Raw genomic sequence first — 57671 nt, 5'->3', positions numbered from 1 at the left:
CGCTGTAGACCAGGTAGCCCTTGTCGGTCTTCGGGGAGAACGCGATGACCTGCGAGCCGTGCATGGAGACGACCGTGCCGTCCTTCTCCTTCTTCGGCGCGTCGATGCCGATGCCGATCTGCCGGGCGCCCGCCTGGATCGTCGGGAAGTCGCCGGTGAGGCCGACGAAGGAGGGGTCCTGCGCCTTGAGCCAGCTGCCGAGGGATGCGGGGGTGTCGCGTTCCGGGTCGGTGGTGACGAAGACGACCCGGAGGTCGTCCTGGTCGGCCTCGGGCAGGGCCTTCTTGGCGATGGCGATGTTGCTCATGATGAGCGGGCAGACGTCGGGGCAGTTGGTGTAGCCGAAGTAGATGAGCGTCGGCTTGCCCTTGGTCTCCTTGCGCAGGTCGTACTTCTTGCCGTGCGTGTCGGTCAGCACGAGGTCCGGCTTGGTGAACGGCGTGTCGAGCACCGTCGCCGCCTGCGTCTTCTCCTCCACCGACACTTCGGCGATGGGCTTCTTGCTGTCGTTGTCACTGCTGCCGCAGGCGGACAGGGTGAGCGCGGCCGCGACGACGAGCGCCGCGGCCGGCACGATCTTCTTAACCATGGAGCACTGTTTCCTGGTGGGTCGGTGGAGCGGGTGGGGCCGGGCGGTGTCCCGGCCCCCTGGAGCCGGTCAGGTCGTACGACGGCGTCCGGCCAGGACACCGAAGGCCACACCGGCGACACCGATGACGATGCCGATGATGCCGAGCACGCGTGCGGTGTTGTCCTCGGCGGACGCCGAGGCGGTGGCGGTCTCCTTGCCCTTCTCGGCGGAGTCCGAGGCATCCGAGGACTTCGACGAGTCCGAGCCGGACGCGGCGGAGGCGCCGTGCGCGTCACCGGCCGGGGCGGTCAGCTTGAGCACGGGGGCGGGGGAGTCGGGCTCGTCGGCACCCTCCTGGGGCACCTCGATCCAGCGGACGACCTCCTTGTTGGAGTACGTCTGGATGGCCTTGAACACCAGCTGGTCGGCGTCCTCGGGGAGCTGGCCGACGGAGAGCGGGAACTGCTGGAAGCGGCCGGGCTCGATCTTGCCGCCGGTCCAGGTGACCTTGGAGACGGCCTCGTTGATCGTCTTGCCGTGCATCTCCAGCGGCTTGGCCAGCTTGCTCTTCGTCACCTCGATGTCCCAGCCGGGCACCGGCTGCGGCATGACGGACGCCAGCGGGTGGTCGGTCGGGAAGTTGACCTCGAGCCTGGTCGTCGAGGCGTCGTCGCGCTCGTTGGGGACCTTGAAGCTGATGACGGCGTAGCCGCCCTTGGCGGCCTCGCCCTGCGGCTGGACGCTGACGTGGGCGGAGGCCGTACCGGCGAGCATCAGCACGGTGGTCGCGGCGACGCCGCCGGCGAGGGCGATGCGGGAAACGTTCATGGGGGATCACTCCACAGAGGCACGAAGGAAGGGTGCTCCGGAGCGCGGGTGCGCACCGGCATCGCGACACCACCTCCGTACGGGCGTGCTCCGCGCCCGGTCCCGCTCGCACCGAGGGGCGCGGAGCACGGGGGCCGGTACGCATCGCGTGGAGGGCGTCGCGTCAGGCTGCGAGAGCGAGTACGGAGGGCGGTCCGCGCCTGATCACCATGTGCTGGAGGGTGTCCCCGGTGGCCGGGCGCGGTGCGTCCACGGCCGTACGGGGGATGCGCGGCCCGGTCGCGGACTCGCCGGCCAGACCGGCGCGCAGCGCGGCGACGAGGCGGAACGCGTTCCGCAGTGCCCGCAGCCGGGCCCCGGCCGCGAGCTGCTGGGCGCCGTGGGCCGAGAGCCGGGCGATGCGGAACAGGGCGACCTCGCCGCGCCGCAGCAGCCAGCCGGTGGCCAGGGCGGCCAGCAGGTGCCCGAGCAGCATGGGCAGGCCGGGCAGCGTGCCGGTGAGGGCGGACATGGTGCCGGAGGGAGCCGCGGCCAGGTGCTGGTGCGCCTGGGCGGTCACCGTCGCCGGGTCGATGCCCGCGGTGCTCACGATGTCCCGCGCGTCGGCGGCGTTCAGCTGGGCGGGGCCGGCCCCGCACACGATGCTCGCCGCGAACCGGATCAGCGCGTCGTCGCCGGCGGCGGCCCCGGTCGCGGCGGTGGCGGTGTGCGTGCCCACCCCGAACACGACGTGCAGGGCGAGCTGTCCGCCGGCCAGGGCGGCGGCGATGGAGGGCAGGGAGCGTTCGCGCCCCGCGAGGGGGACGGCCATCGCGAGAACACCGAGGAACGCGGCGAGCAGGGTCCACCAGGGGACGGTCGCGCAGGCGGCCAGCGCGTGCCCGGCAGCGGACAACGCGACGCAGACCGCGGCGAACACCGCGGCCCTCAGTAGCCGCAGACCGGCTCCGGCGCGTCCCACAGACACAGACATGGCGGCCCCATCATCGCACCCGGCCCCCCGCCCCCGTACGGCAGGTCCGGAAGGTCGTCTTCCGGGCGGATTGGTGCGAGCGGGGCCGTTCGGACGGGTTCAGGAGGGGCGAGGGCGGTACGGAAAGGGGCTGGTGGGACGCGGTTACAACGAAGTGGCGCATCCGGCCATCCGCTGAATGAGTGGTCTCGGGGCGGGCGCGTGCTTACGACCGCCCGGACGCGGCAATACGTATCGGTATGTCTAGCCGCAACCAGGAGGCCGGAGCATGAGCATCTGGTGGTCACTCCAATTGCGGCGCGACGCTGCGAGCGTCCCGCTCGCCCGCCGGTTCCTGCTCGGCACGATGGAATCCGCGGGCGTGGACCCGGACATCTCCTTCGACCTGTCTCTCGCGCTCAGCGAAGCCTGTGCGAACGCGGTCGAGCACGGCGGGGAGCGCGACGACGCCTCCGGCGGTTCCGGAAGGGACCGGGACGCCTGGGAGGAACCGTCCGCCACGACCAGCGGCCAGTACCGGGTCACCGCGTATCTGGACGGCGAGAAGTGCCGTATCGAAGTCGCCGATTCGGGGCCCGGATTCCCCGCCCACACCGGGCCGCACACCTCCGGGCGGCAGCCCGGGAGCGGACTGCCGGATTCGCAGTACGCGTCGCATCCGCCCGTCACCGCCGAGGAGGGACGGGGTCTGTGCCTGATCGAACAGCTCGCCGACCATGTGCACTTCGGCAACCGCCCGGGGTGCGCCGGCGCGGTGGTGAGCTTCGACAAGGTCCTGAAATGGCGGGAGGGCGCCCTGCTCATGGTGTCCTGAGCAGGGCGCCCTCCCGTACCTACGGCAGGCCGGTGATCAGCCCTTGAGGCCGGCCATCCACGCCTCGATCTCGTCGGCGCGCCGGGGCAGCTTGTCCGACAGGTTCCGGTTGCCGTCCTCGGTGACGAGGATGTCGTCCTCGATCCGGACGCCGATGCCGCGGTACTCCTCCGGCACGGTCAGGTCGTCGGCCTGGAAGTAGAGACCGGGCTCGACGGTGAGGCACACGCCCGGCTCCAGCGTGCCGTTCACGTACGCCTCGGTGCGCGCGGCGGCGCAGTCGTGGACGTCCATGCCGAGCATGTGGCCGGTGCCGTGCAGGGTCCAGCGGCGCTGGAGGCCCAGCTCCAGGACCTTCTCCACCGAGAGGTCGCCGAGCAGGCCCCACTCGACGAGCTTCTCGGCGAGCACCCGCTGCGCGGCGTCGTGGAAGTCCCGGAACTCGGCGCCGGGCTTCACCGCGGCGATACCCGCCTCCTGCGCCTCGTACACCGCGTCGTAGATCTTGCGCTGGAGCGGTGTGAACGTGCCGCTGATGGGAAGCGTGCGGGTCACGTCGGCGGTGTAGAGGTCGTTGGTCTCCACCCCGGCGTCGAGCAGCAGCAGCTCGCCCGAGCGGACGGCGCCGTCGTTGCGCACCCAGTGCAGGGTGGTCGCGTGCGGGCCGGCGGCGCAGATCGAGCCGTACCCGATGTCGTTGCCCTCGATGCGGGCGCGGAGGAAGAACGTTCCCTCGATGTAGCGCTCGCTGGTGGCCTCGGCCTTGTCGAGGACCTTGACGACGTCCTCGAAGCCGCGCGCGGTGATGTCGCACGCCTTGGCCAGCTCGGCGATCTCGAAGGCGTCCTTCACCAGGCGGGCCTCGGAGAGGTAGACGCGCAGTTCCTCGTCGCGCTCCGCGGTGACCTTGTCGGTGAGCGCGGCCTCGATGCCGGCGTCGTGGCCGCGGACGTTGCGGACGGGGCCGGTGGCCTCGGCGAGTGCGGCGGGCAGCTCGCGGACGTCCTTGGCGGGGATGCCCAGCAGCTGCTCGGCCTCGGCGAGGGAGTGCCGGCGGCCGACCCACAGCTCGCCCTGGCCGTCGAGCCAGAACTCGCCGTTCTCCCGGTTCGAGCGGGGCAGCAGGTAGATCGTCGCCTCGTGGCCGCCGTCGACCGGCTCCAGGACGAGGACGCCGTCCTGGGTCTGGTCGCCGGTGAGGTACGCGTACTCGGTGGAGGCGCGGAAGGCGTAGTCGGTGTCATTGGAACGGGTCTTCAGCCGGCCGGCCGGAACGACCAGCCGCTCGCCGGGGAAGCGCGCGGAGAGCGCGGCACGGCGGTCGGCGGTGTGCCCGGCCTGGGGGATCGGCTCCAGACCGTGCAGTTCGGTGTCGGCCCAGCCGGACTTCATGCTGGCGGCGAGCTCATCGGAGACGCCCGGATACAGGCCGTTCTTCCGCTGCTTGACGGGCTCTGTCTCTTCGGTCTCCGGGGTCTCCGGGAACTCCTCAGACACAACTGTTCTCCTTGATACGACACTGGACCACCTCCATCGTACGGGCGTACGGAAGGGGGCCCAGGGCCGGAAGACCTCTTACATCGCGAGAGGTCCGCGCGCGCTGCGGCTCAGTCGAACCTGGCCGCGAGTACGACCACGTCCTCGGCGCCGTCCGCGCGCCCGGCGCCCTCCGGCAGCACAGTGCGCACCACGTGGTCGGCCACCGCGGCGGCGTCCGGGCGCAGCGCCCTCGGGACGCTCGCCGCCGCCGCGTGGAGCCGCGCGTACGCCCGGTCCATCGAGTCACCGGCCCGGCGCAGCAGCCCGTCCGTGTACAGCAGAACCGTCTCGCCTGGTGCGGGGGCGATGTCGACACTGGGCGCCTCCCAGCAGGACAGCATGCCCAGCGGGGCGGACAGCGTGGTCTCCACGTACGAGGTGCGGCGCTCGCCGATGATCAGCGGCGGGGTGTGTCCGGCCCCGGCCAGCAGGATCTTGCGGCGGGCCGGTTCGCAGTAGGCGAAGAGCGCGGTCGCCGAGGGGGCCGGTTCGGTGAGCCGGAGCAGCACTTCGAGGTCGGAGAGCACGGCGACCGGGTCCTCGCCCTCCATCACCGCGTACGCGCGCAGCCCGGCGCGCAGCCGTCCCGTCGCGGCCAGGGCGCTGGGCCCCGAGCCGCCCACCGATCCCACGGCGAGCCCGAGGGCGCCCTCCGGCAGGGCGAGCGCGTCGTACCAGTCGTTGCCGCCCTGCGGGGCCACCTCGTGGCGTACGGCGAGCTGGACGCCGGGGACGCGGGGCAGCCGGGTGGGCAGGAGCTCTTCGGTCACGGTGGCGACATCCGTCCTGGCCCGTTCCAGTTCCAGCAGGCGGGCCAGGTGCTCGCAGGCGTATCCGGCGTACCGGTCGACGAGGTGGCGCAGATGCTCGGGCGGTTCCGCCGGTTCGTCGTAGAGCCAGACGGCGGCGCCGAGCAGTCCGGTCGTGTCGGTGGTGAGGGGCAGCGCGTAGCTGGCGGCGTAGCCGAGCTCGGCGGCGACCTCGCGTCTGCGGGGGTCGAGGCTGCGGTCGCCGATGAGGTCGGCGGTGGTCAGCGGGCCGTCCGGGTTGGGCAGGCCCTCCAGGACGCGGCCGTAGGAGGTGGCGCTGCGCGGCACGGTTTCGATCCGGCCCAGTTCGGCGTGGGCGAGCCCGAGGCCGATGGTGCTGACGGGGCCCCGGTGGTCGCAGGGTTCGAAGGAGACCAGGCCCCGGCGGGCGCCGACGAGGGCGGCTCCGGCTTCGAGGAACTCGTGCAGCGCGTCGTCGAGGGTGCTGGTTCTGGCCAGCCGCTCGGTGAGCTCGTGGAGCGTGGTGAGATCGGAGACCCAGCCGGCCAGCCGGTCCTGGAGGAAGGCGCCGGGCGCCGCGCGGGCCTCGTCGATGGGCTCGGTAGTTTGCGCCGAAACCTGGACTGTGGGATCGATTCCAGCCATTCTTGGCAGGTGCGGTGCGCTCATGGTCGTCGGCTTTCCGAGCGGTGCGTTCCGTCGAATAGCATCGCAAACCCCCATGTCATTTTGCGCCGCTACCAGTGCATCCACATGTACACGTACAAGTGAGGCGATGTCCAGCATTGTCCCCCCGGAAAACGCGGTGTCCACGCGTTAAGCAACTTGGCCAAAAAGAGCACCCCGTGATGCCCATTGGCGATCGACTGGGTGCGTTCGACGGGAGTGCGTCTCCGGGGGAAGCCCCAGGGGGAGCGTCATTCCGGACATGCTGGGTACGTAATTCTTTGGATGGCCGGGGGCGGCCCCGCACGACCCCGGAACCCCACAGCGTGCCCGGACGTCCTCCCTTTGAGACGGCCGCGCCCCGCCCCCGAGTGGCGAGGCCGTGCGCACGGACGGCAGACGCGCCGTGCGCTTCGTATCTCGTCACGATGACGACGGCAAGCAGCTCGATCCGGCTCAGCACAGCTCACGCTCGGTACCGACGAACAGCACGTACCGCAGGCTCGACGAGCACGTACACCCAGAAGATCCGCAGGCATGGTGTCACCGCGCACGATGTGAGGCGGACCCTTGGCGTTCAACGGAAAGGAACGAGCGCTCATGCGCGAGATCCTCGGAAGGCGACGCAGGCTCGGCCGCAGGGGCGGGCCCGCCCGGCTCGACGCGGCCCTGACCTGCGCCACGGAGTGGCAGTGGCCCGTGGTCCCCGGAGCGGGGCTGCGAGGAGCCGGCGGACGCGGTGACCGCGGCTGCGCCTGCCCCGACCCCGAGTGCGCGGTGCCCGGCGCGCACCCCTTCGATCCCGGACTGCTCGCCGCGACCACCGACGCCCGGATGGTGCGCTGGTGGTGGACGAACCGGCCCGCCGCGCCGGTGCTGCTCGCCACGGGTGGGCGGGCGCCCTGCGCCCTGAGCCTGCCGGCGGCCGCCGGGGCCGGTGCCCTGGCCGCGCTCGACCGGGCGGGCCTGCGGCCGGGGCCCGTGGTGGCGACGCCCACCCGGTGGGCGCTGCTGGTCGCCCCGTACACGCTGGAACGGCTCGGTGAGCTGCTGTACGCCCAGGACTGGGTGCCCAGTTCGCTGCGGTTCCACGGCGAGGGCGGTTACGTCGTCCTCCCGCCGTCGGAGATCGGTACGGGACAGGTGTGCTGGGAGCGTGCGCCGGAGCGCGCTACGGGTCCGCGCCCCAAGCGCGCCGCCTCCTCCGGCGCCGCCGCCTCCGGTGGGGCGCTCTGGCTGCCCGATGTGGGGGACGTGCTGGACGTGCTGGTCGAGGCGAGCGCGAGTGCTCCGGACGGCGGCAGCAGACTCGCGTACTGAACGGTTGGCGGCGCGGTTGGCCAGATTCTGATGCGTTCTTGTTCTTTTAGGTTCCATTCATTACGGAGTTCTTTCGCTTGCTCGTCCGATCTCCGTTGAAACCCTTACGTTCGTCCCTGTCCCCTTCTGCCCCTCTTCTTCTGCCCCTCTTCGCGATTTCCGCGTAAACGGCGGGACCGCGAGCGCGACACCCGTTTGTTCCGCAGTGCGGTATGAGCACGAATTCGGGGCGTCGCAAAACCGGGCGACTCCGGGCCTTTCGATGGCGCCCCGGCCGGCCGTTCCCGGTCCGCCGGGGGTTCAACCGCCGTACTGCGCGGCAGGGCTGACGGCGGGCCACCGTGAGGGGAAGAGGGGCGGCGGGGAGCCGGGGCGGGTCTGCGGGGCGCCTGCGCGGGGCTCGTACGAGGGGCGGCGCGGCCCGGTGGGCGCGTCGCGCACCGTACCCGGAAATGAGGATGCCCGATCGCTGGCGACGGGGGATGCACCAGCGACCGGGCTTCTAGAACGGTAACAAGAGATCTGCCGTTCGCAAATTCGATCTCGCGTATTCGGACAGCGATTTACCTGCCAGTACGGGTAGTTGTGACGGGAGTCACCGTCCGAACCGTGTAGGCGACACCGTCAGCTGAGCGTCACCTGGCGGTTGGTGAGGCCGCCCCGCGCCCTGCGCTCCTCGGCGGTGAGCGGCGCGTCCGACGCGAGCGCCGTCGCGAGCCGCTCCGCGAACGCGGCGGCGGGCTTCTCGCAGTCCTCGGCGCTCATCGCGCTCGGCAGGTCCCAGACCGGAACCATCAGCCCGTGCGCCCGGAACGAACCGACCAGCCGGGTCCCCTCGCCGAGCGACGTCTCGCCCGCCGCGTGCAGCCGGGCGAGCGCGTCGAGGAGCTGCTCCTCGGCGTGCGGCATGACCCAGCGCAGGTGGTTCTTCTCCGGCGTCTCGCACCAGTAGGCGGCGTCCACGCCGGAGAGCAGCGCGGTCGGGATCGCCGCCTCGTTCGCACGCTCCAGCGAGGCGGACACCTCGGCCGTGGCGTTCTCCGCGTCCGGCACCCAGAACTCGAAGCCGGTGTGCACGACCGGCTCGAAGGGCGCGTCGGTGGCCAGCAGGTCCTGCAGCCGGGGCCCGTCGGCCGGCACGCGGCGGGCGGCCACCGGCGAACCGGGCTCAGCCTCCAGCGCGCGCCGCAGGGTGTCCGCGAGGTCCCGGCTCAGGTCGCCGGACGAGGTGTCGTTCTGGAGCGCGAGCAGGACGGAGCCGTCCTCGCGGCGCAGCGCGGGCCAGGCCATCGGGAGGACCGTCGCCAGCGTCACCGCGGGCACGCCCTCGGGCAGCCCGTCCTTGAGCGTCAGCTCCACCGTGGCCGCGGGCACCAGCTCGCGCAGCGCGACCCAGTCGCACTCCCCGGCCAGGCCCTCGAACGGACGCTGCACCAGCTCGGTCACGGCCTGGGCCGCGGCGCGGCCGTGACACGCCTTGTAGCGGCGGCCCGAACCGCACGGGCAGGGTTCACGAGCCCCGACGACCGGGATCTCGCCGTCCTTGAGCTGCTGCTTCCCGGCCTTGGACTGAGGGCGCTTCTTCGCCATGGTGGGCTTACTCCCGATTGCGACGGTGCGGTCCGGCCCGCGAGCCCGGGGTGTTTCCGGCGGATCTTCGTGGGCCCGCGACGATCTGTCGCACAGACCCTAGCCGTCCCGCCGCCCACCGGGGCACAACAGCCCGCACGACCGCCCGGTCCGGGCGCCGAGGCGGGTACCCCGCGCCTGCCCGACGTACGAACCGGGCCTGCGGAACGGACGTACGAGCCGGGGGTACGCCTTCAGCCCGCGCGCTCAGCCCACATCGTCGAACGCGTCATCGAACATGCCGGTGAAGTCCAGCCCCGCTAGGCCCGGCACACCGAGCCCCGCCGTATCGAGCCCCGGCACGACCGTCGTCTTCCGCGCGCTCGGCAGACCGGTCACACCGCTCGTCCGCGCACTGCCGCGCCCGCCCGGCCGTTCGCCGGACCGGCCGGGGGAATCGTGGCCCCCGTCGACCTGCACCCAGACCGTGACCTCGCCCGAGACGTCGTCGCGTACGCCCCACTCGCGGGCCAGGGCGCTGATGATGTTGAGCCCCCGTCCGCCGCGCGCGGTCACCGAAGGCGTAGCCGGAACCGGCCTGGTCGGGCCGCCTCCGTCCGTCACCTCGACGGTCAGTCCGCCCGTCCGGTCGACGCACCAGGCGGCGCGTACGTCGCCGTCGCCCCGCTCCGTCTGCCGGCCCAGCGGCCTGCCGTGCCGGCAGGCGTTGCTGAGCAGTTCGGAAAGAATCAGCACCGCGTCGTCGACGACCGAATCCGACACCCCGTGGCTGCGCAGCTGTTCGCGCATCCGTCGCCTTGCCCGACCCACGCCCGCAGGACCATGGGGAACGGCCATGCTCGACGACGTGGGCACCTCCTGTGCCACCATCAACGCCACCCCCGAGACCTCCTTTGCCCCCACGCCACGGTGTGGATGCCCTCCAGGGCTCTGCCGGAAACCGGCCAAGGGTCTGTCAGTGACGCATTCGACACGATCGGGCACACTCCGAGTGCGCCGGTGTACTCCCTGTAGTTGATCTACCCATGTGCAGATGCGCAGGTATGCAGGTATTACGAGCGGCCCAGCTGGGCCAGGACCTGCTTGGGCCGGTTGGTGATGATGGCCTCCACGCCGAGCCGTACGCACAGATCGACGTCCTCCGGCTCGTTGACCGTCCACACATGGGCCCGGTGTCCGGCCCGGTGCAGCCGCTCGATGTAACCGGGATGGCTGCGCACGATCCGCATGCTGGGGCCGGCGACCCGCGCGCCCGCGGGCAGCCGCCCGTCGCGCAGCCGGGGCGAGACGAACTGCATCAGGTACACGGTGGGCAGATGGGGAACGGCGTCCCGGACGCGGTGCAGCGAGCGGGCCGAGAAGCTCATGACGCGTACCGGTGACGGGGTGCCGGCCGGCGGGGGCGCGTCGAGCTCGAAGCGTTTCAGCAGGTGCAGCAGCCGCTCCTCGACCTGCCCCGCCCAGCGGGTGGGGTGCTTGGTCTCGACGGCCAGCTGGAGAGGCCGCCCGGCGGCTCTTGTCTCGACGAGCAGTTCGAGCAGTCGTTCGAGGGCGAGTACGGAGGTCAGCTCGCCCGGTACCGGGTCCCAGTCGGGGGACTCGGACTCGTCGCGGTCCTTCCACGAACCGAAGTCGAGGGCGGCGAGGGCGTTCAGCTCCAGGGCGGAGACCGCGCCGCGCCCGTTGGACGTACGGTTCACCCTGCGGTCGTGCACGCAGACGAGATGGCCGTCGGCCGTCAGGCGTACGTCGCACTCCAGGGCGTCGGCACCGTCCTCGATCGCCTTGCGGTACGCGGCGAGGGTGTGTTCGGGCGCGTCGTCGGACGCGCCGCGGTGGGCGATGACCTGGATGGGATGCTGCATGGGGTGCTGCTGCCGTGCTTGGGTCACCGAGTCATGGTGTCACCGCGGGAAGACGGCTGTGGGCAGCTTGCGCTGCGGGCCCGTTTTGTCCGATGTAAGGGCCGTGCGCGGATGCACAGCTCCTGCTTACAGTGGCCTGACGTGTTGTGGGAAAAGCTGACTCCAGACACGTACACAGCGGATCTCTTGCCGAACGACTGACGTGGAACCGAGGAGTAAAGAGCTGTGAGCACAGAGAACGAGGGCAACGAGGGCACCGGGGCCGAGGGCGCCTCGTCCGTTCCGTCCGCACCTCCCGTGCCGGCCGACGCTCCCCAGGCGCACCCCGAGGACACGCCCCCCGCCGCGACGCCCCCGGCGGCACCGGACCCGCACGCGGCGCCGGCCACCTCGACGTCGCAGCCCGCACCGGGTACGCAGGACCCGCAGCCGGCCTCCCCCGCGACCCCTCACGAGTCCGCGCCGTCCGTCCCGGACCCGCAGCCGGCCTCCCCCGCGCCGCAGGCCCACCCCGCGTATCCCGCGCCGGACGGGGCGACCGCGCAGGTGGCCGCGGTCCCGGCGTCCCCGCAGTACGCGCCTCCGGCTCCGCCGCAGTCCGCGGCCGACGCCGGCTGGCCGCCCCCGCCCCCGCCTCCGCCCTCCGCCCCGGCGTACGCGCAGACGGCGTACGGCAGCGGCGGCGGCCCGGTGTGGGGCGCGCCCGGCGGACCGCAGACCCCCGAGTCGCCGCGCAAGCGGGGCGCGGGCGGGCTGGTGGCCGCCGTGGTGGTGGCCGCGCTGGTGGCGGGCGGCATCGGCGGCGCCCTCGGCTTCTGGGCGGCGGACCGCAACAACGACTCCGGTTCGACGACGGTCGCGGCCTCGTCCAACCCGCGGGACCTCAAGCGCGACCCGGGCACGGTCGCCGGCGTGGCTGCCAAGGCGCTGCCGAGCGTGGTGACGATCGAGGCGCAGGGCGGCAACGGCGAGGGCGGCACGGGCACCGGCTTCGTGTACGACAAGGAGGGCCACATCCTCACGAACAACCACGTGGTGGCCTCCGCCGCGGAGAGCGGCCAGCTGACGGCGACGTTCTCCAACGGCAAGAAGTACGACGCCGAGGTGGTCGGCCGGGCGCAGGGCTACGACGTGGCCGTCATCAAGCTGAAGAACCCGCCGAAGTCGCTGGCCCCGCTGCCGCTGGGCAACTCGGACCAGGTGGCGGTCGGCGACTCGACGATCGCGATCGGTGCCCCGTTCGGCCTGTCCAACACGGTCACGACGGGCATCATCAGCGCGAAGAACCGCCCGGTCGCCTCCGGTGACGGCAACGGCGGCAGCAACTCGTACATGAGCGCCCTGCAGACGGACGCCTCGATCAACCCCGGCAACTCGGGCGGCCCGCTGCTCAGCGCGAGCGGCGCGGTGATCGGGATCAACTCGGCGATCCAGTCGACCGGCAGCATCGGGCAGAGCCAGGCCGGCTCCATCGGCCTCGGCTTCGCGATCCCGATCAACCAGGCGAAGACCGTCGCCCAGCAGCTGATCAAGACCGGCCAGCCGGTCTACCCGGTCATCGGCGCGACGGTCACGATGGACGAGAAGAACGGCGGCGCCGTCATCGCGGACCGGGGCGCGGGCGGCACGGACGCGGTCGCGAAGAACGGCCCGGCGGCCAAGGCGGGCCTGCGGGCCGGCGACGTCATCACGAAGTTCAACGACACCGTCATCGACAGCGGCCCGACCCTGATCGGCGAGATCTGGACCCACAAGCCGGGCGACCGCGTCACCCTGACCTACGAGCGCGACGGCAAGACGGCAACGGCCGAAGTGACCCTGGGCGAGCGCAAGGGCGACAGCTGACCGGCTAGGCTGTTCCCCGCGCCGGACCGGTCCACACCGACCGCCCGGCGCGGGGTGGGTTGCCCGAGCGGCCTAAGGGAACGGTCTTGAAAACCGTCGTGGCGCGAGTCACCGTGGGTTCAAATCCCACACCCACCGCAGTGACGAAGAGGGCGGGTCTCCTGGTGGAGGCCCGCCCTTCGGCTTGGCGGGTCAGCGGATCGACTCGTCCATGAGGATGTAGAGCAGGCCGACGAGGGTGCCGCTGCTGACGATCTCGCGGCGGTCGATCATGCCCCGGAGGTCGGTCAGCGGAATCCACTCGATGCGGTCGGACTCGTTCCTCTCGGTCGGCGGGCCCTCGTACGTGGCGCCGTCGGCGCGGAAGAGGTGGTGCTCCGAGTCGGTGATGCCGGCGGCCGGTTCCGCGAAGATCAGGGGCTTCAGCGGGCCGGGGCGCCAGCCGGTCTCCTCCAGGACCTCGCGGGCCGCCGCCTCGGCCGGTGTCTCGTCGTCCTCGACCAGGCCCATGGGCAGTTCCCAGGCCCAGGTGTCCGTGATGAAGCGGTGCCGCCACATCATCAGCACCTCGCGCCGCTCGTTGACCACGGCTGCCACGGCCAGGTGGCGGAGTTTGACGACGTGGTGCTCGAAGCGGTTGCCGTCCGGGGTCTCGATGTCGGCCAGCCACAGGTTGAGCCAGCTGTTCTCGTAGACCGGGCGTTGCCCGTGAACCGTCCACCGCATCGTGATCCCCCTCCTGATCGGTTTTCAGCATCGCAGAGTGGGGAGGCGATCGGGGTGGGGTTCTAGGATGACCGCAGGGGCGGGGCCGTAGCGCAGAGGTCGTCGCGCGCGGTCTCCAAAGCCGTGAGGACGCCGGTTCGAATCCGGCCGGGTCCGCCCTGTCTTCCCCCTTCTGTAGGTCTCTACACAGCCCGCGTCCACGGTGTTCGTCTCAGGGGTGACCCGGAGTACCGGGGTGCAGTCTCCTCCACCCGTAGGAGGTCGAGCGGGGACCGGTCCTACACCCTGAGGGGGACGAGGTTTCGGGACCTGGGGGCGATCCGGCGGGCGGGCCCCGCTCCTAGCGTGGAGCCATGACCACGCCAGTCCGTACGGGCACCCACAGGGGGGCCGCACCGGTACGCACGTCGGCCGCAGTACGCAGCTTCGCGCCGGCGCGCACACCGGGCGCCCCCGCGCGCCCCTCGCGCGGTGCGCGCGCGTCGGTGGCGCCGCACCTCCCGTATCCCTCGTTCACCTCGTTCGTGGAAGCGCGCGGGCCGGTGCTGCTGCGGGCCGCGCGCTCGCTCACCGCCAACCCCAGCGACGCCGAGGACCTGCTGCAGACGGCGCTCACCAAGACGTACGTCGCCTGGGACCGGATCGAGGACCACCGGGCGCTCGACGGCTATGTGCGCCGGGCCCTTCTCAACACCAGAACCTCGCAGTGGCGCAAGCGCAAGGTCGACGAGTTCGCCTGCGACGAACTGCCCGAGCAGGAGGCGGCGCCCGGCCCCGACCCCGCGGAGCGGCAGTCGCTGCACGACGCCATGTGGCGCGCGGTGCTGAAGCTGCCGACCCGGCAGCGGGCCATGGTCGTGCTGCGCTACTACGAGGACCTGAGCGAGGCGCAGACCGCCGAGGTGCTCGGCGTGTCCGTCGGCACGGTCAAGAGCGCGGTCTCCCGTGCGCTCGGGAAGCTGCGCCTGGACCCGGAGCTGACGCCGGTCCGCTGAGCGGGCGCGTCACGACCCGGCCCGCCGACACCGGTTTCGCCGCGCCGTCCCCGTACAGCAGCGTTCTCGTCCCGAGCCACCCGTAAGCGGAACGTAAAGCGGAACGGAAACGTCCGCCGTCCGTCACGGACGGTACGAAATTGGCGGACGTCACCGATTCGTACCCTCGCGGCTAGTGACATACCACTTGGTATGTGAGCAGAATCAGCGAAACCCTACTGCCGCGTAGCGCCTACCGGGAGGACGCCGTGCTGAGCACCATGCAGGACGTACCGCTGACTGTCACCCGCATCCTGACGCATGGGATGACGATTCACGGGAAGTCGCAGGTCACGACCTGGACCGGAGAGCCGGAGCCGCACCGGCGCAGCTTCGCCGAAATCGGCCGGCGCGCCACGCAGCTCGCCAACGCCCTGCGCGACGAAATCGGCATCGACGCAGATCAGCGCGTCGCGACGCTCATGTGGAACAACGCGGAGCATGTCGAGGCATACCTGGCCATTCCCTCCATGGGTGCCGTCCTGCACACGCTGAACCTCCGCCTCCCCGCCGAACAGCTGGTCTGGATCGTCAAGCACGCCGACGACCGGGCCGTCATCGTCAACGGCTCCCTGCTGCCGCTCATCGCGCCGCTGCTTCCCCAGCTGACGTCGCTGAAACACCTGATCGTGTCGGGCCCCGGCGACCGTTCCGTCCTGGACGGCGCGGCGGTGCGCGTGCACGACTACGAGGAACTGCTCGCCGGCCGCCCCACCACCTTCGACTGGCCCGAGCTGGACGAGCGCCAGGCCGCCGCCATGTGCTACACCTCCGGCACGACGGGCGACCCCAAGGGCGTCGTCTACTCCCACCGCTCGATCTACCTGCACTCCATGCAGGTCAACATGTCCGAGTCGATGGGCCTGACCGACAAGGACACGACCCTCGTTGTCGTGCCGCAATTTCACGTAAACGCGTGGGGGCTGCCCCACTCCACGTTCATGTCCGGCGTCAACATGCTGATGCCGGACCGTTTCCTCCAGCCCGCGCCGCTCGCCGACATGATCGAGCGCGAGCGCCCCACGCACGCCGCCGCCGTCCCCACCATCTGGCAGGGACTGCTCGCCGAGGTCACCGCGAACCCGCGCGACCTCACCTCCATGGCCAACGTCACGATCGGCGGCGCCGCATGCCCGCCCTCCCTCATGGAGGCGTACGACAAGCTCGGCGTGCGCCTCTGTCACGCCTGGGGCATGACGGAGACCTCCCCCCTCGGCACCATGGCCAACCCGCCCGCAGGGCTGACCGCCGAGGAGGAGTGGCCCTACCGCGTCACCCAGGGCCGCTTCCCGGCCGGCGTCGAGGCGCGGCTGGTCGGGCCGGGCGGCGAGCACCTGCCGTGGGACGGCAGCTCGGCCGGAGAGCTGGAGGTACGGGGCCCCTGGATCGCGGGCGCGTACTACGGCGGCGCGGACGGCGAGATGCTGCGCCCCGAGGACAAGTTCAGCGAGGACGGCTGGCTGAAAACGGGTGACGTCGGTGTGATCAGCGAGGGCGGCTTCCTCACGCTCACCGACCGCGCCAAGGACGTCATCAAGTCCGGCGGCGAGTGGATCTCCAGCGTCGAACTGGAGAACGCCCTGATGGCGCACCCGGATGTCGCGGAGGCGGCCGTCGTGGCCGTTCCGGACGACAAGTGGGGCGAGCGCCCGCTCGCGACGGTCGTCCTCAAGGAGGGCGCCACCGCCGACTACGAGGCGCTGCGCGCCTTCCTCGCCGACTCCGGCATCGCGAAGTGGCAGCTGCCCGAGCGGTGGTCGGTCATCCCGGCCGTGCCGAAGACGAGCGTCGGCAAGTTCGACAAGAAGGTCATCCGCAAGCAGTACGCGGGCGGCGAGCTGGACGTCACGCAGCTCTGATCCGCTGTCCGGACAGCGAGAGGGCGGTACGGGCAGACAGAGCGAGGGCGGTACGGGTGGCTACCCGTACCGCCCTCGTCGTATGCCTCGGTGCACCGGTCAGTTCGTGCCGATCTTCGCCAGCAGGTCCACGATGCGGGACTGCACCTCTTCGCTCGTCGAGCGCTCCGCCAGGAACAGCACGGTCTCGCCCGAGCTGAGCCTCGGCAGCTCGGACTGGTCGATGCCGGCCGAGGTGTAGACGACCAGCGGCGTGCGGTTCAGCTGCCCGTTGGCGCGCAGCCAGTCCACGATGCCCGCCCGGCGGCGGCGCACCTGCATCAGGTCCATCACCACCAGGTTCGGCCGCATCCGGGTCGCCAGCGAGACCGCCTCGCTGTCCGTCGCGGCGCAGGCCACCTGCATGCCCCGGCGCTCCAGCGTCTCCGTCAGCGCGACCGCGATGTCCTCGTGCTCGTCGATCAGCAGGACGCGCGGCGGATGCTGCTCGCTGTCGCGCGGCGCGAGCGCCTTGAGGAGTACGGCGGGGTCGGCACCGTACGCAGCCTCCCGCGACGCCTGCCCCAGACCGGCCGTCACCAGAACGGGCACCTCGGCCGCCACGGCGGCCTGCCGCAGGGACTGCAACGCCTTTCGGGTGATCGGACCCGTCAGCGGGTCTACGAACAGCGCGGCGGGGAACGCGGCGATCTGCGCGTCCACCTCCTCGCGCGAGTGCACGATCACCGGCCGGTAGCCGCGATCGCTCAGCGCCTGCTGCGTGGAGACATCGGGCGCGGGCCAGACCAGCAGCCGGCGCGGGTTGTCCAGCGGCTCGGGCGGCAGCTCGTCGTCCACGGGCTGCGGCGAGGGCCGATTGGCGACCTCGACCGCGCCCCCGGGACCGTCCAGCGGCTCGGGCCCCTCGGCCGCGCCCTCGTCGGGGGCGCCGATGGCGTACGCGCGGCCCTCGGCCGGAGGCGCGGAGAGCAGCTGACCGGAGCCCTGCCCGTGCACGGTGCCGGCGGGGGCGGCCGCTGTGGGAGCGGGTGTCGCGGGGGCGGCGGGTGCGGGTGTGGGGAGCGCGGGGCGCTCGTCCTGGTCGGGCTCGGGCGGAGCGGCGAGCTTGCGGCGGCGGCCGACACTGCTGCCGGCGCCGCTGCCACTGCTCACGTCGCCGCCGAGCGTCTGGTTCTGCTGGTGGGTGATGTGCTGGGAGAACGGCACGCCCTGCCCCAGCGTGCGCACGCTGAACGCGCGCCCCTGCGTCGAGTCGGCCGACGCAGGCATGGGCGCCTCGGCGGGCAACGGCTGCCGCCGCGCGTCGGGCGCGGGCGCCAGCGTGCGAGGCCGGGCCGGGGGCGTGGCGGGCGTGGCGGCGTCGGGTGCCGCGGTGCCGGTGGTGTGGGCGGTACGCCCGGTGCTCTGCGTTTCGGGCGGGACGGGGCCTTGCCCGGACGCGTCGTCGTGGGCCCAGACGGCGGGGGGTGCGGGTTCTGCGGTGGGGGTGGTGGTGCCAGGGGTTCCTGGGGCCGGAGGGGCGGCGTGGATGCCGTGGGGCGGGGTGCCGGGGGTGGGCATGCCGTGGGCAGGGGTGCCGGTGGCAGGGGCGGGCATGGCGTGGGCAGGGGTGCCGGTGGCAGGGGCGGGCATGGCGTGAGCCGGGGTGTCGTGAGCCGACGTGCCGGTCGCCGTGGCGGGGGGAGTCAGCATGCCGTGGGCGGGGGTGCCCGTCGCGGGGGTGCCGTGGGCTGGAGTGCCGGGGGCCGGGGTTCCGTGGCTCGGAGTTCCGGTGGCCGGGGCGGGGGTGGGCATGCCGTGGGGCGGGGTGCCGCCCGGGGGCCCCGCCGCCGGAGTGTGGGCAGCGGGCATCCCGTGGGCCGGAGTCCCAGGTGCCGGAGCCGGTACGCCATGAGCCGGGGTGCCCGTTGCCGGGGCCGGAGCGGCCGGGGTCACGGCCGACTGGTCGGCTGCGGTCGGCAGGGCGAACGGGCCGGGCTGTTCGGCCGGGGTTTCCGGCGTGGTCTGGGCGGGCAGCACGAAGGGCGCGTTGGCCGGGGCGCCGGGCATCGCCTGTTCTGCCGGGGCGCCCGGCACCGGCTGTCCCGCTGGAACACCGGGCATCGGCTGTTCGGCAGCGGGCACAGAGGGCGTAGGAGCCCCAGGCGCGGGAGTCCCAGGCGGCGCAGGAGTCCCCGCCTGGGCCGGCAGCGCGAACGGCGCGGGCTGGGCCGCCTGCGGACCCGTCTCGCTGCCGTGGCGGGCCCGGCGTCGGCCGGTGGGCGCGGGCTGGGCCTGCGGCGGTACGGGGGCGTGCTCCGGCGCACCGGACACGGCATCGGGCTCGGGGCCGGAGCTGTCCTGCGTACCGGCCGAAGCCTCGCCCGTACCCACGCCGCGCCCGTACGAACCGTCCCCGCCGGCCGCCGGCGCCTCGGTGTGCGAAGGGGCGCGGTCCGCGTCGGCGGGAGGGAGCGCGAAGGGGACGCGCGGTCCGGCGTCTGCGGCGGCGCGGTCCTGGGCGGCTGCCAGCGCGCGGCGCGCCCGCCGACCGGTCGGCTGCGGTGCCGGTGCCGGTGCCGGTGCAGAAGCGGACGCTTCCGGAGACGGCGGAGAGGCGACCGCGCCAGGGGCGTCGTCGAGGTTCGAGAAGGCGGCGGCAGCGGAGGACTCCACGGCGTTGACGACCGGAGGAAGGGCCGGCCGGCCCTCGTCGCCGGGGTTGCCCCGGTGACCACCGGCCGCGACCGGCAGCTGCGCCTCGGCCGGGACGCCCTGCGGCGGCACCGTCTGCCCGAGCTGCGGGCGGCCCCCCTGCGCCCCCTCGGCGGCGGTGACCACGGCACCCTCCGCCGGAGCAGCGGCAGCGGCAGCGGGCAGCGCCAGGGCCTGCCCCGGTGCCTGGGCGCCCGTTTCGGCGGGGCTGGGGCGCCCGCGGCGGCGTCCGGAGCCCTCGGCCTGCTGGGCGGGGATCAGTTCGTTCGGCGCCGCCTCGGGGGCGGGCGCAGCACGGCGCGCGCGCCGGCGCCCGGTCGGGGCGGCCGCGCCGGTGTCCCCGGGGGCCGCTTGCGGCTCACCGGAGCCGTCGGAGCCGCCCACGGGGCTCTCCAGGAAGGCGTCGGTGGACGAACGCCGTGCCCGGCGCCGCCCCCTTCCCGCCTCGGGCACCTCGGAAACAGCAGGAACCTGGCCCGCATGATCGGGCTCCGCACCGGGAAGGGCCCCGGCCGGAACGTGCGCCTCAGCACCCACCGCAGGAGCCGCCACCGCAGGAGCCACCGGAGAAGCCACCCCAGGAGGCGCCTCCGCCGCCGGAAGCGCCACCGCAGGCGCCTCCGCCACCGCCACCGTCCCCGCACCCGCGCCGATCGGCACCTCCAGCACGTACGCACTGCCGCTCATGCCCGGCATCTCGTGCGTCTGGAGCACCCCGCCGTGCGCGCGGACGATGCCGCTCACGATCGGCACATGCACCGGGTCGCCCCCGGCGAACGGCCCGCGCACCTCGATGCGCACGACGTCACCGCGCTGAGCGGCGGCGACGACGATGGTCGAATCCACATAGCCGCCACCCGGCACGAGCCGGGCCTTGCCGGTCGAATCGACACCGGCGACATCCGCCACGAGATGGGCGACGGCGGTCACCAGACGCCCGGCGTCGACCTCCGCCTCGATCGGCGGAGCGTGCACCGCGAACTGCGCGCGGCCGGGCCCGATCAGCTCGACCGCAGCGTCGATACCGGCGGTGACGACCCCGTCGAGCAGCACCCGCGACTTGATCAGCTCTTCCGCGCCGCTGTCGAGGCGCTGGTAGCCGAGAACGTTGTCGATGAGCGTCGTCATGCGCGCATAACCGGCGGCCAGGTGGTGAAGGATCTGGTTCGCCTCGGGCCACAGCTGGCCGGCGGGGTCGGCGGCGAGCGCCGACAGTTCGCCGCGCAGTTCCTCCAGGGGCCCGCGCAGCGACTCGCCGAGCACGGCGGTGAGCTGGGCGTGCCGGGCGGTGAGGTCCGTCAGCCGCTCGGTCTGCTTCTCCAGCTCGGAGGCGTAACGCTCGGTGCGGTCGGCCAGCTCGGCGGCGTGCGCCTCCTTGAGGGCGGCGGTCTCGGCGGCGTGCCGTTCGGTGAGCTCGGCGACGGCGGCGGTGTGGTTCGCGGTCAGCTCGGCGATCTCGTCCTTGCGCCGCTTGTCCAGCTCCTCGTAGGGGCGACGGTCGGTGAACGTCATTACGGCGCCGACGAGCTGGTCACCGTCGCGGACGGGCGCGGTGGTCAGGTCGACCGGCACCTGTTCCCCGCTCTTGGCCCACAAAACCTGGCCGCGCACCCGATGCTTGCGCCCCGACTTGAGCGTGTCGGCGAGCGGCGACTCCTCGTACGGGAAGGGCTCGCCCTCCGCGCGCGAGTGCAGGATCAGCGGGTGCAGCTCCTTGCCGCCGAGATCGCTGGCCCGGAAGCCGAGGATCTGCGCGGCGGCGGGGTTGACGAGGACGACGCGGCCGTCCGTGTCCGTGCCGACGACACCCTCGGCCGCGGCCCGCAGGATCATCTCGGTCTGGCGCTGCGAGCGGGCCAGCTCGGCCTCGGTGTCCACGGTGCCCGAGAGGTCGCGCACGACGAGCATCAGCAGCTCGTCGCCCGTATAGCCGCCACCGCCGCCGTACGAGCCCTGGACGTCCTTGTACGCCGCCTGCCCGTCCTCCAGGCTGGCGCTCGTCACCTCGACGGGGTACTCGTGGCCGTCGGTGCGCCGCGCGACCATGCGCGTGGGCTTGGTACGGCCGCGCTCGTCCGCAGCCTCCGGCCTGCGCATCGACCCCGGGATCAGCTTGGAGTCGAACTCCGGCAGCAGATCGAGCAGCCCGCGACCGACGAGCGCGGTGCCCGGCGTCTCGAACATCTCGAGGGCGATGGTGTTGGCGTTGACGACCGTACCGTTGCAGTTGACGAGCAGGAGCCCGTCCGGAAGGGCATCGAGTATGGCTGCGAGGCGAGCAGCGCCTCGGGATGGCCTGCTGCTCACGACGACGGTTCCTCCCTGATTACTGCACCTTGCCGACAGCGGCCCCATCTTGCCCCTCGGGCCCCGGGCTGTCACTGAAGGAGTCTAAAGGCAGGGGCGGGGCGCGGGACTGCGGATGAGGGGGAGCTCTCACCAAGGTGTGATGCACGGCTTGTACGGCTCCGACCCTCGTCGAACCCCGTGCGGACCGGCCGCCGGGGTCCGGGGACGGTCACCTCACGTTCGGCAGAACCGGGCGGGCGCCGTTCCATCGGGCGATCTCGCACCCGTTGGTCCGCGCGAACCGGGCGTCGATGCGGTGCCCGTGCCAGGTGCCGGTGACACGGGCGGTGGCTTCCCCGCCGTACTGCTGCGTACACATCGCGTTGCGGGGAACGGGGGCGAACGGGTTCCTGCCCTGCAGCCTCAGCTGCTCCAGCCGCTCGCAGGCCTGCGCCGCGGCCGGGTGGCTCCCGCCGGCGGGCCCGCACTCCAGCTCGTACGTCCCGTCCGCTTCGGGGTTCCCGGAGCCGGCCACGACCACGGTGAGCCGGGTGTCGTCGCCGGGGCCCTGCAGCAGCGGCAGCGACAGAGGCAGCGGCAGCGGCCCGGCCGCGGAGGCGGCGGGCGCGGCGGCGGACAGCGCGGCGAGGGACGCGACAGCGGTGAGGGCGAGACGGCGCATCATTTGCGGACTCCTGTGGCGGCTGAACCTGCGGGGGCGGCGCCCCCGCCATGCCTAACGCGCCACTCGGCCCGGCGTTGCGCGCGGCAACCGCTTTGCCCTCGCGGCCGACTCCCTAGTACCGTAGGCCGCGATTGGTGGCACAGCGTGTTGCTGTGTCATCATCTGCATGCACCACTCGCGCTCGCGCGGGATGTGCGCTGGAGGCGTCGCCTAGTCCGGTCTATGGCGCCGCACTGCTAATGCGGTTTCGGGGTAACCCCCTGATCGAGGGTTCAAATCCCTCCGCCTCCGCACCACCACCGAAGCCCCGGTCCCCCAGGACCGGGGCTTCGCCCGTTCCCGGCATCTGCCCAGCTCAGGCAGGGTCCGGACAATGGATTTCGCGTCCCGGCGCAGGTCATGTAATGTTGTTCTCGCAACGCCGACAGGGCAGAAAAAAAGCCCCGAAAGCACAAGCACTCGTAGCTTAACGGATAGAGCATCTGACTACGGATCAGAAGGTTGCAGGTTCGAATCCTGCCGAGTGCACAGCAGGCCAGAGGCCCTGTGGAGTGATCCACAGGGCCTCTGGCTTTTGTCTTGACGGCAGTGTTTGACGGCAACCGCCTTCGGGAGCCGATCAGACGGCTACGAGGGCACCGGCCGCGCCGTCGTCATCGTCCGGCCCGTTGCCGTCACCCCTCAGCGCGTCCCCGACGCGGTCGAAGGCGGAGCGCTGGGAGTCCAGCCGCACGAAGGTGTAGATGTCCATGGTCACGCGGATCGAGCTGTGGCCCAGAACCTCCATGATCATGCGGGCGTCGGCGCCCTGTTCGTGGAGCAGGGACGCGCACGTGTGACGCAGGTCGTGGAAGCGGACCTTACGGACGCCGGCGCGGACGGACAGGGCCTCGAAGGACCGGTTCAGGTTGCGCGGCTCGATGGGAGTCCCGTTCTTCGTCGTGAAGACGAGCCCCTTCCCCGTTCCCTTCCAGTTGTGGCCCGCGGCCTTCTGGTCGGCGATCTGCTGGACGCGCTGGGCACGGAGCGCGGTCACGCATTCGGCCGGCAGTGCCACGCGCCGGGCCGAGCGCTGCGTCTTCGGCGCGACGATCAGCAGCTCGCCGCCCACACGCTGAAGAGCCTGCCGGACGGTCAGAACCCCGTCGAGAAGATCCACGTCCGACCAGCGCAGCCCCAGCAGCTCACCCCGCCGGAGCCCGATACGGACCGCCAGCTCGTACGCGGCCCAGAGCCGGTTGTCCCGGGCCGCCGTCAGGAGCCGACGCCCTTCCGCAGCGGTGAGCGGTTCGATCTCGCGTTTGGTACCCATGCTCAGCTCCACGTTCCGGGCCACGTTGCGGGGCAGCTCGTCCTCCCGTACGGCGTGCTGGAGAGCCGCACGCAGGATCACCAGCAGGAAGCGGACGGTCCGGTCCGAGGGGAGCTTCTTGCAGCACTTGCCGAGGGCGCAGCAGCGCCGCTTGTGCTCCGGCCGCTTCTTGTCCTTCCCCTGAGCGCAGCACTGGCAGGTCGCCGCCGTCTTCATGAGGAAGGCCCGGATGTCACGGGCGGTGAGCCGGACCAGCTTCTTCTTGCCGAACTCCGGGGTGACGTAGTTCCGGACGAGGGATTCGTAGTTGACGTAGGTCGTCGGGCGCACCTTGGTCTTGGCGACGCTCGCCAGCCAGTACGCCAGGTACTCGGCGATCGTCATCTTGTTGGTGGCCACCGGAAGGCCGCTGAGCGAGTCGGCCTTGAGCTTGGTCAGCTTCTCGTGCGCCTCGTCCCAGGTCTTGCCGTAGACGCTGCGCCGCTTGTGCGTGCCGTCCGTCGTCAGGACGTACGCGCTGCCCTCCCAACGGCCGTCCTTGCGCGGGTAGATGGTGCCCTCGTTGTTGGCGTTCTTCTTCGGCTTGGCCATCAGGCGGCTTCCTGTTCGGTGCGGAGGGATACGTAGGCGGCAAGCGCGGCTTCGCTGATGCGGCGGCAGCGGCCGATCTTGAAGGAGGCGAGTTCGCGCGAGCGGATCAGGTCGTGGACCTTCCAGCGGCTGATGCCGAGACGCTCGGCGACCTGGTCCACGGTGAGTACGGCGGTCGTCATGCAGGCACCAGCCCTTCGTGCTTGAGGCGTGCGGTGTGGGCTATGTCGTGGCGGACATGGGCGGCGAGGAGTTCTTCGCCGGGGCGGTAGCCGCTGGCGAGGTAGGTCCAGGAGGAGGTGGTGACGAGGGTGGTCTCGTCGGTGGCGGGGTGGCCGGCGCGGGTGCGGGCGGCTTCGGCCTGGGCGAGGCGCCAGTCACGGCGTACGTCGCGCAGGGCGCCGAGGGTGGTGGAGTAGGCGCGGGACTTGCTGGAGAAGTGGCCGCGGAAGCCGAGCATGTGGGCCCACTTCCAGAGCTTGAGGTGGGCGAACTCCGGCAGGCCGCCGAGGTCCCAGGCGGTGCGGATCATCTGCCGTACGTGCTGCTGGATGGGCAGGGCCTTGATGGGTTCGGCCTGTCCGGTGCCGTCGCAGTCGGCGCACACGTCGTGGAAGTCGTCGGGGCCGCGCAGGTGGCCGCGTCCGGCGCAGGTGCGGCACATGAGGGTGCGGTCCACGGTGCCGGTGCCTTCGGCGTTCTTGGTGGCGTACTTGGCGACGTATCCGGCTACGGCGGCGTCGGTGAGTTCGCCGTCGCCCAGGGCGGTGATGGGGTCGACCTTGTACCGGCGGCCCCAGGCGATGACGCGTTCGCCGATGGCGTCGGAGGCGATGGTGAGCCGGGCGCGTTCGACGGCCAGGCCCACGGCGGCGCTCAGGGCGTCGAAGGTGGCCCAGGGCGGGGGCGGGCTGGTGTGGCCGTCGGGGCCGTCGAAGCGGATGACGGCGTGGAAGTGGACCAGGCCGCGCTTCTGGTACTCGGCGACCTTGGCGAAGGAGACCCGCAGGGCCGAGTTCAGGGCCTTCTGCGTCGTGCCGAGGTGTTCGGCCAGGGCGCGGCGCAGGTAGGTGGTGAAGCGTGCCCAGAGCTGTCCGGCGTGGGCGTTCCAGAGCACGGCGCCGGTGTAGTCGTAGGTGGCCGGGTTCAGTGGGGTGCCGAGTTCGGGGGCGTCTTCGGCGTGGGTGTCGCCGCAGGCGCAGGGGCGGGTCTGTCCTGCGTTGGTGGTGGGGCGGTTGTGGACGGGGCCGAAGGAGGGGGCGGTGAGGGTGACGAAGGCGCGGGGGTGGTCGCGGACGGTTTCGGCGACGTTCTTGCCGCCGGACAGTCCGGCCTTGATCAGGTGGTAGGTGTCGGCGGCGTAGAGGCGGGAGCAGGCGGGGCAGCGGGAAGTACGGCGGTTGCCGCAGGTGGTCAGCAGGCGTCCGGAGGGTTCGTCTTCGGAACGGTAGGAGCGGACCACTTCCTTGGTGGCCGTGTCGGTTGTGACGGTGAAGCCGTGGAGGTTGATGGGGCTGGTGCAGCCGCGCAGGTCGCGGATCTGCTGCTGTACGCGGTCGAAGTCGTGGGTGTTGGCCAGCTCGATCAGGTCCCGCAGGCCGGGGCTGATGACGTGGCGCAGGTCGAGGGTGCGCATGAGTGGCGGGGTCTCCCTTCTGGCGCGAGGGTGGGACCTGCGGGCAGCAGTGATCAGCGCTCGGGCTGCTGCCCGCAGGCATGACGGGTCGGCCCAGGGCCGGGCGAGGGCGGGGTGGTGCCGGGAAGGCCGGCGGAGGGTGCGGAGCTACAGGGCGGTGTAGAGGGCGGTGGCCATAGGCAGGCCGATGCCGAGTCGCCTCTTGAGCTGGGCCGCCGTGATGGGTTCGCCGTGCTCGGCGTGGTGGGACGCGGCGATGGAACGTGCTTCGGCGAGTAGCGGTTCAGGCACGTTGACCGCAGGAGCCGCCGCGACGGGCGCAGGCGCGACGGGGGCCGGCGCGACGGGGGCCGGGGTGGTGACCGGCAGCACGACGGGGGCAGGGTCCGGCGCCACAAGCGGGGTGGGCGACGGGTCGGGTTCCGTCTCGGCCAAGGCCGGCGCAGGTGCGAAGGCCGGTTCCGCGTCGCCGACGGGAGCCGGGGCGGTCACCGGAGCCGGGGCCGGGGACATGGCCGGTGCGGTGACGGCGTGGAAGTGGCGCAGCAGCGCGGGGCCGACGGCACCCCAGCCGAGGAGGAGCAGCGGGGCCACGGCATCGACGCAGGCGCGGCCGTAGTGCCCGGCGATCACGGGTTCGGCGATGTTGAGGGCGAGGGTGAAGAAGCCGGAGGTGTGCATCAGCCTGTTCGCGCCCTTGAGGTCTTCGGCGGCCACGCCGTGCAGGGACAGGTACCGCAGGGCGACCAGGAGGCCGAGGACGGACAGGTCCACCATCGGCGCGATCAGGGGCGCGACCGGGTCGGGGACGCCCAGACGCAGGGCCAGGCTCCAGACGTTGCCGAAGGAGAAAACGAAGGCCAGCAGGGCGATGACCGCCATGACCACGGTCACGGTGCGCTGAGTGATCCGGTCTTCTGACATGAGGCAATTCACCTCCTTCCAGGGGGTGTTGGGGTCGTGGGGTCAGACCTTGGGGGTGAGGCCGGCCCGGCGGGCGACGTTCGGGCCGAGGTAGGTCTGAAGGACCTGGCGTTCGTGGGCGTTGGCGACGCGGTAGGCGGCGATGCCGATCCGCTCGGCGCGGTCGAGGTCCCCGGCGGTGATGGCCTTGCGCATGTGTCGGATGTAGATCCGCATCGAGGGGCGCATGTCAGGCTGCCTGCGCCGGGGGCTCGGGGTCCTCCTTGGTGAGGTCCACGACCGTCCATCCGGTCAGGCCCTCCAGGAGCCGGGCCGGGTGGCGCACGAGGTGGGTGGTCCGCTCGGCGACACGGGCGGCGTCCTCGTCGGCGACGTAGGGGGTGCGGATGCGGACGAAGCCGGGACGGCCGTGCTGGGACATGACCGCCACGCCGACGTAGGCGGGATCCTGAAGGTTGACCGGGCTGGCGTCGGGCCACTCGCGGATGTCGTCGCCGAGCGCGGCGACGGCGGCGTCGGCGGTCTTCTGCGCGAAGGACAGCCCGACCGGGCACACGTCGCGGATGAAGGTGGGGATCGCGTCTCCGGTGGTCTTCTGCGTGGTCAGGAAGGTCAGGAAGCCGACCGAGCGGCCCTTTTTCACCAGGTCCTCCACCAGGCGGGCGTTCTCCGCCGCGAGCGCGGCCAGCTTCTTGGTGGCCGGGTCGGAGCCCTTGTAGTCGCGGAAGTAGGTGTGGGCCTCGTCGATGACGATGACGATGAGCGGCCAGTCCTCCGAGGGGCCGACGTGCCACATGTTCTTCACGCCCAGCACGCGGCGGATGGACGCGGAACGGGCGCGGCGCAGCTGCACCAGTTCCTTCAGCTTCTTGTTCGCCTCCTCCAAGTCGTCACCGCAGAACTCGAACGCCCGCTGCACGAGGTCGGCGTAGTCGCCCTCGTAGGCGTGGGAGACCTTGCCGTCGAAGAAGACGAACTGGATGGCCGGCGAAGGTGCCCAGTCACACACGAGCCGGTTCACGCACGAGGTCTTCCCGAATCCCGGCAGGCCGCCCATGGCCACCCCAGGGACCTCCTTCAGGGGCACGACCACGGGCAGGCCGTACTCGTCCACCCCCAGCTCCCACACCGCGCACTCCTCCGGCACGCGGCCGGTGGGCGCATGAACGGTCGGCACGATCAGCGGATCCACCCGCACCCCGCGCAACGTCACCTGCCCCGGCTTCTCCCCTGGCAACACGGACACGCGGGCCATACGCCAGGCGTCCGCCAGATAGGGAGCGGCCTTCTGGAACTCCGCCAGACCCACCTTCGGCAGGCAGGTCGCCTCCGCCATCACCCCGAAGGCGTCCGGGGTGACCTTCAGGGCCGGGACCAGGACTCGGGGCTTGGGTTCCTTGCCGTCCGCGGCCGCGAGCGAGGCCAGGGCGGTCGGCATCTTGTCCGTGACCGACAGCCCGCACATTCGCGCCAGCCGCTTCCAGCCCCAGCGGATCCGAATCGCCTGCCGGATGGACCGCCGGGTCATGGCATCGGCCCGCAGGTAGCGCACCACCCACCACACCGACCAGCCGCCCAGTACGGCCAGAGCCACGCCGACGACCAGGAGGCCATAGCCGAAGGCCCCTCCGGTCGGGTCGTTGTCCTTCATGTGTTGCTCTCCTGAGAGTTGTAGACGAAGGCCACCAGGGCCGTTTCGAGGGCGGCCCGGTCCTGGGCCGTCAGGCGGGGAAGGCCGTAGCCGACGAGCACACCGGCCACCGAGCTGATGAGGGAGTCACCGAGCCGGGCATCCGGCCCGGCGTGAGGCAGCGGGTAGCTGCACTCGACGCCGGGCCGGAAAGCAGTGCGGCTCACGCCGCCTCAGCGGCCGAAGCCGGACCGCCGACCAGGTCCAGGCGCTCCGCGCGGTAGGCGATGCCGTCCGAGAGCGAGCCGTTGAAGATCCGGGCCCACGGGGTGGCGAACAGCTCCACAGGCATGACCGGCACACCCGGCTTCAGCCCGTTGGGCAGACCGGTCTCCGGAACGGTGATCTTCATAGCCTCCGCACGCTCCTCCTCCATGAAGAAGAGGGTGATCGTGAACAGCTTCGCGCCGGTCTCACGGTCCACCGCGAACTGGGTCTTCTCGGCGTCCGCGTACTTCGGAACCGCCAGGTTGCCGGCCACGAACGACGAGGACGGGAGCAGGCCAACACGGATACGAGCCATGGGTGTTACGTCCCTTCGGTAGTGCTTCGCCGGGGTGGCGAAGCGAGATCAACAGTGCACTACCCGCCATCAGTGCGTCAAGCGCTTAGCGCACATCGCACCTGAGGTGGGGTGGGCCCGTCGGAAAATGGGAGGTGCAACAGGGTCTTACTGCGGTAGGCGGGCCAGGCCCGCTACCCTCGGGCTATGAAGCTGCCCAAGGATTCCGACACCCCGCCGTACCGTCTGGTCGCCGAGGAGCTGCGGCGGCAGATCCGGTCCGGCCGACTCAAGCCGGGAGAGCGGGTTCCTTCGTCTCGCGACCTAGAGGCGACGTACGAGATCGCCAACATGACCGCGCGTTCCGCCCTGCGCATCCTGCGCGACGAAGGACTCATCAACACCATGCCGGGCCGGGGCAATTTCGTCGCCGATCCCCTACCGGAGGCCGACCCGAAGGCCGGCACTCCCGAGGCGGCGAGCGGCGGGCAGATGCCCACGCCGGAATATGTCGAACTGTCCGAACGCCTGGATGCCATAAATGCCAGGCTGGACACCCTGTTCCAGGTCTTCGGGCAGCTCGGTGGCATCACCGAGGCGAAGAACCCGCCGAAGAAGTAGCGCGAGCGTTTTCGAGCATCCGGCGCGTCAGATCTTCGAGTCGCGCCACCTTGTCTTCGACTTCCTTGAGCTTCGCCGCTATCAGCTCTGCCTCGCGCTCGTTCATTTCCACCCGTTCGTTGTCGCGCCGTTGTTGCGTGTCGAGTTCAGCCAACCGCCGGGGGCTTGCCCGAAGGCTTGCCCAGCGATGATCCACCGGCGGATCAGGGCTTGCCCGTGCCGTAAGGCATGCCGTCACCGCGGTTGTTGAGCCAGGTCTACCGGCCGAACCGGACAGGTTCGAGAGCCATGGCCCAGCGCTCCCGCCGGGCGGGCAGAAACCTTCCTTCGCGTCCCGCCTCACGGGACGGCGCCCCTTCTGTGCGCTCATGCTGCTTGTCCTTCCAGTCGTCCGGGCAGTGCATCAAGGGTCTGGAGAAGCGCCGGTTTGACTAACCGGCGATCGTCGGCTATGTTCCGCCGCCCCGATTTCAGGGATCGCCTATAGAGGTCGGTTTTCCGGGGTGTGTGTGACCCTGATCAAATGTGACGCCGGTCACTTCCGCCCCCTTCCGCGCCTGACATCTTCGGACCCTCCGGCGTGCGCGACAGCGGATCATCGAGAGCGGACACCACCGCCGCGACGAGTCGCCCCCTGCACTTGGAACAGGTGCGGAAGAACCCCGTCGGTGTGACACCGCCCCCTCGTGACCTGGCTCACATATCGCCAGATAAGCCGTCGACTTTTCCACAGCCCCACCATGCAACGGTTCGCCTGTGGATACTTTTCTGCGATCCCGCGAACAGACCGTCATGAAACAGGCTGATCATGCGGTGAGTTGGGCGAGACATGGCAAAACAGCCCACTCCCTACCGGCCGGAGCCGCCGAAGGGGTGAGCTGTCCAAAGTTTCTTTACTGGATCAAGGCGGCCCGCTGACGCGGGCCGCGCGGCGCGGCGGCCCCAGGCCGCCGCCGGCTCCATGTCTCCGCCACCGCCCGCGACGGCCCCCGCCCGCTCGCGCCGCAAAAGCCCGAGAAGCGGGCAGCCAGACCCGTGAAGAACCCCGCCAGCCGCCCCACGACGAGCACGGCCAGCAGGAGCGGGATGCATGCCAAGTCCGCACCGGTCACCGCGGATTGCCGTTCATCCAGCCGTGCGCCGGGCAGCCGGCCCTTGCCCATTCGTCAGGCGAGGCCGGCGGCAGCGCTCAGGCCGGGACGGGGTCGAGGCCGTGACGGATTGGGGAAGCGTGGCTGGGGCCGGTGGGTGGTTGCTGGAGACACACGTGGCGGGTGATCGGTCGGCGCACCCGCCGTCGTGGCTGACTTTCTGTGGCTGAGGTCGCCAACGGCCCAAGTCAGATGGCCAGGGAAGGCGGGGCGACCGTTCGTGCGCGGTCGTAGAGGTCCTTCGCGGTCGTGTTCTTCAGGTGCGGCCGGAGGAGGCCGAACATGGTTCTGACGCGGTCGTCGGCTCGGCCGGACTGCACCATGGGGTAGTCGTCGAGCGCCTGGTGCCAGGTGTCGCAGGCCGCTTCCAGGTGGCCGACCTCCAGTTGCCGTTCGGCCAGCATGGCGCGGTGTCGGACGCGCGCGCGGCGGTAGACGCTGTAGCGCACCTTGTCGGACTGCTGCATGGCCTCGATGGCGCCGGAGACGTCGCCGAGTTCGTAACGAACCTGGCTGATGTGGTAGTTGAGCGACGCCGGGTCGTACGAGCCGAACGCCTTGCCGCGCGACTCGGCACGGTCCATGGCGGTCTCGGCCTCCCGGATGTACCGCAGCGCCCGAGTCCGATCGCCGGTCTGCGCGGCGGCGTGTGCTTGCTGGCCGGCGAGGAAGGCAAGCATGCGAGGCCCGGCCTTCGGGGAGGCCGCTGCTGCGGCGTCTGCCAGCTCCATGGCCTTTCCCCCGTGACGGAGATCGATCGCCTGGACGCTCATGCCGCGCAGAGTCGTGCAGTAGGTCAGGTGGTCCTCGGCGGCGCCCGCCAGTTCCAGTGCCTTGACGTAGTAGCGCTGCGCGAGGCCGTGCAGCCCCTCGTCCACGGCCATGTAGCCGGTCAGGTACAGCAGGTCCGAGGCCGCGGACAGCATGGCCTTCCGCACGTCGTCGGGGGCGTCGGCGCGCAGGTAGGACGCCACGGTGTTCACCATGAACGAGGCCGCCATGGGGCGCGCGTGGCGACCGCCGAACTGGTCGTCCAGTTCCGAGACGCGCTCGGTCATGGCGACGACCATGCCCACTTCGTTCATGCCGATCCGGCGGGCGCGGCCGGACTGGACCGCTTCGGCACGGCCGATGACATCCGGCCACCCGGGAATCGTGAGGGCGACAGAGAACAGGCCGGCCCCCAGGACACTGCGGCGCGATGGGTCCATGTCCTGCCTCCCGAGGTCGATCAGCCCCTCCACGGTATCCGCGGCTGTCGAGGAGGAGTGATCGCGGGGAACAGGCAGACCGGCCTCAGCGTGCGTCACGGGCCGCCCCAGACGCCGAGAGAGGGCTTCCAGGACACACACCCGCACGGCCCCGCGCGGCACGGTGCCGCCCAGCCAATGGCTCACCGCCGACTCGTCGTATCGCAGGGGCGTGCCCAGCTCGGTGCCCACGCGGTTCACCGCCCGCGCGAACTGGCGATAGGTCCAGCGACTCTCGGCGAGCAGGCGCCCGAGCGCCCCGTTCGGTTCACGCGTGGCCATGCCCTCAACTCCCCGTGCCCTTGCGAACTTTCAAGGCTTTGAAGTCCCGGCGCTGCTGCAACGGTACCGCTGTGCGTGGCCACGCGGTTGCGTAGAGGCAGCAGGGAACGGCGAGACCTCGCCGCAGCCATCGTCTGAGGGACTGAGGGATGAAAAGCGAAGCGCGGGCCCGACTGGCCCAGTTGACCGAAGAGCGGGGCGCGGACGGGGTGCTGAGGATCGACACCTACGAGGGCGCGGACCCGCCGCCGGGCTCGAACCTGTTCCCGCCGTGTGAGTGCCCGCAGCACAGCCGTCCCGAGCCTCAGGACGCCGCGGCCGAGATGAGCGCCGCCGTGCGCAGGGCGAACGAGCGCAGTCGCGGAGAGCGTCTGTGAGGCGGTTAGTCGCAGTCGTCGGCCGTTACGCCGGACTGCTGCTGATCATCACCATCTCTGCATCGAGCGGCTTCGTCCTGGGAGTGGCCGCCGCCTCCACCCCCACCTGACTTCTCCCTGCCACATACAACCCCACGTGTGGCGAGGGAGGGCCTACCGCCGGAAGCGGTGGGTACCCGTCCGGCCGCCTTCTTCGTAAGGGCCGGCAGCCGGACGGGATCAACTCCGCAGCATCAGCCGCGGGGTCCGTTTCAACCGTAAGAGGAGAACACGATGAACGTGGACGAGCTGTTCACCGGCGACCTGATCACCGGCGTCCCGGCCGTCGAGGCCACGCTGCTCGACAAGATGCCCGGCGGTGGCGACAACAACGGCGACCACTGCTCCAAGTGATCCAGGGCTGGCGCCAGGCGGGGCGGGGTCGTTCGCGGCCCCGCCCCGCCGCATGACTTCGGAAAGGGACGACATGCTGTCGATGCGTCTGCGCCTGGCCGATCTCCAGGAGCCCCGATGGAGGCCGGAAGGAGGTCGCTGGGTCAACGGCGAAAGCTGGATCGAGCCCGCGAACGTGTCCACGCTGGTCATGGAGGCCCGCGACGACCAGGCGCCATATGTGCGGATGAGGGTGAAGGAGTGCAAGCGGGGCGAGGCCGACTTCGTCGAGGTCGTCATGACGGCCGGGGAAGTCCGTCTCACGGCGGGCGTCTTCGGCACGGCTCCGCTGTATCTGATGGAGAAGTCCGGCGAGCTGTACGCGTCATGGGACGTGGCAGCACTGGGGCCGCATCTATCGGCTGACCGCCTGGCGCCGCGTGTCGTGGCGCGGACGCTGACCAGGCAGCATCGCTACACCTCCGAGACGTTGTTCGAGGGCGTCTACCGCCTCACTGAGCGGGCGTCCGCCACGTTCACCGCCGCCGGACTCGGCATCCACTACCCGGAGCCCGCCGAACACGTCCTGTCGCCGCGCACGCTGCGTCCCGGTGTCGATCCACTCGCCATGCTCGACGAGTTGCTGACCGACGTGATCCGCGAAGCGCCGAGCGCTACGGGGTGCGTGGGCGTCGAACTGTCGGGCGGCGCGGACTCCGGGAACGTCGCCCTGGCCGTGAAGGCAGCGCGCTTCGCGCAGGTGCACAGCTTCGGCTTACTGGTCGGGGGAAGCATCGGCAGGCAGCAGCGCGAGCGCCGCCAGGCGTACGCGGATCACTGCAGCTTCCGAGACGTGGCCATTCCCGCCGTGCAGCACCCGCCGTTCTGCCCCGGTGGCGTGCGCGCTCTGCGCCGACCACATGATCCGGCGGGGGCGTTCTACCAGGAAGCCTTCGACGTCGTACGCGAGCAGGCCGCCGCTCGACGGTGCGAGGTGATGTTCACCGGCAGTGGAGGGGACGAGGTGAACGCCCACCACTCCAGGACGGATGCGGAACTGCCGACGCCGGAACCCGTTCCGTGGCTCGGGCCGAAGGCGGTTCGGGCCCTGGCCGAGGTGAACGAGCACCTGGCGCCCATTCCCGTCCTGCCGGTGCCGACCCTGATGGCGTTCGGGATGCACAATCCCGGCTTTCTGCGGGCCGGCGTCTGGCCGGTGAGCCCGCTCGTGCACCCGCGGATCGTCCGGTTCATGGAGCAGCTGCCGCACGAGTACAAGCGAGGCAAGGCGCTGTTCCGTGAGCGGATCAGGCGGGCGGGACTGCCGGACTCGGTGGCGTCGCCGGCCGAACCGGAGAACTTCCTGGCCGTCCTGGAGAAGGGGCTGCGCTCCTACGGCTTGCCCGTACTGGACGACATGCTGAAGGAGTCCGTCCTGGTCGATCTCGGCTACGTTGACGGCAAGGCACTCGCTCAGGCCCGCAAGGACGCCGACGCCGCTCCGACCGTCCCCGATCTGCTGTGCGATGTCCTCGCGCTTGAGGTCGGACTGCGGAGCCTGATGTGACCGGCTACGACACGGAAGCGGAACCAGTGGAAGCGACGAACCTCCTCTACCGGGACCCGGCCCTGTACGACGTGATCCAGTCCGACAGCACCGGTGCCGGGATGTGTCAGACCCTGATCGAGACGCACCGGCCGGACGCCCGGACGCTGGTCGACTTCGGATGCGGCACCGGAAGGGATCTGGAGATCCTGGCCAAGCGCTTCGAGTGCATCGGCTTGGACCTTCAGCCCGGCATGGTCGACTACGCCCGCCAGGCCCGGCCGGAGCTGGACATCCGCATCGGAGACATGCGCACCGCGCGACTCCGGCGGTGCATGGACGTGGTGACCTGCATGGGCAACACCCTCGCCTACGTCCACGACAACAACGAGATCACCCAGGTCTTCGCTACGTTCGCAGCCCACGCCAGACAAGGCAGCCTGCTCATCCTGTGCTCCCCCGTCGCACCCATCACGGGGACCGAACTGATGACCGCCACGGTCGACACCCCGAGCGGCCCGGCGACCGTCACGATCCGCCACGAGTGGGACCTGCGAACGCAGATCAACACCATGCGCCGGCACTGGGCACTCCCCTCAGGGGACGAGGCCCAGGACGAGATCCGCAGACGCGTCATCTTCCCGCGCGAACTCGAACAGTACGCGCAGCGCGTCGGCTTCGGGATCCTGGACATGACCGACAGCTCCAGAGGCAGCACCCTCACCGGTCCGACCGCGTACACGGTGGCCCGGTACACCTGACAGCCAGGGTGCCGCTGGGCCAGGTGTGGACCGACAGAGGTCGTGAGGGCTCTCAGGGCAGGGAACGAGCAGGTCAGGAGCGCCGGACTGCCAAGCGTTCCCCACGCGCGCGACACTCATCCCGCGCATGTACCGCCTCCTGATGCGAGAAGATCCCACGCCCCGAGTGAGGAGTGCGAGTCTGTGAGCATGGACCTCGAAGAACTACTGCGCGCCATGGACCGTACGGCGGCCAACCTGAGAAAAATGGACAGCGTGTGGGAGCGTGCAAAGCCGTTCATCCCATCCGGCCCGCAACGCGGCTCAGATGTCCAGTACGACGCCCTTCGGGCGGCCTGGGCGGATTTGCTCCCCGGGCTCCCGCGAATTGATGGCTGGACCATCACTGAGCCGCTCCCGGACATCGACGAAATGGGCCAAGCCTTCATCGACTACCTCGACATCGGCGAGCACCCCACCGCCGTACATGCTGCCGGGGAGAAGCCCGGAGCGGATCTCGCCGCCTATCGATACCGCCTGGACCGGGCTCGCCGACGTGCGGCACGGAGTCGACTGGAGCAACTCGTCTCGACAGTCGACGCAGCGCTCCCCCTCGCTTTGGGAGACACAGCGCGAGACGCCGTTGAACGCCTGGAAAACGAACAGACCGAAGAGGTCGAGACTGCGATCGGGGAAATCGCAAGGCTCCTGGGCGAAGACGCCGAAAGCATTGATCGCTGGTGGGATCTGCAGCGGCACATGCGCTTCAGCCAGGGGCACGACTGGCAGGACATCGTTGAATTCGACTGGCCAGCTGTACGTGCCGGCATCGAGGCCAAGTCTCTCGGCGACAGCGATCCGCTACCGGTCCCGGACATCGATCTCGGACAGGCGGCGTCGGGCAACCTCACAGGGGCGGCCACGTTGGCGCTTCGTTGGGAGTTGCTGAACGACGACGGGTTCGAACGGCTCCTCTACGATCTACTGCGAGACATCCCGGAGCACCAGAACGTCGAGTGGCTGATGCAAACCCGTGCCCCCGACCGAGGGCGTGACCTTTCCATGGACCGGGTTCTTCGAGACGGTTCCGGTGGCGTCCGCACCGAGCGTGTCATCGTTCAGGCCAAGCACTGGCGCAGCCGCTCGGTCAACGCGGCCGCCGTTAGCGAGACGGCAACGGCAGGAAAGCTATGGGGACCCCCGCTCGTGCGAGGGATTGTCATCGCTACCAGCGGCAGATTTACTGCTGATGCGGTGTCCTGGGCGGAGCGGCACAACTCGGAGGGCACCGCGCCCTACATCGAACTCTGGCCTGACAGCAGACTGGAGACCCTCCTCGCGCAGCGACCACACATCGCGGCTGCGCACGGCCTCAAATAGGTGCACGGCGCGCTGACGGCAGCCCTGACGGCAACGACGGCACACAAGGGCCATTGATCACGACCATCAGCGGTCAGTTGGGAGGAGGGCGGAGCCCTCGCCCCACAGCCTGCCCGATCCTACGGATCAGAAGGTTGCAGGTTCGAATCCTGCCGAGTGCACAGCAGGCCAGAGGCCCCCGGGAGAAGGCGAATTCAAGGGGTCGTGGCAACACCGCTGATCATGCGGCTGTTGTGAGGAGCTTAGTGGTCGGCTCCGTAAGTCCTTCGGGGGTTGATCATGGTGCCGGGGCGGCGGAGGATTCTTCGTGTCGGCCGGCGGGGTGCTGGTCGAGTCTGGCCAGCAGATCGTCCAGGTCGGAGGTGGTGAACTTCCACTGGAACGGCTGTGCCGTGGCGTTGTAGCGGTCTTCGAATTCTCGGAGCCGGTCTGTGACCTGGGCAACGTCGCTCTATTAGATGGCCGTCGCCATGTCTTTGAGTGTCGGTGACGTCGTTTCCTGCGGGGCGAGTTGCAGGGGTCTCGGCTTCGCCCGCGGCTTGCGTGGTCGTCGTTCTTCGGGGAAGAGCGAGAGGCTGATCGTGTGGGTGACCTTGGTGGTGGCGGGCTCGTCCGGTTTGAGGGTGCGGTATCCGGTGGTGCTGCGTTTGGTGGCGCGGGGTGCGGCACGTCCGGGGCGGGGACGGACGGCCTCGCGGGTCAGGTCGGCCTGGATGTCACGGATCCTGGCGGCCAGTTGCCGAGGGGGGAAAGTCCGCGCCGACGGAACGTCGGGCGGCGGCGAGGGTGTTCTTGAAGCTGATGTGCGAGACGGGGAGGTTCGCGTGGTGGGCGGCGTCCACGGCCAGGTCGTGTACGGCCTGGTAGACGCAGAGCATGGCCCACAGTTCCTGCTCGACCATGGCGGGACTGTTGGACCGGAGGGTCGCGGTGCGTCCTCCCCGCTGTTCGATCTTGATGTGCTTGAAGATCGTCTCGCTGGTCCAGCGGGCGGTGTACAGCTCTGCCAGCTCTGCGGCGGGTGCCGCCTCGGGGTCCAGGAGCGTGGTGATCAGGCAGAACAGCTCCGAGGTCTCCTCACTGTCGCCGTCCGCGCCGATCGTGGTGGTGACCACGGTGTACTCCACGGCGCGCACGGTGATCCGGGCGCCGCGCGGCCCGTTCAGGCGGGTGAGGAAGGTGCCGTCGGCCAGAACCTCATGCGGCCGCAGGGTGAAGGAATCCGAGACCCGCCACAGGAGTTCGGCCCCGGTGACCGCGGCTGCCCGCCACAGCTCATAGGCTGGAAAGCCCCGGTCGGCCATCAACAGGATGCCTTCCCGCAGGTGCACCAGGAGGCGGGCGGCCAAGGTGCGCTCGCCGACGGCGAAGGAGTCGAAGACCGCACCGATCAACGCCTTCGTGCCGCACTCCACCAGCGCGAGGAGCCTCACCTGCGGGTACGGTCCAGGCCGATTTCCGTTGGAGGCACGGGTGTAGGCGGCAGCGTTCGCCTCGCTGTCAGGAACGTCCAGCAGTGTGCCGTCCATGGAGGTCAGCCGCAGCCCGCGCCAGAAAGCCCCCGGCGTGGCCGCAGTGCCGGTGCAACCGGCGACCCGGTCGAAGAGCAGTCGCAGCGGCCCCGCACCCAGCCGGGCCCGCGCCGTTGTCAGAGACCCCGTGCGCGCCGGACGCCACACCTCCCGCGCCCGGCGCGGCCAGTGCTCCACCAACTCCCGCAGCACCAGGCCGTATCCGTCACCGCTGAACAGCCACATCGTCAGGACGAAATACACCATCAGCCGGGCCGGCAACGACCGGGTCCGCTCCTCGCGCGCCCCCGCCTCATCGACCACGAAGTCGACCAGCTCGGGCGTGAACGTACGCGACAGCACCCCCATCCGGACCCGCTCCGGGTACGTCTCACCAACTATGTGATCTCTCGGCACAAGACCGAGACTCTACGCGATCATGAACTAAGCGAGCGACGTTGGGGCCATGGCGGCGTGGGCGAGTGACGTCAGGAAACGAGGTAACCAGGTGCGTCAAGGGTGGCATCAGGGCGGACATGAGTCTTCTTGCTCCGACCGGTCCGCAGTACTACCGCAAGAGGAAGGCTCATGCCGCAGCCCTACTGCCACTCGATCGGACCCGATCAGAATTACCAAGTGGAACCCGCCGCGTAGGGCAGGTCGAGGGGGCCCCGTCCGAGAATTCACCTAATGTGGCGAGGTGCCAAGGAATGAGACATCGGTTATTCCTTGTTTGTATCCGGCCTGACTGTATTGATCGCCATCGGCGTACGGCGCGGCAGTTATCCACAGAAGTACATAGCGTGATTTCACAGGGGTTTTTGCTTGTGGCTTCATCAGGGTGATCGACGTCGTCGACTCGGCGATTTTTCTCAGCGAGGTGATGGGTTTCGCAGGTGTCAACGAATCCACTGCATAAAGCGAGATCTTGGTGTGATCGCCTCCGTATCGGAGTGCGATGGAGGCACCCGAGACGTTCTGAGGCGAGCCGAGATCATAAATGATGCCGACTCCCTTCTTGAACGGGGCGAGTACAGGGCCGTCGTAGTAGGTCTTGGTACGCCAGAACGACGTGCGGTCCTTGTCGTAGGTGCTTGTGACACCGTCGATGTTCTGTGGCGACCCGTCCGGATAGAACTCGCTGGCGGTGCGGATGGGCAGGATTTTCGGTGTTGCCTGCTTGGCATGCCCCTTTTCACCGTCCGGGTTGGTCTGGGTGGTGCCGGGGTCGTCGCTCGAGTTGTTGTTGCGGTCGATGAGTGTTTCGGCGAGCTGCCAGCTGCCCAGGCCCAGTGCGGCGATCAGCAGTGCGGAGACGGCCCACTTCAGGGCTCGCCCGGTGCGGCTCTGCAGCGGGGCCGGCGGCACGGGGACGACGGGCTGGGTCACCCCGGCGCCGGGCATGGCCGGCCTGCCGTACGTGCCCTGCTGGTAGGTGGTCCGCTGGTACTCGGGCGGGGCGGTGAAGACGGGCTCGGGCGGCCGGATGCGGGGCATCGCCGCCACGGCCTTGGCCAGCTCGTCCGGTGTGGTGCAGGGCTGTTCCTGGCGGGACGCGGTGGCCCCGTCGTTGGCGAGGGCCCGCATGGCGATCTCGGACAGGCCTCGGTGCACCCCCGCCCGCACCTGGTCGGGCGGGAGCAGACCCATGCCCTTGGGCAGCCCGGTGAGCCCGTACGCGTCGCTCTCGTACGGCCAGCGCTGGGTCAGCGCGGCGTACAGCAGGGCGCCGATGGCCTCTGTGTCGGCGCGCTGGGGGCCGTCGGAGGTGATGCCCCGCAGCGCGGCGTTCACCGCGAGGCCGCGGATGCGGTACTGGCCGGACGAACTGCGCAGCACCGCGCCGGGGGTCAGTCTGAGGTGGGCCAGGCCCTCCCGGTGTGCGGCGGCCATGGCCTGGGAGACCTGGCTGACGAGCTGGTAGGCGTCATGGGCGTCCATCGGGCCGGCGCCGAACAGGGCCGTCAGCTCGGTGGCGTCGGGGAGCCATTCGTGGACGACGTAGACGAGGTCGTCCTCCTCGACGGCGTCGAGGACCTGGACGAAGCGTGGGTCGCCCAGCAGGGCGGCGGACCGGGCGGCGGCCAGGACGGAGCGGGCCCTGGGGTGGTCCGCGGTGAGCAGGTGGACGCCGACCGCGCGGCGCAGCTTCTCGTCCACGGCCCGCCAGCTGCTGAAGCCGTCCAGCCGGGTGACGCACTCCTCCAGCCGGTAGCGGCGGGCCAGTCTGTGTCCGCTGTGCAGGTCCGGGGCGGCCGGGTAAGTCTCGGAAGCGGTCTGCCCGCCGTCCTCCCCCTGGGAGTCCGTGTCCGCCGCGTCCTGCGCTTCTGCCGTCCCGTCGGTCGTGGCCTCGTCCGCCTTGGCGGTCAGCGGCTCGTCCCCGCTGTCTGCGGCCACGTCGACGGCGGCCGTGCTACGTTCCGCCACCGTCGTTCCTGCCTCCCCATCCGTTGCGCGATGCCAGCCAGCTCTGCACAGTCACGCCAATTGTGCCCACACTCCGGCGCTATGCACGACACGCGGAGACCGGCGATGGTTGTGCGGTGCGGCCGTTCTCAGCGGCCGAGCCGTCCCCTGACCATGCCGACCATGCCGTTGATCTCCTCGATGCGCATCCTCTTGGCGGCGACGAAGAACACTCCCAGGAGCAGGGCCCCGCCGCACACCAGAGCGACGAGCGAACCGAGCGCGCCGTTCCCCAGCACGTTCAGCAGCCCGAAGCCGACCGCCCCGCCCACCACGGTGGCGGGCAGCGCGGCGAGGCACAGCCGGGCGTAGGTGCGGACGACGTGCGCGCCGTCCAGGTCGCCGCCCAGGCGGTTGCGCAGCCGGCGCCAGGCGATCCCGACGCCCACCGCGTACGCGAGGCCGTAGGAGGCCGCCATGCCGACCACGGCCCAGCGGGCGGGCAGGACGACGTAGCAGAGGGCCGAGGCCGCCGCGTTGACCAGAGCGACGATGACGGTGTTGTAGAAGGGCGTACGGGTGTCCTCGTACGCGTAGAACCCGCGCAGCACCACGTACTGCACGGAGTACGGGATCAGGCCGAGGCCGAAGGCCATCAGGATGAAGCCCATGGAGCGGGCGGCCTCGGGGCCGGTGGAGGCGTAGAGCAGGGTGCACATCGGAACGCCCAGGGCGAGGAACGCGAAGGCGACCGGCACGATGGCCACGGCGGAGTTGCGCAGCCCCTGCGAGATGTCGTCGCGGACGGCGCCCGGGTCGTTGTCGTGGGCGGCGCGGGAGATGCGGGGCAGCAGGGCGGCCATGACCGAGACGGTGATGATCGCCTGCGGCATGCCCCAGATCAGCTGGGCGTTGGAATAGGCGAGGAAGCCCGCTCCGTCCGTACCCGAGGCCTTGCCGGCCGAGGTCGCGAGCTGGGTGACGACGAGCACACCGGCCTGGTTGGCGAAGACGAACAGGACCGTCCACTTGGCGAGCTTGACCGTCTTGCCGAGCCCGTGGCCCTTCCAGTCGAACCGGGGGCGGAAGCGGAACCCGGCCTCGCGGAGGTACGGGATCATGGCCAGCGCCTGGACGACCAGGCCGAGCAGGGTGCCGATGCCCAGGAGGCGCACCCCGTCCGGCGGGATCGTGTCCACACCCATCTGGGACTCGTGGGAGGTGCCGTAGACCCAGATGAACATGCCGAAGGTGAAGATCATGACGATGTTGTTCAGGACCGGGGTCCACATCATCGCGCCGAACTTGCCGCGGGCGTTGAGGATCTGGCCCATCACGACGTGCACACCCATGAAGAAGATGGTGGGCAGGCAGTAGCGGGCGAAGGTGACGGCGACGCTGTTGGCCGCCGGTTCGTCCGCGATCGTCGAGGACATCAGCCGGATGAGCCAGGGAGCCGCGAAGACCGCCACGGCGACGATCAGGCCGAGAGCGACCATCACCAGGGTCAGCAGCCGGTTGGCGTACGCCTCGCCGCCGTCCTTGTCCTCCTTCATGGAGCGGACGAGCTGCGGGACGAAGACGGAGTTGAGGCCGCCGCCCACGGTGAGGATGTAGATCATCGTGGGCAGCGTGTAGGGGATGGTGAAGCTGTCACCGAGCAACGCGGCGCCGAGTGCCGCGGTGATCACGAGGCTGCGGACGAAGCCGGTGAGGCGCGAGACGAGCGTGCCGGCCGCCATGACCGCACTGGACTTCAGCAGGCCGGAGGCGCGGCCCCCGGACTTGGGCGGCGCGGGGGCGGGCTCGGGCTGTGCGGGTGCCGGGGAGGCGGCGGGGCCTTCCTGGTCCCGGAAGAGGTGGGCGAAGGCGTCGGGCTCGTCGTGGTCGGCGGAGGCCTGCGTGACGAGATCGTCCACGCCGACGAACTGGGTCGTCGCGGCGTTGTCGCCGTACGGGAGGTGGCGGGAGGGTCCGGCGGGCTCGGGCGGCGGGGTCTGCGCCCAGATCCGGGGGTCGGGGGCGTACTGGGCGGCCGGGGGCTGCTGGTAGAGCGGCTGCGGCTGCTGGTAGGTGCCCGGGGGCGGCGGCGGGTGCGCGGCACGGTCGTACAGCGCCTCGTTCACCGGGTCCTGGGCGGAGAGGTCCTGCGCCCGGTAGGGGTCGTAGTCGTACGCGGACTGCAGATACGGGTCCGGTGCCGGCTGCTGTTCCGGCCCAGGGGGCACCGGAGGACCGCCGGAGTAGCCGGCCCCGCCCGTACCCTGACCGCGGTCACCGTCGTACGGCGCGTTCATCGAAACCCCACCTCATCGTCCCCGGCCGACCGGCCACGACAGACATCGCTCAACGGTCCACTTTCTCACCCGTGCCGGACGGCTCCGTGCTTTCGGGACCGGTGTCCGGCGTCGGGTCACTCGGCTGCTCGGGTTCACCGCCGCCGTCGCCCGTCGCGCCGCCCGCGTTGGCGCGCTTGCGGTGTGCATACATCCTGATGCCCGCCAGGACCAGCAGCAGCAACCCGCCGGCGATCACCAGGAGCACCGTCGGGGTGATCTCGGAGACCTTCACGGTGAAGGCCATTTCCTCACCGTAGGGGGTGCCGTCCTTCGTGTAGAGCTGTGCGGTCATCTGGACCTGGCCATTGATGTTGGCCGCCGCGTCGAACTTGACCGACTGGCTGTGCCCGGCGCCGATCCGGATGGGCTGCTCCGCGATGCTCCCGCCGTCGTTCAGCTTGAGCCGGGTCGCGTTGTCCGACTTCAGTCGCAGCACCAGGTTCTCCACGTCCTGGAGCAACCTGTTCTGCACGGTCACGGGGATCGTGGCGCTGCGCCCGGACAGGGTGATGTCGGACTTCGGGACGAGCTGCACCTCGCCGACGAGCCCCTGCAGATAGGTGCGCACCGAGTCCCGGTACTGCTGGGCCTTCAGCGGCTTGCCCCGCCATGTGGTGGACATGGACCGGTTGACGGCGTTGCCGAAGGGCGTCACGACCCGCTCGGGGTGGGTGAGGATGACCTGGAAGTTGTCGAGCGAGGACTGAATGGACTTGATGTCCTGGAACGCCTGGGAAAGCAGCTCCTGGTGGCGCAGCTTCTTCGGGTACCGGGAGGCGGGGGGCACCTTGGTGGTGGCCTCGGTGTCCGGTTCGGTGGTGGACGCGCGGGTCAGATCCTGGGCCCGGGTCCAGCGGTCGTCGTTCAGTACATGGAGGGCACGGGCCATCGACTGTGCCTGGGCGATCGTCGGCATGCGCTGGGGCGCGACGACGACGGAGCGTTCCTTGTCCGTGTCCTGCTCGGCCAGGGCGAGGGTGAGGGCCAGGAACTTCTGTACGGCGAGCGTGGAGTTCCCCGCGTTGCCCATGTCGCCCTGGAAGGCCGTGGAGAGCCGTGCGTCGGCGACCACCGCCGTGGTGCCGCCGCCGATGGGGCGGGCCGCGGAGGGCGTGTACGTGAGGTTCCCGGTCTCTTCGAGACTGTCGCTGCGGGCGATCACGTGATGGGCGCCGGCCGAGGTGGCGACGTCCACGATCGACGGATCCACCGCGCCGTCCACCGGCCATGCGAAGTCGGTCGAGGGCTTCAGGTGGAGGATCGTCTCCACCGTCATCGCGGCGACCTCGCTGGCGTTCTGCAGATGGCTGAGAGTGCCCGAGACGTTCTTGCCCCGGTGGGCGATGGAGGCCAGGTCCGGGTCGCCGAAGGGCAGGGCCACGACCTTGCCCTCGGAGACGGCGGCCTCCAGCGAGGTGAGCCACTTCTTGGCGACCGCCTGGTTGGTCCCGGCGACGGTGGTGTCGCCCGACCTGACCCGGTACGGCTTGGTCATCGCGTCGACGCTCGCCAGCAGGTCGGGATCGATGACCCAGGTCACGGGCAGCTGCCTGCCCAGCGACACCATCTGCTCCAGGCGGCCGCCCGGTGCGATCTCGGCGGCGAGGTCGTCGTCGGCGAACACCGGGGTCTGCTGCTCGTCCGAGCCGGTCTCCGCCGTGAGGTGCGAGGAGGCGATCAGCGGCCAGAGGTAGCTGAGGCCGATCCTGGAGTCGCTCTCCCCGTCCTGCCACGGCAGAAAGGTCCGCTCGATGCCGAGCACCTGGTCGTACACGGTGTGCGAGGTGCGACCGGTCAGAGAGACACCCAGCTGGTACACGCCGTCGTCCCCGAGCCCCAGCTTGCTGACGGGCACCGAGAGCGTGAAGTCCTGGCTGATACCCGAGCGCAGCTTGTCGATCTCGACCGTGTACTTGCCGCCGATCGGATACGGGTCCGAGCCGGGCAGGTATCCCGTGCGGCGGTCGGCCGTGTCGATGGCGGTCCGGCTGTAGAGCCGGGGGCCGACCCGAAGGTCCACCTGGGCGTCGGTGACCGTCTCCTTGCCCTTGTTGGTCAGGGTGCCGGAGATCCGCAACGTGTCCCCTTTCTCAGGGGCGCTGGGAGTCAGCTCGTCCAGCGCGATCGCGACCGTGCTGGAACCTGTCGGGGCCTTGCTCGCCGCCTCTGCGCGGGCCTGCGGCGCGGCGGCACCGGCCAGCAGGGCTGCGACGAGCGGAGCCCCGGCGAGCACGGCGGCTGTGCGCCGCAGCCACCGGCGGGCAGGAGAGGGATGCATCCCCTGGATGTGTGCCGCCTCGGCCACGCGTACCCGTCCCTCGTCTTCGTCAGCTGCTGTCGAGCATCGTCCGTTGCTGCGTCCCCGCATGGTAACGAGGTGCGCGGGGGCTAAGTGCTGGGGTGTCTGCCGCATGATCGGGAGAGTCTCGCAGGGCGGGGGAAATGCGTGACGCCCGGACCGGCCGGGGCACGTACCCTTTTCTGTTGTGCCGAATGCCAACGAAGACAACCCCAGCGCCCTGACCCAGGTGCAGCACCGCGCAGTCAGCGAACTGCTGCGGGTCTCCCCGGTCGCCGACGACCTCGCCCGCCGATTTCAGGATGCCGGGTTCAGTCTCGCACTGGTCGGCGGATCGGTTCGTGACGCACTTCTCGGCCGGCTGGGGAACGACCTGGACTTCACGACCGACGCCCGCCCCGAGGCCGTGCTGAAGATCGTCAGGCCATGGGCCGACTCCGTGTGGGAGGTCGGCATCGCCTTCGGCACGGTGGGGGCCCAGAAGAACGGCTACCAGATCGAGGTCACCACGTACCGGTCGGAGGCGTACGACCGGACCTCGCGCAAGCCGGAGGTGTCCTACGGCGACTCCATCGAGGACGACCTCGTGCGCCGCGACTTCACGGTCAACGCCATGGCCGTCGCCCTGCCCGAGAAGGACTTCATTGACCCCCACGGGGGCCTGGAGGACCTGTCCGAGCGGGTGCTGCGCACTCCAGGTACGCCCGAGGAGTCCTTCTCCGACGATCCGCTGCGCATGCTTCGTGCGGCACGGTTCGCCGCGCAGCTCGACTTCCAGGTCGCTCCCGAGGTCGTCACCGCCATGACGGAGATGGCCGGCCGGATCGAGATCGTCTCCGCCGAGCGGGTGCGCGAGGAGCTGAACAAGCTGCTGCTCTCCGCGCACCCCCGGAAGGGCCTGTCCCTCCTCGTGGAGACCGGGCTCGCTCAGCAGGTGCTGCCCGAGCTGCCGGCGCTGCGGCTGGAGAGCGACGAGCACCACCGGCACAAGGACGTGTACGAGCACTCGCTGACCGTCCTGGAGCAGGCGATCGACCTGGAGGCGGACGGGCCTGATCTCGTTCTGCGCCTGGCAGCCCTGCTGCACGACATCGGTAAGCCGAGGACGCGGCGGTTCGAGAAGGACGGGCGGGTCTCCTTCCACCACCACGAGGTGGTGGGCGCCAAGATGACCAAGAAGCGCATGACGGCGCTCAAGTACTCCAACGAGATGGTCAAGGACGTCTCGAAGCTGGTGGAGCTGCATCTGCGCTTCCACGGCTATGGGGACGGCGAGTGGACCGACTCCGCGGTGCGCCGTTATGTAAGGGACGCCGGACCGCTCCTGGAGCGGCTGCACAAGCTGACCCGGTCCGACTGCACCACCAGGAACAAGCGCAAGGCCGCCGCCCTCTCGCGCACCTATGACGGGCTGGAGGAGCGCATCGCCCAGCTGAAGGGCCAGGAGGAGCTGGACGCCATCCGGCCGGACCTGAACGGCAACGAGATCATGCAGATCCTGGGCGTGGGGCCTGGCCCGGTCATCGGCAAGGCATACGCGTTCCTGCTGGAGCTGCGGCTGGAGAACGGGCCGCTGGAGCATGAGCAGGCGGTTGAGGAACTGAAGAAGTGGTGGGCGGCGCAGAGCTGAAGCCCTGCCGCGCTCCCCTCTGTGTGTGTCGGAGGTGCTCATGTTTCACGTGAAACATGAGCACCTCCGCGTATGCCGAGGGCGTTGTTTCACGTGAAACAACGCCCTCGGTGGTGTGCTGAGGCAGCCGCTCAGTCGGCCGTCTTGAGCGGCGTCAGGCAGAGCACCACACTGCTCCGGCTCTTACGACGGCCCGAACTCTCGGTGTAGGCGACGTACTTCTCCGCGTCGCACAGGTCCGTGTCCGTCGTGTTGTCGTGAACTTCCTCGACCCGGTACTCCGCAGCGGACGAGCCGCAGTCGGCGGACTTCATGTCCGGGTTGAAGTTGGTCCCCTTGTTCTCCAGGCAGTCGCCCACCGCAGCGGCCTTGGCGTCGGACTCGAATATCTCGGACCAGCCGAACTTCAGGCCGATGAGTACGACGATGCCCACGACGATGATGATGATGTTCCGCGTGGCGAGGAACGCCTTCTTACCGCCGGACGGCTGCGAAGGCCCCTGGGGGCCGCCCCAGCCCTGCGGCTGCGGCTGGCCCTGGTGCGGGGGATACGGCTCTGCTGGGGAGCGCCCCAGCCCTGCTGCGGCTGTTGGGGCGGGAAGCCGTAGCCGCCCTGCTGAGACGGGTAGGGCTGAGCGGGCTGCTGGCCGTATGGGCCGTTGCCTTGCTGTGGCGGGTAAGTCATCTGGATGCCCCCGTGAATCGCGTGTCTGATTTGACGCGGGCACGCTATAGGACAGCACGGCCCCGACTCCAATGCGCGAGGTACAGGGCAGAGCCTGCGTACAGTACCGCCACGCTGCCCAGCAGAGCCGCCGACCGCCCGTCAGGAGGCAGCATCAGCGCGGCCGCTGCGGCAGCGGCGACGAAAGCCACGTTGAACAGCACGTCGTAGAACGAGAAGGCCCTGCCCCGGTAGGCGTCGTCCACGGCCGTCTGCACCACGGTGTCCGTGGCGATCTTCGCGCCCTGGGTGACCAGACCGAGCACGAACGCGGCCACCAGCATCGGCACCGGCGCGAACCACAGCCCCAGGGCCGGTACGAGAACCGCGGCCGTCGCCGCGCACACCACCATCCAGCGGAGCCGCCCGAACCGCGCCGCAGCCCAGGGGGTCAGCACGGCCGCGGCGAAGAACCCGGCACCGGAGGCCAACACCGCCGCACCGAGCAGGGCGAGCCCGTCGTCATCGCTGTCCGTCCAGGCGTACCGGCAGAGCATCAGCACCATGACGGTCAGTGCTCCGTAGCAGAAACGGATCACCGTCATCGCGGCCAGCACCCGCGAGGCGCTCCGGTGCTGCATCACATGCCGCAGCCCGTCCAGGAGCCCACCGGCCGCGGTGGCGAGCGCGGCGCGCAGCGGCACCGGAGGCGCGGCACGGTCCGGTCCGAGCAGCCTTGCCGCCAGGCTCAGGGCAGCCAGCGCCGAGGCGAGGTAGAGCACCGCCCCCAGCAGCACCACGGCGGTGTCGGAGTCCGCGAGGACCACCCGGACGACAAAGGCGAGCCCGCCGCCGGCCGTGGCGGCGAGGGTGCCCGCGGTCGGCGACAGCGAGTTGGCGAGCACCAGTTGTTCCCGGGGACCACGCGCGGCAGTACGGCCGAAAGCCCGGCGAGGACGAAGCGGTTGACCGCGGTGACGCACAGCGCCGAGGCGTAGAAGAGCCAGAGAGGGGCCGCTCCGGTGAGCAGGAGCGCGGTGCAGCAGGCGAGGGCGGAGCGCAGCAGGTTGCCGTACACGAAGACCTTGCGCCGCGGCCAGCGGTCCAGCAGGACGCCCGCGAACGGGCCAATGAGCGAGTAGGGCAGCAGGAGCACGGCCATCGCGGAGGCGATGGCCGCTGCGGAGGTCTGTTTCTCCGGCGCGAAGACCACATGCGCGGCGAGGGCCACCTGGTAGACGCCGTCGGCCGACTGGGACAGGACCCGCACGGCCAGAAGGCGGCGGAAGTCGCGTAGGCGCAGGAGTATGCGCAGGTCATGCACGACGGGCATGGAAGCAAGGGTCACACACGGCGAGGGCCCCCGAGCGCATTGCCCGGGGCCCTCAAAGGCACGGCAGTCGACAGGCGTTGCCGCCCGTCAGCCGCACGGCTGACTCAGATGAGTCAGTGGGAGACCTCACCGCGGATGAACTTCTCGACGTTCTCGCGGGCCTCGTCGTCGAAGTACTGCACGGGCGGCGACTTCATGAAGTACGACGATGCGGAGAGGATGGGGCCGCCGATGCCGCGGTCCTTGGCGATCTTCGCGGCGCGGAGGGCGTCGATGATGACACCGGCCGAGTTCGGGGAGTCCCACACCTCGAGCTTGTACTCCAGGTTCAGCGGGACGTCACCGAAGGCGCGGCCCTCGAGGCGCACGTACGCCCACTTGCGGTCGTCCAGCCAGGCCACGTAGTCCGACGGGCCGATGTGGACGTTGTCCTCACCGAGCTCGCGGTCACGGATCTGCGAGGTGACGGCCTGCGTCTTGGAGATCTTCTTGGACTCCAGGCGCTCGCGCTCGAGCATGTTCTTGAAATCCATGTTGCCGCCGACGTTCAGCTGCATCGTGCGGTCCAGGACGACGCCCCGGTCCTCGAAGAGCTTCGCCATCACGCGGTGCGTGATGGTGGCGCCGACCTGCGACTTGATGTCGTCGCCGACGATCGGGACACCGGCCTCGGTGAACTTGTCCGCCCACTCCTTGGTGCCGGCGATGAAGACCGGGAGGGCGTTGACGAACGCGACCTTGGCGTCGATGGCGCACTGGGCGTAGAACTTCGCGGCGACCTCGGAGCCCACCGGGAGGTAGCAGACGAGGACGTCGACCTTGCGGTCCTTGAGGATCTGGACGATGTCGACCGGGGCCTCGGTCGACTCCTCGATGGTCTGGCGGTAGTACTTGCCCAGGCCGTCGTGGGTGTGGCCGCGCTGGACGGTGACACCGGCGTTCGGCACGTCGCAGAGCTTGATGGTGTTGTTCTCGCTCGCGCCGATGGCGTCCGAGAGGTCCAGGCCGACCTTCTTCGCGTCGACGTCGAAGGCGGCGACGAACTCGACGTCCCGCACGTGGTAGTCGCCGAACTGGACGTGCATCAGACCGGGCACCTTGCCGGCCGGATCGGCGTCCTTGTAGTACTCGACGCCCTGGACCAGCGAGGCGGCGCAGTTGCCCACGCCGACGATGGCTACGCGAACCGAACCCATTCCGGTTGCTCCCTGTGTGTAATGGATGTTTCTGATGAGCCCGCCGCAGTATGCGGTGAGCTCACTTGGCGGTGTCGCCGGACGGATCCGACGGGTTGTCTCCCCGTCGGGGCAGGCCGTCCGGCTCTCCTGCGGTGTTCTGCTGAGCTGAGCTCTCGGGCGAGGATCGTCGCTGATCCCGTCCCGACCGCTCGCTCTCGATGAGCTCGTTCAGCCAGCGCACTTCGCGCTCCACGGACTCCATGCCGTGTCGCTGCAGCTCAAGTGTGTAATCGTCGAGACGCTCGCGGGTGCGGGCCAGAGAGGCGCTCATCTTCTCCAGGCGCTCCTCCAGCCGGCTGCGACGGCCTTCCAGCACCCGCATCCGCACCTCGTGCTCCGTCTGCCCGAAGAAGGCGAAGCGGGCAGCGAAGTGCTCGTCCTCCCAGGAGTCGGGGCCGGTGTGCGAGAGCAGCTCCTCGAAGTGCTCCTTACCTTCCGCCGTCAATCGGTAGACGATCTTGGCGCGGCGTCCCGCCAGGGACGAGGCAGGAGCGACGGCCCGGCCGGAGCCGGACGCCGATTCCGTCGGAGGGGTCCCGGTTCCTCGATCAACCAGCCGTTGGCGACCAGCGTCTTGAGGCAGGGGTAGAGGGTTCCGTAACTGAAGGCACGGAAGATGCCCAACGAGGTGTTGAGGCGTTTGCGCAGCTCATAGCCGTGCATCGGGGATTCGCGGAGCAGTCCGAGGACGGCGAACTCAAGGATGCCGGAGCGTCTGCTCAACCTTGCCCCTCCTTCTTCGAGTGCTGCGCGGTCCCTGGTGCCGAGCCGATGTACCGGTCTGATGTATCGGCTCGATACATCAGCACGATAGATCGCGTTGCTCGTGCCGACAAGGGGAGCCTCAGTGAGCGGCGTCACATCACTAATTCGTAGGAACCGACTTGCGTTATTTGGGGTGAAGTTCGGTCCTGGAAGGGTTTTGACCGTGCGTAGTCTGTGCGGCATGCACACCACCGGGAACCGTGAGACACGCGCACGCGTCAGTGCTCGCGGAGCAGCCGGATGCATTGCGGGCGGGCCTGTCGCCGGGCCGGCCCGTCGTTCGGGGGACCGGATCTCACCTGCCGCTTCCAGGCGCTCTCGCCTGCCCGAGGAGTAGTCGTTCGATGAGCGAGCACCGTCGCAAGACGTCGCAACCGCAAGGTGGCGGACGTGCCGCGGCCCGACGAGCCGCCCAGCAGTCCTCCGGACGCCGCGCAGCGCCGTCACGCGGAGTAACTTCGGCCTCACCTTCCGCCTCGCACGGCGAGGAGGCCCCGTACGCAGGTCGTGCCGCGGCCAGACGGGCGGCCCAGCGGGGCGGCGCGGGCCGCGGCGGCTCGGACGGCGGCGGCGGTGGTCGGCGCCGCGGGGGCGGGGACGGCGGGGCGGAGGGGCGTGGCGGCCGGCGCCCGGGCAAGAAGCGCTTCATCGACTACCCGCGGGCCGGTCGGGACGGTCTGCGGCGCTGGATTCCGTCCTGGAAGCTGGTCTCCAGCCTGTGCATCGGTTTCCTGGGCCTGCTGATGGGCCTCGCGGGTCTCGCGTACGCGATGGTGGCCACCCCGGACATCAACGATGCGGCGGACGCGGAGAACAACGTCTACTACTGGAACGACGGTACCCAGATGGTGGCCACCGGCGGTGAGGTCAACCGCCAGGTCATCGACTACGCGCAGATCCCCAAGGCGATGCGCAACGCCGTCATCTCCGCCGAGAACAAGTCCTTCGACTCCGACCACGGCATCGACCCCATGGGTATCGCCCGCGCCGTGTTCAACATGGCCAAGGGCGGCGAGACCCAGGGTGGCTCGACGATCACCCAGCAGTACGTCAAGAACTCGTGGCTCTCGTCGGATCAGACCCTGACCCGCAAGTTCAAGGAACTCTTCATCACGCTCAAGGTCGGCAGCGAGATGAAGAAGTCCGAGGTCATGGCCGGGTACCTCAACGTCTCGTACTACGGACGTGGCGCCTCCGGCCTCCAGGCCGCGGCCCGTACGTACTACGGCAAGGATGCCAAGGACCTCGACCCGAGCGAGTGCGCCTTCCTGGCCAGCCTCCTCAAGGGCGCCACCTACTACGACCCGGCCGGTGCGCCGGAGATCGACCCGGTGCAGGCCACCGCCGAGAAGAACCTCGCCCGCGCGACGAAGCGCTGGAAGTGGATTCTTGACGAGGAGGTGAAGGACGGCCGGATGACGCAGAAGGAGCGGGACAAGTACACCGAGTTCCCGATGCCCGACAAGCCGAAGCGCAACGCTCAGCTGGGCGGTCAGATCGGCTACCTCGTCAACATGGCCAAGGCCGAGGTGGTCAACAACACCAAGATCACTACGGACATGCTCGACACGGGCGGCTACGAGATTCACACGACCTTCGACAAGAAGAAGGTCGACCAGCTCAGCAAGGCCGTCAAGCGGGTCTATGACGAGAACATCGATCCCAAGAAGCGTCCTGAGGACACCCACGTGCAGTTCGGCGGTTCGTCGATCGACCCGAAGACCGGGGCGATCAGGGCAATCTACGGTGGTGCGGACGCGACCAAGCACTTCACCAGCAACGCCGGCCCCACCGGTGCCGCGGTCGGCTCCACCTTCAAGCCGTTTGTGCTCGCCGCCGCCATGGAGTACGGCAAGCGGGACCCGTCCGGCGGCCCGGACCAGAACGAGTCGCAGCGTACGAAGGTCTCGCCGCTCAGTATCTACAACGGCGACGACAAGCTGAAGATCAAGAAGTACAACGGCGACATCTGGACCGACGAGGACGGCAAGGAGTGGCTCCAGACCAACGACGACCACCAGTCGTACGGCAACATCACCCTGCGTGAGGCCATGCAGTGGTCCGCCAACTCCCCGTTCGTGCAGCTCGGCATGGACGTCGGTACGGACAAGGTGAAGGCCGCGGCCATCTCGGCCGGCCTCAAGGACGACCGGTACATGGCGGACGCCAGCGTGCCGTCTTTCTCCATCGGTACGTCCTCGCCCAGTACGACCCGCATGGCGGGTGCCTACGCCACCTTCGCTGCCCGCGGCCAGCAGCGCGAGCCCTTCTCCGTCACCGAGGTGAAGAAGCGCGGCGCGCCCGTCTACCGCCACCGGGTCGTCACCAGGAGCGCCTTCGACAGTGCCATTGCCGACAACGTCACGGACGTCCTCAAGAACGTCGTGGACAAGGGAACGGGTACGCCCGCCCGCCTTCCGGGCCGTGACGTCGCGGGCAAGACCGGTACGACCGATGACAACCTGTCGGCGTGGTTCGTGGGCTACACGCCGCAGCTGTCGACCGCGATCAGCATGTACCGGCTGGACGACGACGAGAAGAACAAGAACCGTAAGTTCGAGTCGATGTACGGCACCGGTGGCAAGGACAAGATCCACGGTGCCTCGTTCCCCGCGCAGTCTGGCACGACTACATGGCCGAGGCCATGAAGGGCGCGAAGTACGAGAAGTTCCCCGAGGCGGAGCCGATCGGCGAGGAGGTCTACGGTGGCGGCGCCTCCAAGAAGCCCTCGCCGACACCGACGCCCACCCCGACCAAGACTGAGACGAAGGAACCGACCCCGACGACGCCCACGCCCACGCCCGACGTCCCTACCCCGGACCCGACCGACACCTGCGGTACGTGGGACTGGGACTGCCAGAACAACAACGGCGGCAACGCGAACACGGGCACCAGCCAGGGCAACGACGGCGGCAATACGGACATGGGTACCGCCATCCAAGGCAACGACGGTGGCAATACGGACACTGGCACCTCCACCGGTACGACCGGCGGTGACGGCGGTACGGACGGTTCCACCGAGACCGGCGGGAACACCACCACCACCACCACCACCGGCGGCGGCGGAAACACCAACGGGAACAACAACAGCACCGGTAACACCAACTGGTGGGGCGGTACGGGCGGCTAGTGCCCGGCACGCACCACTTCCCCCGCCGCGCGCGAGGTGAAGCCGGTGAGAGAAGAGGGCCGCGGCACCTTGGTGCGGCGGCCCTCGTTGTTTCCACAGCGCCGTACGGCAGGATGTGCGACATGCCAAGCGCAGAGGACACGAGCGTGCACGAGGAACGGTCCGTCGTACGGCCCACGCACCGGGACGAGGTCGCGGCGGCCGGCAGCGAGCTGATCGGCGGGAGGTCGGGGCGCTGGGCGCGGCTCGGCGGCACCGCGCTCACGCCGGTGGCAGCCGTCGCCCTGGTGGCCATCGGCATGTTCGCGCTCGGCATGGTGCAGAAGCTGCCCTGCTACAACTGGGCGTGGTTCCGGGGCGCGGCCTCCCAGTACACCCACGCCTGCTACTCGGACATCCCGCATCTGTACTCGGGGCGCGGCTTCGCGGACGGCCTGGTGCCGTACTTCGACCGGCTGCCCGGTGACATGCAGTTTCTGGAGTACCCCGTTCTCACCGGGGTGTTCATGCAGTCGCGGCCTGGCTGACGCCGGGCGGCGGCTCCCTCCAGGCGCAGGAACAGGCGTACTGGCTGGCCAACGCCGGCATGCTGATGATCTGCACCGCGGTGATCGCCGTCTGTGTCGCCCGCACGCACCGTCGGCGCCCCTGGGACGGCCTGCTGATGGCGCTCGCGCCTGCCTTCGCGCTCACCGCCACGATCAACTGGGACCTGCTGGCCGTCGCCCTGACCGCCGCGGCGATGCTCATGTGGTCCCGCAGCCGTCCGCTGGCCTTCGGCATCCTCATCGGGCTGGCCACGGCCGCCAAGCTGTACCCCGTGCTGCTGCTGGGCCGGTCTTCGTGCTGTGCTGGCGGGCCGGGAAGTGGCGCGCGTTCGGCGCGGCGCTGCTGGGGGCGGCCGGCTCCTGGCTGGTGGTCAATCTGCCGGTCATGATCCTGGCGCCCGAGGGTGGAAGAAGTTCTACACCTTCAGCCAGGAACGCGGCATCGACTTCGGATCGTTCTGGCTGGTCATCACACAGCGCTCCGGCGAGGCGATCGACGTGAGCACGGTCAACACCGTCTCGACGGTGACGACGCTCGTGCTGTGTCTCGCGATCGGCGCCCTGGCCCTGACCGCGCCGCGCCGGCCGCGGTTCGCCCAGCTCGCGTTCTCGTCGTCGCGGTCTTCATCCTCGTCAACAAGGTCTACTCACCGCAGTACGTGCTGTGGCTCATCCCGCTCGCCGCGCTGGCCAGGCCCGCTGGCGGGACTTCCTGATCTGGCAGACCTGCGAGGTCCTGTACTTCCTGGGGATCTGGATGTACCTCGCGTACACGACGAGCGGCGACAAGCACCAGGGACTGCCCACGGAGGGCTACCAGATGGCGATCATGCTGCATCTGGTGGGCACCCTGTACCTGTGCGCCCTCGTCGTACGGGACATCTCGATGCCGGAACGCGACGGGGTACGGCACGACGGCTCGGACGACCCCTCGGGCGGGGTGCCTCGACGGGGCCGAGGACGTCTTCGCGCTGACCCACATCGCCCAGCCCGGCGCCGTACGCAGGTGATGAGGGGCGGACGACGGGGCCGGGGCGGCCGGATCGCGGGTGGAGTGGGGTACGGCCGGGGCGCCCGCCGCCGACTGAGCGGGGCGGGCGTGCGCGGGCTCAGCGCTCGACGAGGCGGTCGTACTGGGTGGTCGTGTGGCGCAGGTGCGCCACCAGTTCGTCGCCCACCCGGGGCTCCTCGGCGTCGGCCGGTTACGAACAGGATCGACACCTGCATGTGCGGGGGCTCGGCGAACCAGCGCTGCTTGCCCGCCCAGACGAAGGGCGACAGGTTGCGTTCACGGTCGCCAGGCCCGCGCGGGCGACGCCCTTGGCACGCGGCATCACGCCGTGCAGCGCCTTCGGCGCCTCCAGGCCCACGCCGTGCGAGGTGCCGCCGGCGACGACGACCAGCCAGCCGTCGACGCGGCCTTCTGCTGCCGGTAGCGAACCGGTCGCCCTTCACGACGCGGGTGACGTCGAGCACGGCGCCCCGGTACTCCGTCGCCTCGTGGTCCCCGAGCCAGAGCCGGGTGCCGATGCGGGCGCGAACCGGGTCTGCGGGAACTGCTGCTGCAGCGGGCCAGCTCGTCGCGCGCAGATGGCTGACGAACATCGTGTGCAGCGGCAGCCGGGCCGCCCGGAGGCGGTCCATCCACGCGATGACCTCCTCGACGGCGTCCGAGCCGTCCGTACGTCCAGCGGCAGCGTGCAGGGCGAAGCCTTCGAGGCGTACGTCCTCGATGGCGGCGTGCAGGAGGCCCAGTTTCCTCCTCCTTGACGCCGTGGCGCTTCATCGAGCTCATGCACTCGATGACGACACGGGCGCCCACCAGGGCGTGCACCCCGTCCACGGACGACACGGACCGTACGACGCGGTCGGGCAGCGGCACCGGCTCCTCACCGCGCCGGAACGGGGTGAGGACCAGCAGATCGCCGTGAACCAGTCCTTGATCTGGGCCGCCTCGTAGTGGTGCCGACCGCGAGGATGTCGGAGCCGAAGCGGATCGCCTCGTGCGGCCAGCCGCTCGTGGCCGAAGCCGTAGCGTTGCCCTTGCAGACCGGCACGATGCCCGGGAACTGGTCGATAACGGACTTCTGGTGCGCCCGCCAGCGCGCGGTGTCGACGTACAGGGGAGAGCGCCATGGCCGGTCCGGAACCCTTCTGGTGGCTGAGGTGGAACGGATGGGAAAGCGTGTTCAGGCCCATTGAAACGAATGAAGCCCGTTTCGTCAGCTCCGGGGCGTGATCAGCGGCTCTTGGTGGTGATCAGCGACGCGACATGTAGATGTCGAGCGCCTTGTGCAGGAGCTTGTTGAGCGGAAGTCCCACTCGCCCAGGTACTCCGCCGCCTGCCCGCCGGTGCCGACCTTGAACTGGATCAGGCCGAAGAGTGGTCGGTCTCGTCCAGCGAGTCGGAGATACCGCGCAGTCGTAGACCGTGGCGCCCATGGCGTACGCGTCGCGCAGCATCCGCCACTGCATCGCGTTCGAGGGGCGGACCTCGCGCTTGTGGTTGGCGGAGGCGCCGTACGAGTACCAGACGTGGCCGCCGACGATCAGCATGGTTGCCGCCGCGACGTTCTCCCCCTCATGACGGGCGAAGTAGAGCCGCATCCGGTTGGGGTCCTCGCTGTTGAGGGCGTCCACATGCGCTGGAAGTAGCCGAGCGGGCGCGGGCGGAAGCGGTCGCGCTCCGCCGTGATCTCGTACAGCCGCTGCACTCGGCCAGCTCCGCGTAGCTGCCCTGGACGACCTCGACGCCGGCCTTCTCGGCCTTCTGATGTTGCGCCGCCACAGCTGGTTGAAGCCCTTGTGGACGTCCTCCAGCGAACGGTTTCGCCAGCGGCACCTGGAACACGTAACGCGGCTGGACGTCGCCGAACCCGGCACCGCGTCCTCGCCTGTTGCCAGCCCATCTTCCGAAGCCGGTCGGCGACCTCGAAGGCGCGCGGCTCGATGTGGGTGGCCTCGACGTCACGCAGGCGCTTGACCTCCGGGTCCTGGATGCCGGACTTGATGGCCGCCGCGTCCCAGCGGCGGATGACGACCGGGGGGCCCATCTTCACGGAGAAGGCGCCCTGCTGCTTGAGGTGCGCGAGCATCGGCTGCAGCCAGTCGCTCAGGTTGGGGGCGTACCAGTTGATGACCGGGCCCTCGGGCAGATAGGCCAGGTACCGCTTGATCTTGGGGAGCTGCCGGTAGAGCACAGGCCCGCGCCGACGAGCTGGCCGGTCTTGTCGAACCAGCCCAGGCTCCGAGCGCCACTCGGCCTTCACATCCGCCCATGCCGGGACCTGCATGTGACTGGCCGCGGGCAGACTCTGGATGTAGGCCAGGTGTTGCTCTCGGCTGATGGTCCTCAGGGTCAGGCTC

39 protein-coding genes, 4 tRNA genes and 6 pseudogenes (1 of these 49 running past the window's edge) are annotated in these 57671 nt (G+C 70.1%); 17 read left to right on the top strand and 32 right to left on the bottom strand.

The window, feature by feature from the left end; translation table 11 throughout:
* The 3 genes from DNK56_RS00260 to DNK56_RS00250 form a co-directional block, all read right to left on the bottom strand.
* A protein-coding gene (locus DNK56_RS00260) for an SCO family protein (RefSeq protein ID WP_111329517.1) crosses the window boundary here: on the bottom strand, positions 1-589 show its 5' portion. The gene continues 65 nt to the left of window position 1, outside the view; 589 of the gene's 654 nt are visible here — the first part of the coding sequence; its start codon is at positions 587-589; the stop codon falls past the left edge of the window.
* 69 nt (positions 590-658) lie between these two features.
* Positions 659-1399 (bottom strand): YcnI family copper-binding membrane protein, encoded by a 741-nt coding sequence (locus DNK56_RS00255; RefSeq protein ID WP_111329515.1) that lies wholly within the window; start codon positions 1397-1399, stop codon positions 659-661.
* Between the two features lie 163 nt (positions 1400-1562).
* Complete coding sequence (locus DNK56_RS00250; RefSeq protein WP_199563671.1) at positions 1563-2372, bottom strand: hypothetical protein; 810 nt, start codon at positions 2370-2372, stop codon at positions 1563-1565.
* A gap of 268 nt (positions 2373-2640) precedes the next feature.
* On the opposite strand from DNK56_RS00250, the gene DNK56_RS00245 reads away from it, so the two are divergent.
* A complete protein-coding gene (locus tag DNK56_RS00245) occupies positions 2641-3186 on the top strand; it encodes an ATP-binding protein (protein WP_111329509.1) in 546 nt (181 codons plus the stop codon).
* A 36-nt stretch (positions 3187-3222) separates the two neighbouring features.
* On the opposite strand, the gene DNK56_RS00240 is transcribed toward DNK56_RS00245, so the two are convergent.
* Both DNK56_RS00240 and DNK56_RS00235 read right to left on the bottom strand, forming a co-directional pair.
* Positions 3223-4683 (bottom strand): aminopeptidase P family protein, encoded by a 1461-nt coding sequence (locus DNK56_RS00240; protein ID WP_111329506.1) that lies wholly within the window; start codon positions 4681-4683, stop codon positions 3223-3225.
* Between the two features lie 110 nt (positions 4684-4793).
* A complete protein-coding gene (locus DNK56_RS00235) occupies positions 4794-6140 on the bottom strand; it encodes a PP2C family protein-serine/threonine phosphatase (protein ID WP_111329504.1) in 1347 nt (448 codons plus the stop codon).
* A gap of 621 nt (positions 6141-6761) precedes the next feature.
* On the opposite strand from DNK56_RS00235, the gene DNK56_RS00230 reads away from it, so the two are divergent.
* Positions 6762-7481, top strand: coding sequence for a bifunctional DNA primase/polymerase (locus DNK56_RS00230; protein ID WP_111329501.1), 720 nt, complete (start codon positions 6762-6764; stop codon positions 7479-7481).
* A 624-nt stretch (positions 7482-8105) separates the two neighbouring features.
* Here DNK56_RS00230 and DNK56_RS00225 read toward each other — a convergent pair.
* From DNK56_RS00225 to DNK56_RS00210, 3 genes are all read right to left on the bottom strand, one after another.
* On the bottom strand, positions 8106-9071 hold the full coding sequence (locus tag DNK56_RS00225; RefSeq protein ID WP_111329499.1) for a DUF5926 family protein: 966 nt from the start codon (positions 9069-9071) through the stop codon (positions 8106-8108).
* Positions 9072-9317: 246 nt separating this feature from the next.
* Positions 9318-9860 carry an ATP-binding protein gene (locus DNK56_RS00220; protein ID WP_241989704.1) on the bottom strand — a complete coding sequence of 181 codons (543 nt, stop codon included), beginning with the start codon at positions 9858-9860 and terminating at the stop codon, positions 9318-9320.
* A gap of 263 nt (positions 9861-10123) precedes the next feature.
* Positions 10124-10936 carry a glycerophosphodiester phosphodiesterase family protein gene (locus DNK56_RS00210; RefSeq protein WP_111329494.1) on the bottom strand — a complete coding sequence of 271 codons (813 nt, stop codon included), beginning with the start codon at positions 10934-10936 and terminating at the stop codon, positions 10124-10126.
* A 225-nt stretch (positions 10937-11161) separates the two neighbouring features.
* Here DNK56_RS00210 and DNK56_RS00205 point away from each other — a divergent pair, with 225 nt between their 5' ends.
* Both DNK56_RS00205 and DNK56_RS00200 read left to right on the top strand, forming a co-directional pair.
* Positions 11162-12781: a S1C family serine protease gene (locus tag DNK56_RS00205; protein ID WP_111329491.1), complete on the top strand. Its 1620-nt coding sequence runs from the start codon at positions 11162-11164 to the stop codon at positions 12779-12781.
* A 53-nt stretch (positions 12782-12834) separates the two neighbouring features.
* A tRNA-Ser gene (locus DNK56_RS00200) sits at positions 12835-12919 on the top strand.
* Positions 12920-12973: 54 nt separating this feature from the next.
* On the opposite strand, the gene DNK56_RS00195 is transcribed toward DNK56_RS00200, so the two are convergent.
* Positions 12974-13507, bottom strand: coding sequence for an NUDIX hydrolase (locus tag DNK56_RS00195; RefSeq protein WP_111329489.1), 534 nt, complete (start codon positions 13505-13507; stop codon positions 12974-12976).
* An 82-nt stretch (positions 13508-13589) separates the two neighbouring features.
* Between DNK56_RS00195 and DNK56_RS00190 the strand changes: the two genes are divergently transcribed.
* The 3 genes from DNK56_RS00190 (at position 13590) to DNK56_RS00180 (ending at position 16400) form a co-directional block, all read left to right on the top strand.
* A tRNA-Trp gene (locus tag DNK56_RS00190) sits at positions 13590-13663 on the top strand.
* Positions 13664-13860: 197 nt separating this feature from the next.
* Positions 13861-14502, top strand: a complete 642-nt coding sequence (locus DNK56_RS00185) for a SigE family RNA polymerase sigma factor (protein ID WP_111329487.1) — start codon at positions 13861-13863, stop codon at positions 14500-14502.
* Between the two features lie 248 nt (positions 14503-14750).
* Positions 14751-16400: a long-chain fatty acid--CoA ligase gene (locus DNK56_RS00180; RefSeq protein WP_111329485.1), complete on the top strand. Its 1650-nt coding sequence runs from the start codon at positions 14751-14753 to the stop codon at positions 16398-16400.
* 99 nt (positions 16401-16499) lie between these two features.
* Here DNK56_RS00180 and DNK56_RS00175 read toward each other — a convergent pair whose 3' ends face one another.
* Together DNK56_RS00175 and DNK56_RS00170 are read right to left on the bottom strand one after the other, a co-directional pair.
* Positions 16500-21401: a PAS domain-containing protein gene (locus DNK56_RS00175; protein WP_111329483.1), complete on the bottom strand. Its 4902-nt coding sequence runs from the start codon at positions 21399-21401 to the stop codon at positions 16500-16502.
* Positions 21402-21612: 211 nt separating this feature from the next.
* Positions 21613-22068 carry an SSI family serine proteinase inhibitor gene (locus tag DNK56_RS00170; protein ID WP_111329480.1) on the bottom strand — a complete coding sequence of 152 codons (456 nt, stop codon included), beginning with the start codon at positions 22066-22068 and terminating at the stop codon, positions 21613-21615.
* Between the two features lie 199 nt (positions 22069-22267).
* Between DNK56_RS00170 and DNK56_RS00165 the strand changes: the two genes are divergently transcribed.
* Together DNK56_RS00165 and DNK56_RS00160 are read left to right on the top strand one after the other, a co-directional pair.
* A tRNA-Ser gene (locus DNK56_RS00165) sits at positions 22268-22359 on the top strand.
* 164 nt (positions 22360-22523) lie between these two features.
* Positions 22524-22596, top strand: a tRNA-Arg gene (locus DNK56_RS00160).
* Between the two features lie 91 nt (positions 22597-22687).
* On the opposite strand, the gene DNK56_RS00155 is transcribed toward DNK56_RS00160, so the two are convergent.
* The 8 genes from DNK56_RS00155 to DNK56_RS00120 form a co-directional block, all read right to left on the bottom strand.
* Positions 22688-23971, bottom strand: coding sequence for a site-specific integrase (locus tag DNK56_RS00155; protein WP_111329477.1), 1284 nt, complete (start codon positions 23969-23971; stop codon positions 22688-22690).
* Positions 23971-24153 carry a helix-turn-helix domain-containing protein gene (locus tag DNK56_RS00150; RefSeq protein WP_111329475.1) on the bottom strand — a complete coding sequence of 61 codons (183 nt, stop codon included), beginning with the start codon at positions 24151-24153 and terminating at the stop codon, positions 23971-23973. The genes DNK56_RS00155 and DNK56_RS00150 overlap by 1 nt, the downstream gene beginning before the upstream one ends.
* Complete coding sequence (locus DNK56_RS00145) at positions 24150-25607, bottom strand: replication initiator (RefSeq protein ID WP_111329472.1); 1458 nt, start codon at positions 25605-25607, stop codon at positions 24150-24152. Before DNK56_RS00145 ends, DNK56_RS00150 begins: the two co-directional genes overlap by 4 nt.
* 147 nt (positions 25608-25754) lie before the next feature.
* The gene (locus tag DNK56_RS00140; protein ID WP_111329469.1) at positions 25755-26531 is read right to left on the bottom strand and encodes a DUF2637 domain-containing protein; all 777 of its coding nucleotides are present in this window, start codon (positions 26529-26531) and stop codon (positions 25755-25757) included.
* Positions 26532-26573: 42 nt separating this feature from the next.
* On the bottom strand, positions 26574-26726 hold the full coding sequence (locus DNK56_RS34870; protein WP_158558500.1) for a hypothetical protein: 153 nt from the start codon (positions 26724-26726) through the stop codon (positions 26574-26576).
* Positions 26727-26760: 34 nt separating this feature from the next.
* Entirely contained in the window at positions 26761-28182 is a 1422-nt protein-coding gene (locus tag DNK56_RS00130; RefSeq protein WP_111329464.1) for a cell division protein FtsK, read from the bottom strand.
* Positions 28179-28388, bottom strand: a complete 210-nt coding sequence (locus tag DNK56_RS00125) for a hypothetical protein (protein WP_111329461.1) — start codon at positions 28386-28388, stop codon at positions 28179-28181. Before DNK56_RS00125 ends, DNK56_RS00130 begins: the two co-directional genes overlap by 4 nt.
* Positions 28385-28744, bottom strand: a complete 360-nt coding sequence (locus tag DNK56_RS00120) for a hypothetical protein (RefSeq protein ID WP_111329459.1) — start codon at positions 28742-28744, stop codon at positions 28385-28387. The genes DNK56_RS00125 and DNK56_RS00120 overlap by 4 nt, the downstream gene beginning before the upstream one ends.
* Positions 28745-28930: 186 nt before the next feature.
* On the opposite strand from DNK56_RS00120, the gene DNK56_RS00115 reads away from it, so the two are divergent.
* The gene (locus DNK56_RS00115) at positions 28931-29344 is read left to right on the top strand and encodes a GntR family transcriptional regulator (RefSeq protein WP_111329456.1); all 414 of its coding nucleotides are present in this window, start codon (positions 28931-28933) and stop codon (positions 29342-29344) included.
* On the opposite strand, the gene DNK56_RS34595 is transcribed toward DNK56_RS00115, so the two are convergent.
* Both DNK56_RS34595 and DNK56_RS00105 read right to left on the bottom strand, forming a co-directional pair.
* A complete protein-coding gene (locus tag DNK56_RS34595) occupies positions 29313-29498 on the bottom strand; it encodes a hypothetical protein (protein ID WP_146610455.1) in 186 nt (61 codons plus the stop codon). The genes DNK56_RS00115 and DNK56_RS34595 overlap by 32 nt on opposite strands.
* 1185 nt (positions 29499-30683) lie before the next feature.
* Positions 30684-32027: a tetratricopeptide repeat protein gene (locus DNK56_RS00105; RefSeq protein WP_241989703.1), complete on the bottom strand. Its 1344-nt coding sequence runs from the start codon at positions 32025-32027 to the stop codon at positions 30684-30686.
* A 149-nt stretch (positions 32028-32176) separates the two neighbouring features.
* Between DNK56_RS00105 and DNK56_RS00100 the strand changes: the two genes are divergently transcribed.
* From DNK56_RS00100 to DNK56_RS00085, 4 genes are all read left to right on the top strand, one after another.
* Positions 32177-32404: a hypothetical protein gene (locus DNK56_RS00100; protein WP_111329451.1), complete on the top strand. Its 228-nt coding sequence runs from the start codon at positions 32177-32179 to the stop codon at positions 32402-32404.
* 445 nt (positions 32405-32849) lie between these two features.
* The gene (locus DNK56_RS00095; RefSeq protein ID WP_241989702.1) at positions 32850-34343 is read left to right on the top strand and encodes an asparagine synthase-related protein; all 1494 of its coding nucleotides are present in this window, start codon (positions 32850-32852) and stop codon (positions 34341-34343) included.
* The gene (locus tag DNK56_RS00090) at positions 34340-35083 is read left to right on the top strand and encodes a class I SAM-dependent methyltransferase (RefSeq protein ID WP_241989701.1); all 744 of its coding nucleotides are present in this window, start codon (positions 34340-34342) and stop codon (positions 35081-35083) included. Before DNK56_RS00095 ends, DNK56_RS00090 begins: the two co-directional genes overlap by 4 nt.
* Positions 35084-35272: 189 nt before the next feature.
* A complete protein-coding gene (locus tag DNK56_RS00085) occupies positions 35273-36442 on the top strand; it encodes a restriction endonuclease (protein ID WP_199563670.1) in 1170 nt (389 codons plus the stop codon).
* Between the two features lie 716 nt (positions 36443-37158).
* On the opposite strand, the gene DNK56_RS00075 is transcribed toward DNK56_RS00085, so the two are convergent.
* The 4 genes from DNK56_RS00075 to DNK56_RS00060 form a co-directional block, all read right to left on the bottom strand.
* On the bottom strand, positions 37159-38322 hold the full coding sequence (locus tag DNK56_RS00075) for an IS4 family transposase (protein ID WP_111329449.1): 1164 nt from the start codon (positions 38320-38322) through the stop codon (positions 37159-37161).
* A gap of 318 nt (positions 38323-38640) precedes the next feature.
* On the bottom strand, positions 38641-40380 hold the full coding sequence (locus tag DNK56_RS00070) for a protein kinase family protein (RefSeq protein WP_111329446.1): 1740 nt from the start codon (positions 40378-40380) through the stop codon (positions 38641-38643).
* A 128-nt stretch (positions 40381-40508) separates the two neighbouring features.
* Positions 40509-42656: a murein biosynthesis integral membrane protein MurJ gene (gene murJ / locus DNK56_RS00065; RefSeq protein WP_111329444.1), complete on the bottom strand. Its 2148-nt coding sequence runs from the start codon at positions 42654-42656 to the stop codon at positions 40509-40511.
* Between the two features lie 49 nt (positions 42657-42705).
* Positions 42706-45003, bottom strand: a complete 2298-nt coding sequence (locus DNK56_RS00060) for a DUF6049 family protein (protein ID WP_199563677.1) — start codon at positions 45001-45003, stop codon at positions 42706-42708.
* A gap of 181 nt (positions 45004-45184) precedes the next feature.
* On the opposite strand from DNK56_RS00060, the gene DNK56_RS00055 reads away from it, so the two are divergent.
* Positions 45185-46627 carry a CCA tRNA nucleotidyltransferase gene (locus tag DNK56_RS00055; RefSeq protein WP_111329441.1) on the top strand — a complete coding sequence of 481 codons (1443 nt, stop codon included), beginning with the start codon at positions 45185-45187 and terminating at the stop codon, positions 46625-46627.
* Between the two features lie 131 nt (positions 46628-46758).
* On the opposite strand, the gene DNK56_RS35665 is transcribed toward DNK56_RS00055, so the two are convergent.
* The 4 genes and pseudogenes from DNK56_RS35665 to DNK56_RS00035 all read right to left on the bottom strand — a co-directional run bounded on the left by DNK56_RS35665 (position 46759) and on the right by DNK56_RS00035 (position 50585).
* The gene (locus tag DNK56_RS35665; protein ID WP_241989700.1) at positions 46759-47061 is read right to left on the bottom strand and encodes an LppU/SCO3897 family protein; all 303 of its coding nucleotides are present in this window, start codon (positions 47059-47061) and stop codon (positions 46759-46761) included.
* 295 nt (positions 47062-47356) lie between these two features.
* Positions 47357-48624, bottom strand: a pseudogene (locus tag DNK56_RS00045) (MFS transporter).
* A 113-nt stretch (positions 48625-48737) separates the two neighbouring features.
* Positions 48738-49820, bottom strand: coding sequence for an inositol-3-phosphate synthase (locus DNK56_RS00040; protein ID WP_111329439.1), 1083 nt, complete (start codon positions 49818-49820; stop codon positions 48738-48740).
* Between the two features lie 61 nt (positions 49821-49881).
* A pseudogene (locus tag DNK56_RS00035) lies at positions 49882-50585 on the bottom strand (helix-turn-helix transcriptional regulator).
* 386 nt (positions 50586-50971) lie between these two features.
* Here DNK56_RS00035 and DNK56_RS00025 point away from each other — a divergent pair.
* Positions 50972-53757 (top strand): annotated as a pseudogene (locus DNK56_RS00025) (transglycosylase domain-containing protein).
* 122 nt (positions 53758-53879) lie between these two features.
* Positions 53880-55393 (top strand): annotated as a pseudogene (locus DNK56_RS00020) (glycosyltransferase family 87 protein).
* Between the two features lie 21 nt (positions 55394-55414).
* Here the strand turns inward: DNK56_RS00020 and DNK56_RS00015 are convergent.
* The 3 genes and pseudogenes from DNK56_RS00015 to DNK56_RS36635 all read right to left on the bottom strand — a co-directional run.
* Positions 55415-56428 (bottom strand): annotated as a pseudogene (locus DNK56_RS00015) (alanine racemase).
* Positions 56429-56564: 136 nt separating this feature from the next.
* Positions 56565-57188, bottom strand: a complete 624-nt coding sequence (locus tag DNK56_RS35660; protein ID WP_241989699.1) for a GNAT family N-acetyltransferase — start codon at positions 57186-57188, stop codon at positions 56565-56567.
* 188 nt (positions 57189-57376) lie between these two features.
* Positions 57377-57598: pseudogene (locus tag DNK56_RS36635) on the bottom strand (peptidoglycan bridge formation protein FemAB); the annotation flags it as partial.
* Positions 57599-57671: the final 73 nt, after the last annotated feature.

This window comes from Streptomyces sp. AC1-42W (assembly GCF_003248355.1).
Lineage (GTDB): Bacteria > Actinomycetota > Actinomycetes > Streptomycetales > Streptomycetaceae > Streptomyces.
This window is presented reverse-complemented; position numbering and strand designations above follow the sequence as displayed.

What these genes read in the sequence shown, in the direction of transcription:
- DNK56_RS00255 (WP_111329515.1), bottom strand. Translation starts at nt 1,399, where the DNA reads ATGAACGTTTCCCGCATCGCCCTCGCCGGCGGCGTCGCCGCGACCACC.
- DNK56_RS00250 (WP_199563671.1), bottom strand. Translation starts at nt 2,372, where the DNA reads ATGTCTGTGTCTGTGGGACGCGCCGGAGCCGGTCTGCGGCTACTGAGG.
- DNK56_RS00245 (WP_111329509.1), top strand. Translation starts at nt 2,641, where the DNA reads ATGAGCATCTGGTGGTCACTCCAATTGCGGCGCGACGCTGCGAGCGTC.
- DNK56_RS00235 (WP_111329504.1), bottom strand. Translation starts at nt 6,140, where the DNA reads ATGGCTGGAATCGATCCCACAGTCCAGGTTTCGGCGCAAACTACCGAG.
- DNK56_RS00230 (WP_111329501.1), top strand. Translation starts at nt 6,762, where the DNA reads ATGCGCGAGATCCTCGGAAGGCGACGCAGGCTCGGCCGCAGGGGCGGG.
- DNK56_RS00225 (WP_111329499.1), bottom strand. Translation starts at nt 9,071, where the DNA reads ATGGCGAAGAAGCGCCCTCAGTCCAAGGCCGGGAAGCAGCAGCTCAAG.
- DNK56_RS00220 (WP_241989704.1), bottom strand. Translation starts at nt 9,860, where the DNA reads ATGCGCGAACAGCTGCGCAGCCACGGGGTGTCGGATTCGGTCGTCGAC.
- DNK56_RS00210 (WP_111329494.1), bottom strand. Translation starts at nt 10,936, where the DNA reads ATGCAGCATCCCATCCAGGTCATCGCCCACCGCGGCGCGTCCGACGAC.
- DNK56_RS00195 (WP_111329489.1), bottom strand. Translation starts at nt 13,507, where the DNA reads ATGCGGTGGACGGTTCACGGGCAACGCCCGGTCTACGAGAACAGCTGG.
- DNK56_RS00185 (WP_111329487.1), top strand. Translation starts at nt 13,861, where the DNA reads ATGACCACGCCAGTCCGTACGGGCACCCACAGGGGGGCCGCACCGGTA.
- DNK56_RS00170 (WP_111329480.1), bottom strand. Translation starts at nt 22,068, where the DNA reads ATGATGCGCCGTCTCGCCCTCACCGCTGTCGCGTCCCTCGCCGCGCTG.
- DNK56_RS00155 (WP_111329477.1), bottom strand. Translation starts at nt 23,971, where the DNA reads ATGGCCAAGCCGAAGAAGAACGCCAACAACGAGGGCACCATCTACCCG.
- DNK56_RS00150 (WP_111329475.1), bottom strand. Translation starts at nt 24,153, where the DNA reads ATGACGACCGCCGTACTCACCGTGGACCAGGTCGCCGAGCGTCTCGGC.
- DNK56_RS00145 (WP_111329472.1), bottom strand. Translation starts at nt 25,607, where the DNA reads ATGCGCACCCTCGACCTGCGCCACGTCATCAGCCCCGGCCTGCGGGAC.
- DNK56_RS00140 (WP_111329469.1), bottom strand. Translation starts at nt 26,531, where the DNA reads ATGTCAGAAGACCGGATCACTCAGCGCACCGTGACCGTGGTCATGGCG.
- DNK56_RS34870 (WP_158558500.1), bottom strand. Translation starts at nt 26,726, where the DNA reads ATGCGCAAGGCCATCACCGCCGGGGACCTCGACCGCGCCGAGCGGATC.
- DNK56_RS00130 (WP_111329464.1), bottom strand. Translation starts at nt 28,182, where the DNA reads ATGAAGGACAACGACCCGACCGGAGGGGCCTTCGGCTATGGCCTCCTG.
- DNK56_RS00120 (WP_111329459.1), bottom strand. Translation starts at nt 28,744, where the DNA reads ATGGCTCGTATCCGTGTTGGCCTGCTCCCGTCCTCGTCGTTCGTGGCC.
- DNK56_RS00115 (WP_111329456.1), top strand. Translation starts at nt 28,931, where the DNA reads ATGAAGCTGCCCAAGGATTCCGACACCCCGCCGTACCGTCTGGTCGCC.
- DNK56_RS00105 (WP_241989703.1), bottom strand. Translation starts at nt 32,027, where the DNA reads ATGGCCACGCGTGAACCGAACGGGGCGCTCGGGCGCCTGCTCGCCGAG.
- DNK56_RS00100 (WP_111329451.1), top strand. Translation starts at nt 32,177, where the DNA reads ATGAAAAGCGAAGCGCGGGCCCGACTGGCCCAGTTGACCGAAGAGCGG.
- DNK56_RS00095 (WP_241989702.1), top strand. Translation starts at nt 32,850, where the DNA reads ATGACTTCGGAAAGGGACGACATGCTGTCGATGCGTCTGCGCCTGGCC.
- DNK56_RS00085 (WP_199563670.1), top strand. Translation starts at nt 35,273, where the DNA reads ATGGACCTCGAAGAACTACTGCGCGCCATGGACCGTACGGCGGCCAAC.
- DNK56_RS00075 (WP_111329449.1), bottom strand. Translation starts at nt 38,322, where the DNA reads ATGGGGGTGCTGTCGCGTACGTTCACGCCCGAGCTGGTCGACTTCGTG.
- murJ (WP_111329444.1), bottom strand. Translation starts at nt 42,656, where the DNA reads ATGAACGCGCCGTACGACGGTGACCGCGGTCAGGGTACGGGCGGGGCC.
- DNK56_RS00040 (WP_111329439.1), bottom strand. Translation starts at nt 49,820, where the DNA reads ATGGGTTCGGTTCGCGTAGCCATCGTCGGCGTGGGCAACTGCGCCGCC.